Genomic DNA, 56324 nt, shown 5'->3' with positions numbered 1-56324 from the left:
TCCGTTGGCATGATGTAATCTTTTTTCGCAATTTCTTCTTTAATTGACCGGTAGATAAGATGTGCCGAAAGCGAGCCGACCTCATAGTTGGCCTGGCTGACCGTTGTCAGCTGCGGAGTGGTGTAGCGGGACATCTCGATATCATCAAAGCCAATGACCGATATCTGCCGGGGGACTTTTATTCCCGCGTCTTTTAAGGCGTTCATTGCCCCTATCGCCATTTCATCATTTCCTGCAAAAATAGCGCTTGGCAGATCGCCTTGAAGAATGAGCATCTTGGTGGCCAGGTAGCCGCCCTGCCTAGTAAATTCGCCCTTCAGCAGCCACTTGGGACGAATCGGGATGGCAGCTTCCTGCATCGCCTGTTCAAATCCTTTGCGCCGCTGAAGGTTGTCCCGTGAATCAAGCGGCCCGCTGAGATAGGCAATATCGCGGTGTCCCCGGTCGATCAAATGCTTTGCTGCCTCGTAACCTCCTGATTTGTTGTCCACAACCACACTCATGATCGAATCGTGGTTCAAAATCAGCCGGTCGAGAACAACGATGGGAAAGTCCTTCCTTGCCGCTCTCTCAATCTCTTGATCTCCTAAATTGGATGCCAGGATAATCGCTCCGTCTGCACGGCGCTCTGCCAAAAATCGAGAAGCCGTAGAATCTCTTCCGCCCATTGAGCTGCAGGCGATCAGTCCATAGTTTAAAGATTGAAGCGTATCTTGCACGCCCCTTACCAGCTCTGAATAAAAGGGACCGGCCAGATTATGGAGGATGAGCAGAATCGTATCTGTTTTATTTCGTTTCAAATCCCGGGCAATGCCGTTCTTTTGATAGTTTAAAACACGCGCCGCATCGATAACTTTTCTGGCGGTTTGCGGCGCTACCTTGGAACTTTGGTTTAACGCATAAGAGGCGGTAGATACTGCCACACCTGCGAGTTTTGCCACATCCTTTATCGTAGCCATTGAAACCTCCAGCTATTGAAACGTTTCGAATTGCAGGTTAAAACGTTTCTCTTCATCTTTTAAACGTTGCTAGTTCTCTCCTGTTCTCAAGAAACCAGGAATATAATTTTTGATTTTGATAGGTTTCTGTCCACGCATCATGTCCGGTGTCCGGGTAAATAGTCAGCTTTGCCTCTATTCCAGCCTCAACCATCGCTTGTATCATGGAAGTCGAACAAGAAACAGGGTTGATATCGTCCGTATCACCGTGAAAGGCCCAAACCGGCAGTCCCGCGAGACGTTCTGCCTTTTCAGGAAAACTTTTTCCACACACAGGAGCCGCGGCCGCAAAAAGTTCAGGATGCTCGATCGCAAGCTTCCAAGTTCCTGCGCCTCCCATACTTAACCCTGTCACATAGATTCTTGCCGGATCCACTTTTAATGCAAGAATGCATTGTGCGATGAGTTCTCTTAATGTATCTGTTTCTTCCGTCCAATAGGAGTCATGTGGGCATTGCGGTGAAACCGTAACAAATGAAAAATACTGATCATCAGCTGCAGCTTTTGGTATGCCGTAATGCTTAATCAGATTTAAATCTGTTCCCCTTTCACCCATGCCATGCAGAAAGAGAATCAATGGCCAGTTTTCTTCAGCTGCATACCGTTTTGGCTTTGACAGCAAAAAAGGGAGGTTTGTCGTTTTTCCTGTGAATTGATGATGCTCCAGAGTCATTACGAAACCGCCTCCTTAATTTCATCAATTTTAATCACGATTTTTTGTGTTCTCCATGTCAGCCATACGGTTATCGCGCTCACTCCAAAAAAGGGAAGGAGCGATGGAAGCTTAAGCAGGATGGCGCCGATTGTCAGGGCACCAGCCACTGTAAAGATGGTCTGAAGCGGATGAACCATGGCAATTGACAGGGCGTACTTCCAATATTGGAAGAAATTAAGCCGGTAATGTGTATACACAGGAAAGATGTACACAACTGCCATGGCCAGCATGATGGACAGAACAATCGCTATCGCTGAAAAAACAAAGAAAATGGTTGATGACTTGCTGGAAAAATATAAAAAGTCCAAATACAGTACACCCATCAGCACAATCGTAATCCAGCCGTACCCCTGAGAGCCAATGAAGTTATGCTTGTATTCCTGCCAAAACACTCGAAAGACCGGAAATTCCTCCTTGGATCTTATCCAGCGTCTGCATACCGAGAAGGCAGCCGCAGTCGCTGGGGAAAATCCGGCAACAACCGCACCCAAAAGCGTGAAAACAATCCAGAGAATATTAATATAAGCCATCCGCATCAGCCAATTGCATACCTCCATCAGAGGCATTTTCTTCAAGGCATTCATGCTTCCACCTCCTTCATCAGACCGGGGATCAATCTTGGTATTGAAAACCAGTCAATCGTTCGGGCCTTCTGCAATTTGTTTCCAATTCCAGAAAGCGCTTCTTATCCGAAGATTCCAGGATCGCTTCCATAACCTCCAGCACGTGCAAGCCAAGATCTCCACTGCAGAGGTACGGACGTCCTTCTTTTATGCCTCTGAGCATATCTGCCAGGCCGATTCCCCGGCAATTATCGGTATAGGAACTTACAAGATCCGCTTCCTGCCAGCCTGTGGTTTCGTTGTTCATAAAATAAACGGGACCATTGAATTCGTTGGGATCCGGCACGAGCAGAGTTCCTTTTGTACCATAAATTTCAATTTTCGGAAGCTTTGTATCCCATACATCAAAGCTTGTGATAAATGATGCACTGATTCCCGTTGAAAATTGCAGCAATGATGAAACGTACGTCGGAACCTCCACCTTGATCTTTGTGCCGGCAAATGGCTCACTCGTAATCTCCCGTTCCGGAACCGTCACCCTGTTCATGGAGGCCACCTGGCTTACCGGACCAAGCAGGCTGATCAAGGCGGTTAAATAATAGGGACCTAGATCAAACAGCGGGCCTGCACCCTGTTTGTAAAAGAATTCAGGATTCGGATGCCAGCTCTCCGGGCCCCGCCCAAGCATAAAGGCAGAAGCACCTACAGGTTCTCCTATCACTCCCTGATCAAGAAGTGCGCGGCACGTTTGCAGGCCGGCTCCCAAGAACGTATCCGGCGCAGTGCCGACATGAAGTCCCAAACGGCGGGCTTCCTCCATCACCAGCAGGCCATCGTTGCAGGTAGTAGCGAGCGGCTTCTCTGAATACACGTGTTTTCCCGCCTGCAGGGCCTTGATGCTGACTTCCTTATGTGCAGCAGGAATGGTCAGATTCACAACCAGTTCTATATCTTCTTTTTCCAGCAGCTCTGATACACTGCCTGAAAAAGGAATCTGGTGCTTTTCAGCCTGTTCCTGTGCACGTTCCACATTTATATCTGCCACTCCGGCAATTTCATAGTTTAAAAATTTCTGAGGCGAGGAAAGATAGACATCACTGATGCTTCCTGTTCCAATGACTCCAATTTTTGTTTTCGTCATCTATTTCACACTTTCTGTTTTAAAAGGTCTTGAAGAACGATCACATTTTCCTTCGCCGCCGTCTCCAGATCAGTTTCAAAATGCTCCTGCTCAACAACGAACCAGGATACGTCCATCTCTTTTCCTTTTGAGACAATCGACGCAAGATCGAGTTCTCCTGTACCGAAAATCGTGCTTTTCCGCTCCGCTCCTTTTACTGCCATGTCTTTGACATGGAGTGTAACGAGGCGGTTACGAAGGGTTTCCATAAACTGAACAACGTCATAGCCTTTGTAGGCAGCCCAATACACATCCAGCTCAAATGATACAAGAGACGGATCGGTCTCTGACAAGAGAACCTCATATCCGGTAAGCGCATCCTGCTTTTCAAATTCAAAGTCATGATTATGGTATCCGACCTTCATTCCCTCGGATTTCAAAAGGTCTCCTGCCTTGTTCAGTGTGTCCGCCACCCGTTTATAATCGTCCAGGTTTCGTCTGTTCTCTTCTGTCAAATAAGCCAGAATAATAAGCTCGTTCCCGATTTCGTGACTGTATTCGATCTGCCGCTTGAGTTCATCATCTTTTAGCTGGTCCAGTCCGGTATGGCTGCCCGCCGGCTTTAATCCCAGTTCAGACAGCGTGTTTTTGAGCTGGCTGGCTGGTGTATCGTAAAATCCGGCAAACTGTGCTCCCTCATATCCCCACTGTGCCACGTTTTTCAGTGTTCCGATAAAGTCTTTCTCACAAAGTTCTTTAATCGTATAAAGCTGTAAGGCTTTCCTTTGCATATCGTTTCCTCCTTATTGAAGCAATGCTGTCGTTTCTTTTGTTTTTACAATCGCTTTTGTTTCGCTGGATTCAAGTGCGGCAAGGACTACATTCAATGACTTCATGCCTTCTTCTCCGTTCACTGGTGGTTCTTCATTGTTTACAACACTGCTGACAAAGGCGTCGATGACATGGGAGCTGTGCTGGCCGCCTGAATCGTTGGTTTGTATTTTATCGAGTTCATATTTAACCACTTCACCATTTGTATATTGTGCGATCAATGAAAACTCCGGGTCTTCTTCGAGGCGCAGTATTCCTTTTTCTCCATAAATGATGGTAGAGTTGTCGGCATGATGATACGACCAGCTGGCAGCAAGCGTTCCGATGATGCCGCTTTCAGATTTTAAAATGCAGACCGCGTTGTCATCAATGTCGGTATCTTCCTTTGCAAGCGTTTCAACAAAAGAACCCACCTCACTGATTTCTTCTCCAAGCAAAAATCGCACCAGGTCTGTCTTATGAACACCAAGGTCTCCCATTGCCCCAATAAACGCTTCACTCTTTCTGAAAAACCAGCTGTTCCTTCCATCCACGCTCCAGCCTTCCGGTCCTGCATGTCCAAACGCCGTTCGGAAGCTGTAAATTCTTCCGATAGCACCGGAGGAAATCAGTTCTTTCGCTTTTTTGTGGGCGGCAACAAAGCGCTGGTTGTGGCCGATCATCAGCTTTTTCCCGTTTTGTACGGCTGCTTCGATCATCTGCTCCGCTTCTTCCCTTGAAGTGGCCATTGGCTTCTCGCACAGCACGTGCTTGCCGGCATTCAGCGCATCAATTGTTACGGGTGCATGAAGATAGTTTGGCAGGCAAACACTGACTGCATCCAACTCTTCCACTTTCAGCAATTCCTGATAGTCGGTAAACGCCTGTGCACCGTACTGCTCACCATAGGCCTCTGCTCTTTCTGATACAAGGTCACAAACCGCAATGAGCTCCACTTCCGGGTTTGCGTCATATTCCGGCAAGTGCCTGAATTTTGCGATCGTTCCACAGCCAATTACACCAATTTTCAATTTCCCCATATCTGATTCCCCCAAATTAAGTTTAATTTTTTTGTACTGCCGCATTCCTTTGATGATCGATCATGTTTGAACCTGGCACAGTCTTCACTTCCAAATGGTCATCTACCTTGGCATGTTTTTTTGACGTAATGATCGTTTGGTTTCCTTCTTGTACAACAGCAAAATCCGATGACGGCAGGAGTTCAGGAGTTCCTTCAAAAACAATAACATCTTCCTTTTGTGTCAGCCGGAATTCCACGGCAGCATCTTTAATCTCCTTGATTTCTGCTGTTGAATATAGAATCTTCATGCCATTTTTCAGCATCATATTCACCGGCAGCATCAAACCGTCTTTGCTTTGCAGCAAGAGCGTTTTGCCCCCAAAAAGAGCTTCGCCGTTTTGGTACAGATGCAGTTCTTTATCAAAACCGTCAAGATTCAGCAGATGGTAGAAACGCTCATCGGCCTTGTTAATCGTCGATGTCATGAAGATACCATGATCCTTGAAGTCATGAATCAGGCTTGCGCTGGCTCCTAGCCGCTCGAGCGCTTCTGTAAACAGCGGGATATCACAGCTGTAAGATGATCCAATGACGATCGCTTTGCCTCTGCCGGCGTTTGTTTCAAATCCGCACACTTCATTCGTTCCGTAAACAGTAAGGATAGGTTCTCCGCCGCTCAGCCTGTATGTTTGGGCACGATATGCTCTTACCTCCGGACGGGGTGCTGCCCAGCCTTTGGCGACAACAGACAAATAATAATGCTGTTCTTCTTTTACATTTTCAAGCAGTTCGGCGCCAAGGGCATCGGCTAAAATGGAACAGTGCTGACCTTCCATATCCATAGAGGGAACTTCACCATAAATCAGCAGGCCACCTCCGTCCTGAACAAAACGGGCCAGCTTTTGTTGGACAGCTGCTGCCATATAGGCAGCAGACGGCAAGACTAAAACGGGTGTTGTTTCTGGGTCAATGGATTTGTTTTGAATATCCGACGAACCAAATCTGTAGCCAGCCAAAAGCATGGCCCGTGCCATGATTTCCCATCCTCCGCCTGAACGGTAATCTTCGAGATTCTTAATGATTTCTTTCATCCTGCCGCTGTTTGGATGGAAGGATTCGGTCATGTAATAATCAGGGATAAAGCCGAATGATACCCCGTCATGTTCCTCCACCATTTCTGCGAGCTTTTCAGATGAGGCCATGACCGTTTTTGTCACTCTCGCCATCCGACCGTACGTATAGTTCAGTTCTCCTTCAGGGCTTACCGGTGCTGCAAATCCATGTCGTTCACCGGTAAAGGCAATCCGGTCATTTCCATCCTTCAGTTCCTGATCCATTCTGTAATTGCGTCCGCCTGTAAACAGATAGTAGTTGATCAGCCTGTTTCCTTGCGCAATGCACATGCGGATTTTAAAATCCACAGCAGATGGGTCATACCGGTCGCTGTATGTACTTCCAAAATTCCCGTCGCCGCAATTGAACTCAACAGAGGTTAGCGGCTGTTCTTCCCGGTGGACTGCATCCATAAAGCCATTGATCAAATAGAGATCCTGAAACGTTGTCATGTTCAGGTCTCCAAAGTAAATATCAGAACCTGACAGGTAGCCTTCATCCTGAGTATAGGATTCGTACAGCTGGCTGATGCCTATCGGATACGTGAATCCCCGGCCCCCGCTTGTTCCATGGATATTGACGACAAACGGAATATCCTTGACTCCGAACTCTTCTGCGTAATTACGAAGTGTGGCAACATACTGTGAAAACCGGTGCCTCATGTAATAACCCAGATCCTTCATTAACTCTGCGCTATAAGCTTCTTTCGGTGACCTGATTTGTTCGTTTCGCTCCTTGGAGAAAGCAAGAGAAAAGGGATAGCGCAAGTTGAGCTCCTCATTGCTGTAACGATTCTCAAGGTATTGACAAAAATGGTCAATCAGCTGATCGGTAAGGTCCGGTGAATTGCTGACCCATGAAAGCATGCCGATTTCATTGTCAAGCTGCACGGCGATGACATTGCCTTCATTCTGAATCAGCCTTGGTTCGATGACACTCATGATTTTTTCATACCATTTGCGTGTTTCCTGTAAAAAGGAAGGAGCAAGGTAATCAATGGTCATTGTTTGGATATCCCGGCCATCCCATGTCACCGGAATGATTTCTGGATGCTTTTTGTAAACCCAAAAAGGAATACCTTCATTTTTCATCTCCGCCATGATAAATGGCCCCGGACGTACAAAAAAGTAAAGACCGTTTTCTTTGCATAAATCAATAAATCCGCCGATATCAAGCTCGGGCCGGGTTTTTCCCGTTACATCAAGTTCACCTTCAACCGGCTCGTGGCAAATCCACGGAACGTACGCAGCCACTGCATTGCATCCCGCCTGCTTGAGTTTGTTGATCCGGTCCTGCCAATCGCCCCTGTCCAGTCTGTAATAATGAATTTCTCCACACATAATGATCTGGGGAGAGCCGTCAATCCATATTTGTTTTTCTTTGATTTCGATCATATCGTATCCTCCAAATTCCCTCTGTTCCCAAAACTTTCTATCACTAATAGAAACGTTTCGAAACAGTGTAAAAAAATAAGGTTTTATGCTGTTTTAATTGGAATCGCTTACATTGTTGAGCTGATAAGTCTTCTGGATGATTAAAAATAGGAGGGCTAAAAAGTGAAACGTTTCGATATAATCTTAATATGATTCTTCTTTTCTTACAAGTACTTTTTAAAATATTCTCATAAGTCTTATAAAACTCGCTAAAAAACCGTCTGCACTTCTCAGCAGACGGTTCTCCTTTAGCGACTATGATAATTTTTAATGTCATCCGGTACAGCCATAATCTTCTTGTTCTTTTTATCGTAGGAACGATAATGGGAAACCACCTGATTCCTCTCCATTACCATGCATTCGAGTATGTTGGGCATGGAATTCTCTTTTGCCTCCAAAACCAGGTCTGTTTCTCCCATTTTAAGCCTGTAGGTGGCAAATGTAAGACCAAGCAATTCCCTCCGATTTTTTATCGTTTCCGGGTGAAGCATAATAAACGTGGCAAGATCATCCACACTCATTGACGATTCCTGCTTGATCTTGTTGAAAATTTCTCTGAATCCCTCAGAAGCTTGTCCCAGCCTTTGCTCTGTCCAGCTTACGGCTTGCTGCAGCCAGTTATTCATACCGAATCCTCCGTTTATACTTGCGATTTAGTTCAAAATGAACATCCTATGTTTAGTTTAGTGCCGAACGCCAGAAATATGCATACATCTTCAAGTTCAGGGCTGCCTTTGAGGAAAACGGCAATAAATTGTTTCAATGTAACGGCACTTTACACAGGTACGCTTGTCCGATTCGGAAGTTTCAAAGAAAACGTGAGAACATTGGGACTGTATTTCCTTCAGTTGTTTTTCCAGGAACCGCACTCGTTCGGCCAGCTCCTCAATCTTTTTCATAAATACAGATTAGAGCCCTGTTCCTGAAACTCTTTTGCTTTTTTCTTCATTTGGTTCTCGGCTTCCTCTTTCAGCTCCGGCATGTTTCTAAGATCATGCGAAATCCGCATGGAGCAGAACTTCGGTCCGCACATGGAACAGAAATGGGCTGTTTTTGCTCCTTGTGCCGGCAGGGTTTCATCATGATATTCTCTTGCGCGGTCCGGATCAAGCGACAAATTGAACTGATCCTCCCACCTGAATTCAAAACGTGCCTTGGACAAAGCGTTGTCACGTTCCATCGCTCCCGGGTGGCTTTTGGCCAAATCAGCCGCATGTGCTGCGATTTTATAAGTAATTACCCCTTCGCGCACATCATCTTTATTAGGCAATCCCAGATGTTCCTTCGGGGTCACATAGCAAAGCATGGCCGTACCAAACCAGCCGATCATCGCCGCTCCAATGCCCGATGTGATGTGATCATACCCCGGGGCAATATCTGTCGTTAACGGCCCGAGTGTATAGAAAGGCGCTTCATGGCAGATCTCCATTTGCTTGTCCACATTTTCCTTAATCTGATGCATCGGCACATGCCCTGGTCCTTCAATCATGACCTGCACGTCATGCTTCCAGGCGACCTTCGTCAGTTCTCCCAGCGTTTCAAGCTCGGCAAACTGTGCTTCATCGTTCGCATCGGCAATCGACCCCGGACGCAAGCCATCACCAAGCGAGATGGAGATATCGTACTGTTTGCAGATTTCGCAAATTTCCTCGAAATGCGTATACAGGAAATTTTCCTCATGGTGAGCCAGGCACCACTGGGCAAGAATGGATCCGCCCCGTGATACGATGCCGGTCACCCGGTTGATGGTTAATGGAACATACCGGAGCAAAACGCCGGCGTGAATCGTAAAATAGTCCACACCTTGTTCTGCCTGTTCAATCAACGTATCTTTGTACACCTCCCAGGATAAATCCTCTGCAATGCCCTTCACTTTCTCAAGCGCTTGATAAATCGGGACTGTCCCAACAGGTACCGGTGAATTTCTGATGATCCATTCCCTGGTCGTATGGATGTCTTTTCCGGTGGACAAATCCATGATGGTGTCTGCTCCCCAATAGGTCGCCCAGGTCATTTTTTCAACTTCTTCATCAATGGATGAGGTTACTGCTGAATTCCCAATATTGGCATTGATCTTCACATGGAAATTGCGGCCGATAATCATGGGCTCCAATTCAGGATGGTTGATGTTGGCCGGAATAATCGCCCTGCCAGAGGCCACCTCATTGCGTACAAATTCAGGCTCAAATCCTTCTCTGATCGCGATAAATTCCATTTCAGGTGTAATCATGCCATTTTTTGCGTAATGCATCTGCGTTACATTTTCAGCTTTTCCCGCACGCCTCGGTTTTCTTGCAGCAACCGGGAAATAACGGTCATTTCTTTCGTTATATCCATTGTCTTCGGGTTTCACATCCCTTCCTGCATATTCTTGGGTATCTTTTCTTTCCTGAATCCATGGCTCCCTTAAAGCCGGAAGTCCTTTTTCTACATTTGATGTATAAAGCGGATCGGTGTAAGGTCCGCTCGTATCATAAAGAAGTACCGGCGGGTTCTCCTCTTCCCCTCCAGAAAGTCTGGTGGTACTCAGGTTCACCATTCTCATGGGCACTCTGATATCGGTACGGGAGCCCTCCTGGTAGATTTTCTCACTGTTTGGAAATTGCGATTTCACTGATATCTTTTTTTCGTTCTGTACTGTCATGCCACTTCCTCCTCTTGTAAATAGTCGGAGCTACACGCAGCGGGGAATGACGAAAGCAGCCGGTAAAATTAAAAAAGCCGGGTTCTAATAAATAGAACCCGGCAGGATAGACAAAGAAAATACAAACACACCGTATACCTTCGACTCCTACTTTCCTACGCTGGTATAACCCAGATCAGGTTCAAAGGGTCAAAGGGATCGTTCTCCCCTCTCTCAGCCCGTCTACGGGCTCCCCTAGCAGAAAATATATTTTATTTTCCATGTCATCATAGCATCTCTCAAAATTTTCTGCAATCCGTCTTTTGACACAGGCGGATGTACACCTTTTTCTGAAAACTTTTAAAAAAACAGCAGAACATGGTTTAATTTGGCGAAAAAAGAGGAAAGAATGAAGTAGAAGAACTAACCATTATAATTTAAGGCAGGGAGATCGCATGCTAAAACATACAGAGGTTGTTTTGTTTATGAAAGAAATCGCTACGCTCACTGGCGAATATATACGGTGTCGGGATCACTCGGTTAAAGAAAAAATTAAAGATGATATCGATTTTTTACATTCAGTCATTCACTCCTGATTTAAATTCATGCAGTGAATGACCTTACATAAAACATAAAACCTCTGTGACTTTCTGCTTTTTGTGTTGAATATAAATAACCCGGAGAACCCTAAAAACAGGTTCCTCCGGGTTATTTTTAATGCTGTGTTCGTTCGAGCAATAATTCCATGGAATGCAGCTGGCCCAAATGGTTGGATTCATGAAAAAGAGACATGTTAGCGAGTTCCCGGAACGTTTCCAATCCAATGAACGGCTTTTCGAGTTTTTGCTCAAGGACCTCTTCCGGAATTTCTTTAATGCGAAGAAGCTGCTCCTCAAGCTGGGGAATTAATTCCTCGATGGATGGAACATCTCCCTGCCAGTCAGCCGGCTTTGAACCATTGCCGAAGAGTTCGACATAGTTTCCGGGCAAAGCAAAGGATTTACCAAACAAAAATTGCTCGGTTACGGTTAACACGTGTCCGATGTGCCAATGTATAGTGTTGTTATACCCCTGCGGCTGAATATCAACCAGATCTGGTGTGATCTTGCTGATGCTTCTTAAGAAAAATCCCCTTGTCATTTCAAATTGTCTGTAAAGTTCTTGATTCATTCTTTTATTCTCCCTTCAAAGAAAACTTCAACTCCTACCCTACCAGAAAACATCCTGGAAATGCAGTGCAGAAGGTCTCAAATGAATAAAAGAGGCTCTCCAAGAAGTTTGAAAGCCTTTGATTTACGTTCCTGGCCGCTCGCTTTCCGTGGGGCGTGCGGTGAGCCTTGCCGGCGTGAACGCCTACCTTTTGGCGCAAGCACCTACCTAGTCTCACCTGTCACGCTAAGCCCACAGGACAAGGAAGGCTTCGGCAGCTTTTCATCGCACGAAGAAAATGTGGTGTTCATTTTCTAGGATCTAGCGCCTTCCACTACAATCAACTTTTCATGGAGGCTTTTTATGCAAGAAGAGGCTGCCTGAAGGTCAATTTTCGACTTTCAGGACAGCCACTTCTTCATTCTTTTATTTATAAAGATTTAAGGGCGTCCGCCACTGGCTGATCGCCTTCAAGGATTTCAAAGATTTTGTGATTGGCATTCTCGAGATCCAGTGACTGAACGATGACCTTTGCGACATCTGCACGCGGGATGCTTCCGCGGCCCAGCTGCTCGCCTATTTTAATTTCTCCGGTTCCTTCATCATTTGTCAGGGCTCCCGGCCTCACGATGGTATAATGAAGCCTGCTGGATTCCAGCCGGTCATCTGCTTCACCCTTCATCCTCAAGTAATGCTGCATTTCTTCCGGGCCTTTTTCAGGACTTCCGGCACCCATGCTGCTTAACATGATAAACCGCTTTACCTGCTGCTTTTCCGCTTCTTCCATCAGCTTGATGGCTCCGTCCCGGTCAACCGCCTCGGTTTTATCCGGACCTGTTTTAGAACCCGAACCTGCGGCAAATATGACGGCATCGCACCCTCTGACGGCTTCTGAAAGATCTCCCTCCAGATCGGCAAGCACCGTTTCGGCCCCCAGCTGTTCGAGTTCGGACGCCTGTTCCTTTTTTCGTATAATTGCTTTTGCTTCGTGTCCCGCACCGGCTAATTCCTGCAGAATCAGCCTGCCGGTTGTTCCGTTTGCACCTGCAACTGCTACTTTCATTTTACAAAACTCCCTTCTGCTCTATCTATTACCTTTTCATACCCTCTTAAACCTTTCCCTATTCCGCTTTTGCTTCCTCTCACTACAGTTTTTGCCCGCTTGCAAAATAACTGAATTTTCGCCATAAAAAGATAAATTGTTACAATTAAATTTCTTTTTGCCTGTACAGGAGTAAAATGCTAAAATTGTGGTATTACTCTTATATAAACCAATACGGAGGTGGTCCCGTCATGGTTTCGTTAGTCAATCATGTAAGCCGGCAGCGTTCCTGGTCAGTTGGACAAAAAGAGATACAAGGTAAAGAATACGATTCAGTGGTAGGCGCGCTGCAGAATTGTCATGAAAATGAGGCAGTTGTTTGCAGAATTAACGATGATTCTGTTTGTGTAACAAGCAAAGAGGACATTCACGAGTTAGAGGGAATTGGCTATAAAGTGCTAGCCGCCAATTAACACACCCATTTGGGTGTGTTTTTTTGTCCGAAAATAAAAGCTTGCCCATTCGGCAAGCTTCGACAAAGTGATTATTTAATTTCAGCGAGAAAGGTATCAGAAGGAATGCGGTCAAAAAACGGTGAAAGTTCTCCTTTGGCAAAAAGATGGAGTTCATGCATCGCACGGGTGCAAACGGTATAAAACAATTTTCGTTCGCTATCTTTTCCATATACTTCTTTTGAAGCATCATAGACAAGAACAGCGTCAAACTCAATGCCTTTCGCAAGATAGGATGGTATGATCAATGTCCCTTGTTTAAACGAGGACGATTCCTTCAGCATTAATTCTGCTTCTGCCTGACCCTTCAATGCTTCATGAGCCTCTTTACACTCCTGCTCAGTTTTGCAAATGACGGCAATCGTTTTAACTTGCTCGTTTTGCAGTTGTTTAATCGTTTCTGCAACCGCACGGCTGTGCTCTCCGGAAGCGGAAAACTGTTTCAGCACAGGCTTTTCCCCATCCCTGTTGAACGGAATGACTTTATCCGGTTCATCCAGCAGCTCTCTCGTGAATTCAACAATCTGTCTTGTTGACCGGTAGCTTCTGGTCAGAATAATCCGTTCGGTATTCTCCCTGCCAAAACGGTCGTACATCATTTGGAAAGCGTCTCCTGTGGAATGCGCATAGATGGACTGGTTCAAATCACCCAGTACTGTCATTTTGCTCCTTGGAAAAAGCCGCTGAATGAAGGCGAACTGAAACGGCGAATAATCCTGGGCTTCATCAATGAATACATGCCGTACAGCCGTGTTGGTTTGAAAACCCTCTATCCGTTCTTTTAGATAAAGAAACGGGGTGGCATCTTCATAATACAATTCTCCATCGGCGAGGGTTTTTGCCGTAAGCAGGCGGATTTCCTTCCATTTGGATGGTGCTTCTGCAGGAGAAACTACGCCATCCTCTTTGAACAGCGACATATAGAGCGCTTTTAGATTGACGAAGGTTAACCCCTTGATTCTTTTCTTCAGCGGTTTAAACGCTCTTGATACAACATAAGCGGATAACAGCTTTTGCTCTCTTTCAAAATCGTTAAATGTATTATCACTGTACTGCTTTTTCTTCTGCAGCTTTTGATACAGCTTCACGTATACATCCTTATCAAGAAGCTGAATTTTTTCCTCTACCCACGGTTCATTTCTTTCGGCCTTTTCAAATTTGCGCACCTCGCGGACCAGCCATTCGGAAACCAGCTTCATCCGGTTCGGAATCGAGACGGATGGAGAGTAGGAATAAAACTTTTCCTGGATCTCTTCAGCCGGAATTAATGCTTTTCCCCTGAATTTGACTGGTTTAAAGATCATTCCCTCTTTACGAAGACGGGAAATGTACGTTTCAATCATATCCATAAAATCCAAAGAAGCCTTATATTGGATACTGGCCAGTCTCGTCTGATCCTGCGGACCCTCTCCCGCCGTAAGCACGGCTTCCATCTGTTCCAGCGGATCCTCGAGGTGAAAAGAGATTCCCAAATGATGATGAATATACTGCTGAAACGTTGTCTGCATCATATTTTCCTCACCGAGTTCGGGAAGGACATTGGAAACGTAGCTATTAAATACATTATTCGGAGAAAAAAGGACAATTTGGTTGGCTGACAGTGTTTCCCTGTAACGGTACAACAGGTAGGCCACCCGCTGCAGGGCAGCAGAGGTCTTTCCGCATCCTGCAGCACCCTGCACGATCAATAGGGAACCTTTCGTATTCCGAATGATCTGGTTCTGCTCTTTCTGGATGGTCGCCACAATGCTTTTCATCTGCGGGTTCGCCTGACGGCTCAGTACTTCCTGAAGTAATTCATCACCAATCGTCACACCGGTATCAAACATGCTTTTGATGGTGGCGTTCCGAATAATATATTGACGCTTCAGCTCCATCTCACCAGAAATTACACCACCAGGCGCTTCGTATTCCGCTGTCCCCAGAGAATAATCATAATACAAACTTGAAATGGGTGCCCGCCAGTCAAAAACCATAAATTCATCTTTTTCTTCATCATAAAAAGAGGCAATGCCAAGGTAAATCTGCTGAGATGCAGTGTCACTTTTTTCCTTAAAGTCGATTCTTCCAAAATAAGGAGAATCGCTCAGGCGCACCAGGCTTTTCATTTGTTCCTCAGCATTTTTGTGGCTCCGCTCAAGTTCCGAAAGCAGTTCGGCCTGCTGTTTAATACTCGCCGCAGTCTCTATCGCTTCATCGGCATCTTCTAAATTGACCGTTACGTCTTCCCAGAAATTTTTTCGGATGTCAACTACGTCTTCTTTCTTTCCACCGAGATGCGCCTCCAGCTGCCGGATCTTTTGAGCAGCCTTCTCAACAACAGAATTTACTCGCTCCTGCTCTGTCTGCCATTCTTTTTCCCACTGGTTCATGGCCCCTCTCCTTTATCTAAAAATTTTAGCCTACATTACTTGACAACAGTCAGTCTTACATAGTATAATATATTTGGATAGTTGTATGATAATACATAACACTAAGCCACAACCTTTATTTTAGCACAGCTGTTATAATCGAATCAACCTTTTATTTACATATGAAACTCAAAGAGCCGAAGTCTATTTCGGCTCTTTTTTATGCCTTCCTCTCCTTTTTTGTTCTTGTAGTACATTCTATGCGTTACCTATGGTCCATTGAGGGACCCAGAGAGTTGGAATATACTTGAATTGACAGAAAAATATAAAATTTTACAGGAGGGATCGACATTGAAAAAGGATGGCTTTAAAAAGTGGCTGCCGATTGCCCTTAGCACCGTTGTGGGGCTTGGAGCTGTTTCTATGGCAATGCATGGTGAAGCAAAGAACCTCACCAAGAAAGAACCCAAAATCAAGAATGTTATTTTCATGATCGGGGACGGGATGGGCCCTTCCGCTACCACAGCACTGAGGTATTGGAATGATGATCCGGATACGATGGAAATGGAAAAAACGGCGTTTGACCGTTATTTTGTCGGAAAACAAATGACTTATGCCGATGACCCTGACGAGAATATCACCGACTCCGCTTCAGCTGCCACAGCTATGTCCACCGGAGAAAAAACATACAATGCCGCCATTGCCGTGGACAATGATCAAAAAGAGTTAAAAACAGTACTTGAAGCCGCTAAAGCCCGCGGAAAATCAACCGGGCTTGTTGCCACATCCGAGCTGGCCCATGCCACTCCTGCTTCTTTCGGCGCACATGATCCGAGCCGGAAAAACATGAATGAAATCGCCAATGATTATTTTGATGAAAAGATCAGCCGTAAGCATAAGGTCGATGTCCTTCTGGGCGGAGGCTCGTCCAACTTCATACGAAGTGACAGAAATCTGGTGAAAGAATTTAAAAATGCCGGCTACAGCTATGTGACCACAAAGGACCAGATGCTCCGCAACAAGAACGAACAGGTTCTTGGTTTGTTTGCTGAAGGCGGAATGCCCAAAATGATTGACCGCGATCAAGACCTGCCTTCACTCAAAGACATGACGAATTCCGCCATTAAGCGGCTTGATAAAGATAAAGACGGTTTCTTCCTCATGGTGGAAGGAAGCCAGATTGACTGGGGCGAACACGATAATGATGTCGTAAGCACGATGAGCGAGATGCAGGATTTTGAAAAAGCGTTCCAGGCTGCGGTCCAGTTCGCCAAAAAGGACAAGCATACCCTCGTTGTCGCTACAGCCGACCATGCGACCGGCGGAATTTCAGTCGGAGCAAATGGAAAGTATAACTGGTTCACCGGTCCTGTAAAAGCATTCAAGCGTACTCCCGATTTTCTCGCTGAAACCATTGCATCTGGTGCCAATGTTGAAGCAACACTCAAAAAATATGTGAAACTCGACCTCACACAGGACGAAATCAATAGTGTGAAGGAAGCATCTAAAACGAAAGACGTAACAAAAATCGATGCTGCCATCGAGAAAATTGCCGACCTTCGTTCCAACACCGGTTGGACAACCACCGGCCATACCGGTGAGGATGTGAACGTATATGCCTACGGTCCGGGCAAAGAAAAATTTTCAGGATTAATCAACAACACAGATCAGGCGAAAAAGGTTTTCCGTGTCATCCATACAGGGAAATAACCACTAAAAAGCAGCCTCCGGATAATCCGGCGGCTGCTTTTTTACTTTTTCGGTTTGTCGTAAATGTTAAATCCCGAATCACTGGTACCTCTGTATGTAAATCCCGCTTCACGGTAAAACGTGTTCAAGCTCTCGTTTGTGGCAATGCAGTCCAAACGAATCATTGTTTTTCCTTCAAAGATAATACCTTCTGTCACCCAGTTCAGAATATCTTTTCCAAGGTTCTTCCCTGCAGCACCACGGTCAATGGCCAGGCGGTGCAGATAAATAGCCTCCGGCTGATCACTTCCCCACAGATCAAGATCCCATTCTCTGGCATCTTGCGGAAGCATCACTACTCCGACAACCCGGCCTTCTTTTTTAAAAACAAACACATCACCGTCTGTAATCGATTGAGCCATTCCGTGGACATCCTTGCCTTCAAGCAATTCATTCCATTGAAGCGACCCTTTGCTTTGCAGCCATTGAGCGGTCCGGACAAGGAGCCCCATAATTTCACCGGTCTCTGCTGCCACAGCCTGAGAGGCGACTACATTCTCACTTACTTCTGGTTTAACAATAGTAAAAGTACCCAAGCTGATCCTCCTCTGTTCTTCTCTCTTTTTAAAACTATCAAGGATCTGCCCCAAAAACAACTACTGAGACTTTCCGTGCTTTACTTTGTAAATCAAGCTTGCCACAAGAGCCGACGGAAGATTGAAAAGGTTGCCCTGAGTATGATAATGAAGCTGCTGTTCCTGAACCGGCATTGCATCATACATCTCCTGCTGTTTCAGCCCCGTCCTTTTGCTTCTTTCCTTCAATCCGGAGATATAGGCATACTGTACAGGAATCATGACCAAAAAGTACAACAAGGCGATTCCGCCAAAAAAGTAATAAACCGTTATCATATCATCCCCTCCTTTACCATATTATAGCATTCATTGGTGGATATCGCTTATTTCCATCCGCCCCATGGATTGCCAGTATCCCATTTGGGTAAAAATGAAACCAAAACCAAAAGAACACGTATAGGTACTAAAGGAGCTGATCGAATTGATTAGAAAACTACTGAAATCCCTGCTTGGAAGCCGCCACAGACGGTACAGCAGCAGTGACCACCGCAGACATTCCTATCGAAAATACAGCAGCAGCAGCGGGCATAGAAAGAATCATTACGGAAAAAGCCACGGCCACTCCTACTACAAAGGGAAGCGTCGGAAAAGTGGATTCTTCAGCAGCTAAAGAACATGAATTTTCATTGGATAAAAACCATTTACCGGTTCATCGCAGACCAGCCACTGCCAAAAGGCCATCTCCTTTTTCAGAGGTATACCATTGAAGAAGTAATCGGTATGGGCAGCTATGGGATTACGTACCGGGCGACTGACTTCATTACCGGAAACCACGTGGCGGTAAAGCAGCTTCGAAGAACAAAATCCTGGACAGAGGAAGGAAGAAAATCCTTTGAGAAGGAGAAGCAAATCCTTCAGGAGCTTTCCCTGCCGGAAATTCCTACTATTCATCCTCATACAGCAAATGAAAAAGGACAGTTCCTTGTTATGGATTATGTAGCAGGGAAGAATTTCGAGGATCTTATTTTTTCAGAAGGAAAAGTTTACTCGGAGCAGAATGCCCTGGCCATCTTTACTCAACTAGTGAGCATTGTTCAAAAGATCCATGAAAAAGGCATTATTCACAGAGATCTTCGGATTCCAAATATTATATCTTCCGGTGAGAAGCTTCATATCATAGATTTTGGCCTTGCCTTTAAACTTTCCGATGAAGCCGGGGGAAAAGCAGCAGAAAAGCACCGGAACCTCATGCGTGAGGTTTCGGTAACAAGTGACTTTTATGCGCTCGGCCACTTCCTTCTTTTTCTTCTATATTCGGGCTATGAGCCTCAGTCGAAAAAGGAAAACAGCTGGGAGGAAGAGCTTTCTTTATCCCCGGGAGTCCACCAGATGCTAAGGCGCCTGCTGCAAATCGATGAAAGCTTCGGTTCTGCCGAAGAAATAATTGCGGAGATTTATTCCATGCATCTTACTAAAGAAGCTGGCAAAACCATGTAAATTAGAGAACGGGCTTTTCGTTCTCTTTTTTTATTTCACCCGTTATCAAGATGCTGAATAAATTACGGTAAACGTCGATGTCTGGAGGGTTTGTTATGCAGGTTTTTAATTACGCAACGGGCCGTCATGTATCCGTGCCGGCCGTACCGGCCGTACCTGCCGTTCCGGCGGTTCCTTTTACTCCCGCTCCCCATCCGCCTGTTCCGTCAGCCTTTTCTTCCTCCTACTCTCTTCCTTACTATTCAGATCCCTATCACATGTCCTACTCTGTGTCATATCCCTTTTACTCCTATCCCTACTATACTTATCCCGGCTGGTTTACCCCTTATTAGAATGATCCTTTCTCAAGATAAGCTCCATCCTTTTCGTCGTTTCCAGTTCCACAATGTCACCTTTTTCTATCGGGATCTTGTACCGAAAAAGAGGTCCATCATACACATAGCTGTGATATTCCCCCGCTTCTCCCATCGGACAGATACCTGTTTCCACAATCTCATTCAAAAAGGACACATCCACTTCTCTCCCCAGCCAGTTTTCATCAAGCTTGCGGTTTGAAATCCGTATCACCTTTGCTTTGTATCCCGAATCAACAAAGGCTTTTAAGGCAGCGCCCGCCTCTTCTTTTTTCATCCAAAGCGGGAACCCTGACAGCAGACCCGCCTGTTCAGCTGTGTTTTCTCCCCATTCTCTATGCTCGTCCAAATACAGGTCGCCAAAAGCCACGCCGTCCACTTCATATTTATTTTTCAAAGATTGCAAGCTTGATATAAAGTCCTCTGTATAGGAATCGAACGAACAGGATATCCATTCAAGGGGAATGCCGATTGCATCCGCCTGCGCCTGGATGAGCTCTGTTCTTTCACCATGTCCGAACGTTCTTCCAATCTCTTTCGGTACGGTGGTTATCAGGCAAACTACCTGATAACCCTGGCTGGTCAATTGATCCAGCACCATACAGGCATCCTTTCCACCGCTCCATGAGAGCACCCATCTTTTATTCATACCATTTCCTCCTTTCACTTGGTAAACCATTCCTTTTTATTCATAATTCGTATATACTTTCTAAAAACCGATAAAGGGGCTTTCCAATTATGCCAATAATAATGAATGAATTGAACTGGGTCGGAAGCTCGGAGCCTTTTATCGATCGTCCTCATATTTCTGAACTTTATCATATCACGCTCGGAAGGTATGGCGGCCATTCTCTTTCAGGCGCAAAGAAAAACGAAGATGGCTGCCTGGTTTGGGCTTGCGAAAAAGGAGATTGGGAGTTTTCCGCCATCCTTGACGCCCACTACAGTGCGGAAAGTGCAGAACTTGTGGTTAAAGGACTGGAGGGAATTAAAGCAGAGTTGGCAGAAGCTATCGATCAGGCTGTTCCCCATTGTTTTAAAGAACTTGAAACCCGTATCGTTACATTATTTAAAAGTACAGCGTTCCGCGATGAGTGTCGGAGGGTAAAAGGAGAGACCGCCTGCCTGCTTGTTTTCCGCAAAGAGAATTATGTATGGTGGCTTTCCATCGGGGACTGCGTCCTCTATCTCTTTCACCCGGAACTTGCCGCTTTTGATCAATATCAGTTAAACCAGCGGAACTTTTATGAATGGATCGGCAGAGTGAATACATTTGAAAAACCTGTACCCTGTTTCAGTTCTGGCACCAGGGAACTAAGAAAAGGCAAAAATACCTTTCTCCTCGCAACCGATGGCATGACCGAGTGCCCCGGTACCGGCTATGCGAATGCGAAAAACGTGTATCGCGTGTTTGAGCAGACCGAAAATCCCCAGGCAGGTGTACACCATTTGCTCAAAGCCGTTGAACAAAACGGCGGCCGTGACAGCGCCACGTTAATCGGATGGCAAGTTGACTGCTTTGAAGAAGGCAGCGAACCGAGCAATGGAAGGGTTCGCCCTGAACTCAGGCAGGAATAAACCATGAGAGACGCTATGCCCCAGTTATCAGCATCGCGTCCTTTTTGGTTTAACCCATTTTCCTGTGCTCTTTGACAGACGATCCTTCCAGAGCTTTAAACTCTTCATCATACTCGACCAGCTTGATCTTGCATCCAGCCCCAATTCGCACCGATTTTCCGCGCACCACATCAGCCGTCGTATTCTCCAAAAAGACACTGTCTCCCTCAATGATCCCCGCTTCAAGAAAACCCTCATTTTTCACGAAAGGCAGGAATGCCCCTTTCTTTTGCACACGGATTGTCTGTCCCCCCATCTCCTGAACACGACTCGTGCTGAACCTCAGCTTTACATCGATGACATCCGCATTCAGCAGGCCGGACACCTCAAAAAGACCGCTTGAGATAAATTCCTCTGCTTCTAAATCACCTTTCACCGCCAGGCTTCCTTTAAGATCCACTTTATTACCGGTGAATTTTCCTGCGACATCCACTGAGCCGCGGATTTTCGTGATTTCAATTGCCGCTGTTTCTCCGATGGAGAGCGTTCCAAACACCTTCAGGTTATTTGCCTGCACATTCCTTTTCACTTCAGTCTCCCCAAAAATTTCGATATCTCCGCCCTTAACATTTCCGGACGCTTCACTGGATCCATAGGTTTTAAAAAGGCTGCATTCCAAATCATCCGTGATCGTTCCCTCACCCATAATTTTCACTTTGTTGTACAAGCCGCCTGCTGCACTACCGGAACCTTTCATCATTAAATTATTTGCCTTGTACATTTCCATCCTCCTTTCGTATCGTTATATTTTTCTAAACTCCCGAACTTTCGCGGCATCGTCCAGGTGAATGCTTTCCTTGTATTCCACCAGATCAATTTCACATTCAGGCCCTATGGTCACATTTTTCCCTCGGACAATTTTCGCATTTGTGCTTTCAAGTTCAAGTTCATCGCCCTCAATGACGTCTGCGGTCAGTTTAGCCGGGAAAAAAGGTTTGAACAAATGAAAAAATCCCCGCTTCTTGCCCTTTATCTTGATTGTCTGTCCGCCAATTTCCAGAGCCGAACTCTCACCATAAAGTTTGACATCAATATGATCGGCACTAAGCAGTCCCCCAATGGCAAATTGGCCTTCCGTTTGGAAGCTTTCCGTTTCACAATCTGTGGCAATGGTCGCCTTACCCTTTATTTTGATTTCATCCGCTCTAAGGCTTCCGCCGATTTTACCCGACCCCGATATATTCATCTTGTTTACCAGACTTACTCCTTCAGACACCGAACCATGTCCTTCAATGGTGAAATCATTTCCGTTAACTCCACCCTTTATTTTACCGCTTCCGCTGATCTTTCCACGGTCTATCTTTAAATCACCTTTCACCGTCCCTGACCCGTTGCATTCGAACAAGACACATTCCAAATCTCCGTTCACTATGCCTCGTCCGTTCAGCTTAACTTCATTAAAATGTCCGCCATTTGACGAACCGTACCCATTGAGTATGAGATTCCCTTTCATTCCGTTTTTCATATGTCTTCCTCCGCTACAAATTTGTTTTCAGCTCTTCTATGCAGCTCTCTACAGACAGCATCACTGTCACTCTCGACCCCTGGTCCACCATGATATTTTCTGCTCCGGCCACTAGCAGGCATGAGGTCACACCCAGCTTGCGAATCAATAAAAGTTCATGTTTGCTTTTGTTGAGTCTCCCGCGGCCTTCCTGTAAAACCTGGAGAATCATCCTTCCTTCATCGAGACTGATATCTCCCGAAGACAGCAGTTTATCCAGAATAAATAGTTCGAGAAGCTGTTCGAACTGGAATTCCTCTGCAGTACCGTTTTCTTTTGCATACAGCTCAAGCGAAACATTCGTAACAATGTTTCGTTTCAATAATTCCTTTCTCGATAATTCCATCATTGCTGATGATGAGGGCGACAGCCGTTCAGCAAGCTCATCAAGCGAAAGCGTCTCCTTCATTGATTGAATCTTGTCAATGCGCTCAAGCACTTTTTCCTTTGGGAAGAACGTTTCCTGACCTGTAAACGTGGATTTTCGGATAAACCACTCTTCCGGAATAAGGTCTTTCCTTTTCCAGCGGTACAGCTGTCCATAAGAGATTCCAGTCAGGTCCAGCAGGTCTTTTTTCGATATCAGTTCATTGCTCAAGGTAAATGCTCCTTTCTTTTATGATGCTAATGTAACATAACACTGTTACGTTTGTAAAGACAGTTTATGTATTTCTCTTATTTTTGTTACAGATAACAAAAAAAACAGCAGGAGCCTTCCTGCCGTTTTTATATGCACGCCTATTTTAATAAAGTTCGGGTTTGTAATATTCAGGGAGTGTTTGCTGCAGTGTACCCTTCGTTTCTGCTTTATCATCAAACGTCACACCAAGCTGGATCATTTTTCTCACAAGTTCAGCGCGCAAACCGGTTATCACTGCTTTACATCCCATAAGTGAAATGCCATCAAGCACCTTTTGAAAATGATGGATCACTTCCATATCCATATCGGTAATCCCCGACAGGTCAAGGATGAGTGTCCTGATCTTCAGCCTGGAGATATCCGTTAATACTTTTTCTTCAATAGTATACATACGGTATACGTCAATAATACCGATAAGCGGAAGAACCGCGACATGAACGCTGAGCGGAATAATGGGGACTGATAAATGCTCCACCGTTTTGCGCTGGGAGCTGATCAATTCATCTTTATATTCGGAATAGCTGATAAAAAAACTATTGATAAATTGGTCGAGACCATCGTTGATTTGCTTTTCCATCTGGTAAATCATTTTTCTGAATTCCGAAAGGGAAAGCTCGGAATTTACTTCGTCATCGTAGTCCTTTATATAGTGCCAGACGGTTCTGCGAATCGCATGGACCCATTCTAGTTTAAATTGAAGTGTCAGCGAATGCTCCGCCCAGGCAATGCCTTCCTGACGGGCAAAAGCAGTCAGCTCTTCTTCCCGGTTTTCCACGACAAACTGAACGAGCTTCTCTGCATTCTTGAGCAAATCAATATTGCCCTTCTGCAAAATTTCATTAATTTTGGAAGCCACTCCGTCTGCCTCACTTAACAGCTTGCTGTGAAAATCTTCTCTGTTTCCGACAATATATGAAGTAATTTCATCTTTATATACCTTTTTCATGGGATATGCTCCTTACTTTGTATTTTACAAGTCGTCACTAATTCCTTTTGTCCCAAAAGCATTCCTATAATTTCATTAAAGACGATGATTGCTTACAAAGCAAGCATGAAAAAGCTGGATGCATCATAAACTCCTTGATGCAATCCAGCTTCCTGTTGCCTTTACTTTTTATCGAACCGTTGATTCTTCCTTCGCCACGGCTTCTTTCAAAAATGTTACCGCAGCTGCTCCAAGGGTGTTGGCTGCCACAAGCATGGCACGCTCATCAATATTGAACTTTGGATGATGGTGAGGATACATTTCATTACGGCTTGCGTCCTGTGCACCAGTGTAAAAGAAGGTTCCCTTCACATGCTGAAGGTAGTAGGCAAAATCCTCTCCGCCCATATCAGGCTCGCATTCTACTACGGCGGTCACTCCCGGTACATCACCGGCCACCCTCGCAACAAAATCGGTCTCATCCTTATGGTTCACCACCGGCGGATAGCCCCGCTGATAGGATAGCGTATATTCTGCATCAGCTGTGAGGCAGGTTCCTTTTACCACCCTCTCAATTTCCCGTTCCATTAAATCCCGCACATCCTCTTTAAAGGTCCGTACAGTTCCGGTAATTTTGGCTGTGTCCGCAATCACGTTAAAGGCGTTCACCGCTTCAAACCGGCCGATGGACAATACAGCGGAGTCAAGCGGATTTACCCGCCGGCTAACCAGCTGCTGCAGATTCATTACGAGCTGAGAACCGATTACAACCGCATCCTTTGTAAGGTGAGGCTGGGCTCCATGTCCACCCTTGCCCTGGATCACCACATCAAACTTATCGGCTGCGGCCATAAAAGGACCTGAGCGGTGTTGAACATGGCCATATGGCGTAACCGCCCAAAGATGGGTGCCAAAAATGACATCCACACCATCAAGGCAGCCATCTTCAATCATGGCAATCGCCCCTCCGGGAGCAAGCTCCTCGGCATGCTGATGAATAAACACAATGTTGCCTTCAAGCTCTTCTCTCATACCATTAAGCACCTTGGCCAGAACCAAAAGTGTAGCCGTATGCCCGTCATGGCCGCAGGCGTGCATGACACCGTCCACTTTGGATTTATACGCTACATCATTCTCTTCCTGAATCGGAAGTGCATCGAAGTCTGCCCGGAGTGCAACAGTTTTGCCAGGCTTTCCGCCCCGCAGGACTGCCACCACTCCTCTTCCGCCCACCTCGGTGCGAACTTCGTGGCCGAGATTTTCATGATAAGCGGCAATGTATTTCGGTGTTTCCACTTCCTCAAACGAAAGTTCCGGGTGCTCATGAAGATGTCTTCGAATTTCCACCATTTCCGGATATCGTTCCTTCAGTCTGTCGTATAGCTTTTCCATGTGCGTTCATCTCCCGCTATTTTTTGATCCAAGGCTTCAATAAGAATTTCAATGCCCTTTTGCAGGGTTTCCTTCGGCCAGCCTGACAGCCGCCGATCTTCCACCGCCAGCTCGTTTGACGGAGGAACATGTATAAAACCTGCAGGAATGCTGTGCTCCGCCTTATCCAGATGGTGAAGCATACTGTACATGACATTATTACAAAGGTAGGCACCTGCTGTATTCGATAATTCAGCAGGAAATCCTCTTTCATTTAACACGTTTACAAATTTCCTGACAGGAAGGGCTGAAAAATAAGCAGCTGGACCATCGCCCGCAATCGGCACATCCGTCATCTCTTCGCCCAAATTGTCGTTTGGCCCGTCATTAAGATTGATCGCAATCCGCTCTGGCGTTATCCGGTTTCGCCCTGCCGCAAGACCAAGCATCACCACCGCATCAGGCCGCAGCTCTTCATAGTGGCCGATCAGTTCATGTGCCGACCTTCTGTAGTCGACAGGCAGCACTTTTCCCGCAATGTGATAGGAGCCGATTTGTTTTCCGTCCAGCTGGCGGACAATATATTCCGCGGGGTTGAACGGATGCTCCAGAAAAGGTTCAAACCCTGTCAGCAGCAATGTTTTCATGCGCTCGTCCCCCTTGTCCGTCCGGCTTTAGATGATCATCAAACCAGTTCACAATATATTGCAGCCGGTTCACCCTCAAGCCCGGGTCTCCGTTTCTCGAAAGATTATGGTCAGACTTTGGAAACCTGACGAATTTAACGCGTTTGCCCTGCTGTTTTAAGGCAATAAACAACTGCTCACCCTGTTCGATCGGACAGCGGAAATCTTCTTCCCCGTGTAAAATGAGAAGCGGAGTTTCCACCTTGCTGCTCAGGCGCAAAGGAGAATGGTGCCACAGCTTGTCTGGATCTTCCCATACATGGTTTCCAATCTCCCATTTTGTAAAATAATAGCCAATATCGCTGACGCCGTAAAAACTCAGCCAGTTGGAGATGGACCGTTGAGTGACAGCGGCCTTAAACCGGGATGTTTGTCCCACGATCCAGTTCGTCATAAACCCTCCGTAGCTGCCGCCGGTAACCACAAGCTGCTCAGGGTCCACAAAATCACAGTGCGCTGTCACATGATTAACCGCCGCCATTAAATCGCGGTAATCACCGCCTCCGTAATCCTCCATACACGCTTTCACAAATTGCTGCCCGTAGCCATAGCTCCCTCTCGGATTGCTGTACAGCACCACATAGCCCGAAGCAGCCAGGAGCTGCAGTTCATGAAAAAAGGTATTGCCGTACATGGCGTGAGGTCCGCCATGAATTTCGAGCACCATCGGATACTTGTTTCCCTCTGTGTAGTGCGGCGGCTTCAAAAGCCAGCTTTGTACCGTAAATCCCTCATCATTAATAAATGTAAATTCCTCTGGCTGTGACAGGGAAATAGTTGAAAGCAGCTCCTCATTCACATCCGTCAGCCTGACTTCCTCGCTCAGGTTGGACAGGGAAGCATAAAACAGATCTCCCGGCACCGTCGGAGAGCTTGCCGCAAAAACAGCATAATCATTTTCCACAGCCATGGTGTACCCATACACATGGCATTTTTGCCGGGTAATTTGTGAAACATCTCCTTCCATCGTGACATAATGGAGAGAAGCATTGCCTTCACAGCTTGCAATAAAATAAAGTCCTTTTCCGTCTTTTGACCAGACTGGCTTTGGCGAAGGATGACCATAGTGAATATCTCCAACCATCGCATCACCGGCATGGTCATCGAAGTCTCTGGTCAGGCAAACAACCTTCCCGCTCCCCACCAGTGCGTTATAAACATTTCCCAGTGTTGCGCTGCCATATTCAAAGGTTTGCCCCAAAAACGCCAGGTGTTCTCCGTCTGCTGACCAGACTGGATCAGAAAAGGAGCCTGTTTCTTGATTAATTTTTGTTTCCGTTCCATTCAGTGTACGAACAATGAGATCAGATGCATACGAAATGGCATCTCCCTGGCCCCTGCTCTTGCAGTATGCGATCTTTTGTCCATCCGGCGACCAGGCAGCGTCAAAATGCTGATAAGCCCCGGAAGTCAGCTGTGTCTCTTCCCTTGTTTCCACATCAATGTGCACAAGCTGGCTGTATGCATCGTTGAGCAAGCCTTTTCCATCCGCTTTATATTTCAGGTGTGTCACTTCCAGCGGCTTTAGCGCGTTTTCTTCTTCTTTCTCTTCTTCCACTGTCACGCTCACCAGGAGAGACTTTCCATCCGGCGACCAGACCGGGCTTCCTGCGCCTTTTACGCTGCTGGTCAGCTGAACCGCCTCCCCGCCTTCTGATGGGATAAGCCAGACCTGATTTATTCCGCTCCTGTCTGACACAAAAGCGAGTGTCTTACCGTCAGGGGACCAGCGCGGATTGGAATCTTTATGTCGGCCGTTCGTCCACCGAACTGATGCACCGGAATTTAATCCGCAAATATAGAGATGAGATTCATAGTTTTTGTCCTGGTTGATCACTTTTACAACATAAGCAACCTTCTCCCCATCCGGGGAAATTTGAGGATCGCTTACAAAACGCAATCGGTATAAATCTTCTGCCTTTATTCCTTGTTTCATGTTTTACTCCTTCTCTCTGTATCATTCTAGTGTTGAATTATAAGCAAGAATATGGATACCGTACTGAATCCTGTTCCTATTCCAAGCAATATCGAGGCAAAGAATGGTTTTCTTTCCGCCAGCGAAGCTTCCATCTCCATTTGTGCCGCTCCGACAGCTGAGTGGGCTTGTTGCTTTCGAATACGGATAAACTCCAGTGTCCGCTTAAGCGGTGAAAGAAAACCGCTGGCGAGAACAATTGCAGAAGCTCCTGCAGCAAGAAAGCACAGTCCGAGAATAAAAGATTGGTTGACCGCATCCAGCGCATGCAGCTTCCACGCGTTCATATATATGAGCCATGCACCTGCCGATAAAAGGACAGCTGTCAGAAATTTCATAACCTATCACTCCATTGAAACAAAATAGGAGGAACCTGCCAAGTGGCAGGCGGCCCTCCATTTTATTTATTCTGTTTTTTCTGCCCAACGGACATACGGATAGCGGTTAACCGGATAAACTACACCTTTGAACTTGCTGGAAGTTAAGTAGTTGTTAGAGTAGTAGTATACCGGCATGAAAGGAAGATCCTTCATCAGCACATCCTCCGCCTGGTGAAGCAGCTCCATGCGTTTTTGTTCGTTCTGTTCGGTTTTGGACTGTGCAAGCAGCTTGTCATATTTTGGATTCACCCAGTTTGTCCGGTTGTTCGGGCTGTCTCCAAGATAGTAATCAAGAATTGGTGTTGGATCCACATAGATGCCGATCCAGCCCATGCGCGCCATCTGGAAGTTCTTTTGCTTGGTTGTATCCAGGTAGGTTTTCCACTCCTGGTTCGTCAGCTTTACATCGACTCCAAGGTTTTTCTTCAGCATTTCCTGAACAGCCTCAGCAATCTTTTTGTTGCTGTCCAAAGTATTGTACTTCAGTTCTGTGTCAGGGAACTTGCTCCAGCCTTCTTCTTTCATGGCTTCCTTAATCAGCTGCTTCGCTTTTTTCACATCTTCCTGGAAATACTGTTCTTTCTCTTTTCTGAAATCCTTGCCGCCGACTTCAGCTCCGTATGGCACAAATCCCTGTGCAGGCTTTTCACCGGCTTGTGTAATCTTGTCCGTAATCATCTTGCGGTTAATCGCAAGGTTAAAGGCTTCACGCACCTTTTGGTTGTTGAACGGCTCCTTATCCACGTTAAACATGTACATGTAGGTACCGAAATACGGTGTTACCTTGTATTCTTTATTATCCTTTTCCTGGCTGATGACATCAGACGGCAGGGTTTGGATCAAATCCAGCTCTCCAGATTTGTACATCTGGTAATATGTTGTGGCGTCATTCACCATTTTCCATGTAACCTTTTCCATTTTCACATCGTCTTTACCGTAGTAATTCTTGTTCTTTTCGATCACAACGGAACGGTTATGCTTCCATTCTGTTAATTTATAAGGACCGTTGGAAACATAGTCCTTTGCTTCCGCTGCCCAGTTTTTGCTTCCTTCGGCTGTTTCTTTCTTTACAGGGTAATAGACCCAGAACGATAGGAGTTTTTCAATAAAACCGATAGGTGCAGCAAGATCAACCTGAAGGGTCTTGTCATCAAGTGCCTTCACCCCTACATCTTCGACAGAGCCCTTGCCTTTGTTATAAGCTTCTGCGCCTTTAATGTAATACATATAAAATGCGAAGGAGCTTCCTGTTTTCGGATCAAGCACGTGCTTCCATGCATATTCAAAATCCTGTGCTTTTACCGGGTCGCCATCCGACCATTTTGCATCATCCCTGAGTTTGAACGTATATACCTTCTTATCCTTTGACACTTTCACATCTTTCGCGAGGCCTTTTACAGAATCGCCGCTCTTGTTTTTCATGTACAATCCTTCATACAAATGGTCCAAAATCCATCCTGAAGTTGTGTCCGTTGCGAGGGCCGGATCCAAAGAAGGCGGCTCACCACTCGCTGCGTTCATCGTCATTTCTTGTTTAACACCTTCTGTTGAAGACGTTTTGCTGTTGCCCGAGCAAGCAGACAGTACAGACATAACCATGATTAAAACAAGCAATCCGGCAAACGGTTTTTTTATCGCTTTTATCATATTCCTATTCCCCCATCCGTTTAATATAAATGACAAGCCGCCCAATGCTTTGGACGTATTTCTTTCCACTCTGGTACCTTTGCAGCACACACATCCATGGCATGAGGGCAGCGCGTTCTGAACCGGCAGCCTGACGGCGGTGAAATCGGGCTTGGCGGATCTCCCTTTAAAATAATCCGCTCCCGCTTTTCTCTCGATACCGTTGGAGCCGGTATGGCTGACAAAAGGGCCTGGGTATAGGGATGGAGCGGTTCACTGAAAAGATCATCACTGTCCGCGAGCTCCATGAAGCTTCCCAGATACATTACACCGATCCGGTCGCTGATATGCTTGACCATCCCCAGGTCATGAGCAATAAACAAAAAGGTGAGCCCCATATCCCGCTGCAAATCTTCCATAAGGTTAATCACTTGCGCCTGAATGGAAACATCAAGTGCCGAGATCGGTTCATCGGCCACGATAAACTTTGGTTCAACCGCAAGAGCCCGGGCGATGCCGATCCGCTGCCGCTGTCCGCCGCTGAACTCATGCGGATAACGTTTGGCATGCTCTCCCTGCAAGCCCACCCTTTCCAGCAGGCTGTAGATGCGGTCCATTCTTTCTTTACCGGAAGCAAGTTTATGGGCATCCATTCCTTCGGCAATAATATCGCCCACTTTCATTCTCGGATTAAGAGAAGCATGCGGGTCCTGAAAAATCATTTGAACGATTCTGTTGTACTTTCTTTTCTCCTTATTGCTGAATGTCCTGACATCCTTACCCTCAAAAACCATTTTTCCGTCTGTTGCCTCATTCAAGCCGACAATGGTACGGCCGAGTGTGGACTTTCCGCTTCCGCTTTCTCCAACCAGTCCCAGGGTTTCCCCCTTTCGAACGGAAAATGAAACATTATCCACAGCTTTTAAGGATTGTTTTCCTACATTAAAATACTTTTTCAGATTTTCTACTTCAAGCAGCACCTCTGTCATGATTCATCCCTCCCCGCTGCCGCAAATTCAGCGACCTGAGGCGCTCTTGGATCGTTCAGCCAGCACCGGGAATAATGGCCATCGTTCACGGTGAACGCCTTTGGCAGTTCCTCAACACAAATTTCCATGGCATATTCGCATCTGGCAGCAAACGGGCAGCCTGTGGGCGGGTCGTATAAATCGGGCGGTGTACCTTCAATCGGTATGAGCCGTTCCTTTTCGCCATCCTCATAATTAGGAAGGGAATTCAGCAGCCCTATGGTATACGGGTGCTTTGGCCGTTCCAGAATATCGGCCACCGTGCCGCTCTCCACGACGATTCCCGCGTACATTACGATAACTTTTTGAGCCATTTCAGCGACCACACCCAAATCGTGGGTAATCAGCATAATGGAGGTGCCAAACTTGTGCTGCAAGTCCTTCATCAAATCCAGAATCTGGGCCTGAATGGTCACATCAAGAGCGGTTGTCGGTTCATCGGCAATTAAGAGCTTCGGATCACACGCCAGTGCAATAGCGATGAGTACACGCTGACGCATTCCGCCGCTCAGTTCATGCGGATACTGATTGTATCGGGATTCAGGATTAGGTATCCCGGCGAGCTTCAGCAATTCCAGCGCTTTTGCCTTTGCCTGTGTTTTATCCAGCCCCTTATGCTTGATGATCCCTTCTGAGATTTGTGTTCCAATTTTCATCGTCGGATTGAGTGAAGTCATCGGATCCTGGAACACCATGCTAATTTGCGAGCCTTTCAGCTGCTTCATTTCTTTTCCTGACATTTTCAGCAAATCTTTTCCTTCAAAATGAATAGAGCCTTCTTTAATGTTGCAGCCTCGTTTGGGAAGAAGCTTCATGATCGCCTGAGCGGTGACGGACTTGCCGCAGCCGCTCTCTCCTACCACAGCAAGCACCTCACCATGGCCGATATCAAAGCTTACTCCCCTGACCGCCTGAACTTCGCCCCCATGGGAGCGAAACGACACTTTTAACTGTTCCACTTCCAAAAGCTGTGCCATCGTTTCCCCCCTAATCTTTTACCTGGTGCGGATCCAGTGCATCCTGCAATCCGTCTCCGAACACGTTAAACGCAAACATCGTCAGTGATATCAAGAATCCCGGAAAGAACAATCTCCACCACTGGCCGCTTAAGATAACACCGAGCGCATCATTGGCCATCGTCCCCCAGCTTGCGATGGGTGCCTGGACCCCAAGGCCGATAAAGCTCAGGAAGGCTTCAGCAAAGATGGCATTCGGAATGGTAAATGTCAGATTGACAATGATAATTCCCAGCATGTTGGGAAACAAATGCTTAAGAATAATGGTGCCGTGCGGTGTTCCGAGCTTTTGGGCAGCGGCCACGAACTCCTGCTGCTTGATCTGCAAAATCTGCCCCCGCACAACCCGGGCCATCGAGACCCAACCTGTAATGGAAAGCGCGATAACGATGGTCCATAATCCCGGCTTCATCACCACCAAAAGCAGGATGACAACAAGCAGATAAGGAATGCTGTAAAGAATCTCTACTATACGCATCAAACCGTTGTCGATCCGGTCACCGAGTTTGCCCCTGCCGGCCATGTAGCCTGAAATGCCACCAACCAAGAGACCGATGACAAGATCGATCAGTGCAGCAGCCACCCCGATGGTTAAGGAAATCCTGGCGCCATACCATGTTCTTGCCCACATATCGCGGCCCAGATCATCGGTTCCAAACCAGTGCTTTCCGTCAGGCGCCAGGTTTCCGCTCGCAAGGCTTTGGTCGGAATAACTGTATGGAACCATTTTCGGACCAAAGATGGCAAAAAACAGAATGAACAGCAAAATGACAGCGCCGGTGACGGCAAGCTTGTTTTTCAGAACCCTCCGAAAGCTTTCTTTTGCCTGGCTGACACTTGGCCGCCGTATCTCTTCTTTTTTCAGACGGCCCTTTTCCAGCGGCCTGAAAAGTGAATCGTGTGAAGCTTTCTCCAGCATGTCAGTCCCCCCTGCTGCTTAATTTAATGCGCGGATCAATGAGCCTGTACGATAGATCGATAAGAAAGAGCGTTACAATCAGAATGACACTGAAAAAAATGGTCGTTCCAAGAATAACGGGATAATCCCGGTTAAAGATACTGTCCACAAAGTATTTGCCCAATCCCGGAATGGCGAAAATCTTTTCAATAACAAAGGTTCCGGTCAGAAGATGGGCAACAAGAGGTCCCATAAAGGAAACGACCGGTATAATCGCGTTGCGGATGCCGTGCTTGATGACAATCCCTGCGGCACCAAGCCCCTTGGCATCTGCCGTTTTCATGTAATTCTGTTTAAGCACCTCCAGCATGCTGGATCTTGTAAAACGGGCAATGATGGCAAGCGGTCCGGCAGCAAGTGCAACTGACGGCAATATGGTATGTTTCCACGTGCCCCATGAAGCGACCGGCAGCATTCCCCATTGAACCGCAAAGAATTTAATCAACAGTGGTGCGAGGATGAAGCTTGGAACAGATATACCGAGTATGGCGATCGTCATGGCCGCATAATCGATGGTCCGGTTATGGAACAAAGAAGCAATGATTCCAAGGAGGAGTCCAGAGACAATTGCAATAACCAATGCCTGGAATCCAAGAAGTGCAGAAACCGGAAGACCTTCAGCAATGAGTGTGTTCACGCTGCGTGTTTCCGATTCAATGGAAGGGCCCAGGTCAAATGACGCGAGGTTTTTCAAATACAGCACGTATTGAACAGGCAGCGGCTTATCGAGATTAAACTTTGCACGCATGTTGTTCAGTACTTCTTCAGGCAGCACATCGGAATCCGACGAAAATGGATCTCCCGGGATGGTATGCATAATCACAAAAGTGAGTGTTGTAATCACCCAGATTGTCAAAAGCATGGTCAGCAGCCGCTTCAGGATGAACTTCATTTCTCCACGCTCCTTTCTATTCAGCTTTTATGCATTGGCATGTCCCAGCACGCCATTGGTCGCCGCCATTCCGATAATGACTGCTCCCCACATATGCTTGTAGGCGGTGATATAATCCTCACACGTAAACCGGATCGTCTTCGGACCGATGAGCTCAACTGTCGGCAAAGTGGTTGTCATCATCGCCTGGTTAGTTCCTTTAAACTCAATTTCAAATGTTACAGGGCCTTCCACAACATATGGCGGAATCTCTTTTGCCCTCTCTGCTCCGCGCTTTGCCTTTTCGCGGATAATCTGTCTTGCCTTTGAAGGATGCAGGAGTTCTGCCGCAAACCGGTCGACCGCAAGTTTCACTACGGCGCCTTCGATTTCCGGCAAGGTTTCCATTACTTCCTCCACGTATGCATCATCCCCGGTAGCAAGAATGGCAGGTACGCCGAAATAGCCTGCAGCTCCTGCATTCATTTCTGTTTCCCCGACCACCTTTCCGTTGATTTTCATCTCAGCAACCGCAACACCGGCGAGCGTATGGCTGATCACTGCCCGTTCTGAACCGGCTTCACGACCATGATGGCCGACAAACATAATCCCGTCGAAGCTGTCATCCAGGCCTGTCAGCTGGCAAAGCACCCGGTTGTTTCCTGACACCAGTCGTGCTCTTTCATCAAGCTCCTCAATAAGGATGTTGGACATATTGCCATGTCCGTCGGCAACCGTTACTTCGGTTGCTCCTCCATCAAACGCTCCCGCAATGGCCGCATTGACATCCTGTGTCATCAATTTTCTAAAGCGCTGATACTCATCGTTTTTTTTCAGCTGCATGTTCGTCGCTACTCCTGATATGCCTTCCATATCTGCAGAAATAAACATTTTCATGGGTATTCCTCCTAAATAAATGTAAATGTTGAACGTTCTGATAATGATTCGATAAACGAGAGCAATAAATCCACAGTAGCCTGCAGATCTTTCATATCTATCACTTCCACCGGTGAATGGGCATACCTTGACGGGATAGAAAGGACACCTGTTGGAATGCCCCGGCCGCCAAGGCTCAGGGCCCCGCCGTCTGTCCCAATTCCAGGAAATACCTCTCGTTGAAAAGGAATGTCATGCTCCCCCGCCAGTTTCACCAGTGATCTCTTGATGGCCGGATGGGCAATCAGGCTAAAGTCCATGATTTTAATGCCTGTCCCGTCTCCAAGCTTCAAGCTATTATCCATTGTGCTTTCGGGGGTATCACTCACTGCCGTGGTGTCGATGGCAATAGCGGCATCCGCCTCGATATGGTTGGCAGCAACGGATGCTCCTCTCAGCCCGACTTCTTCCTGAACCGAAAACAGGGCAATAACCTCACCTGCAAAGTCTCTGCTTTTCAGCTCCTTCAGCGCCTCGATGAGAACAGCACAGCCAGCTCTGTCATCAAAGCCCTTTCCGACAATCCGCCCGGTTTTTTCATTGCCGAGATATTCCGTTTCGCTGTACCAGGTCGCAATATCTCCCACCTGTACACCGAGCGACTCAGCTTCGCTTTTTGATGAAGCTCCAATATCGATATACAGTTCCTTATGCCTGCGCACGGCGTCCGGATTATCAAATTTCATGTAATGAGCGGAAATGGTGCCGATAATCCCCCTTAAATGCCCCTTTTCTGTCGTTACTTCCACTTTTTGGGCAAGCAGGATGCGGTCATCATGCCCGCCCAATTTTTCAAAACGCAAAAGGCCATTCTCTTCAATTTTCTTGATTACAAATCCTACTTCATCCATATGGGCCGTTACAACGATCCTTGGTCCCGGCTGGCTCCCCTTCATCCTGCATATGACATTACCCACTGCATCTACTTCCACCGAATCTGTGATATCTGATGTTTGTTCACGAATATAGCGCGCGACCTGTTGTTCATACCCGCATGGTCCATGAAGCGCGGTTAACGCTTTAATCAACTGATACAATGTCGCAATCCTCCTTAAAAGGAAATGGAATTTTCTGAATCTGATAGTGATATAAAAAAGACCCGGAGGCCTTAAATATATTCAAATGAGTTTTTATACACGTCCATCTGCAGGATCACATTGGTTTTGTTGATTCCCTGCAACTGATGAATGCTTTTCACAATCTCGGTAATTTCCTCGTAATCCTTAACGTTTGCCTGAACAAGCAGCTGATATTCGCCTGATGTTAATGTAATAAAACGGATGCCGGTGATGTCTCTCAATTGCTGAATGGCATGGTCCATATTCGGCGGTACCACACTTATTTGAATGATTGCTCCCACCTTGACACCGAGAGAAATCGGGTTAATTACCCCAACGACCTCGAGAATGTTATTTTCAACAAGGTTGTTGTAACGGGAACGGACCGTCTTCTCGGTTACATTCAAACGATTCGCAATTTCTGTAAATGACATTCTTCCGTCCTTGGATAAAAGTTTTATAATTCCCTTATCCAGATGATCAATAATTTCTACCGACACCATACTTCCACCTTTCAGTATTAAAGAGCTTATTCAAATCTCTAATATAGTACTATTATTAGTATATATTACCTAAAAACTATACTTTTTTTATAGAATGGTATTGAAATAAGTAATTTTTAAATAGTATAATTTTTTCAGAATATTTATTCAAGTGTTTTTTGAAAAAAATTGAAAAAAAGAGGGGGATTTTGTCATGCTTCTTATTAAAAATGGAACGCTCGTGACCGGAACCGGCACCTTCAGTAAAGGTGATGTTCTGCTGGATCAAGGGAAAATTGCCGACATTGGCAGCATTAGCGACCTTCATCAAAACGTGTCAGTTCTTGATGTGGAAGGAAAATTTGTAACGCCTGGTTTGATCGATGTACATACGCATTTAGGTATTCATGAGGAGGGAATTGGGCCAGCCGGACATGATTACAATGAAACAAGCGATCCGGTTACTCCCTATGTACGGGCGATCGATGGCATTAACCCGAACGAGCAGGGATTTGAAGACGCCCGGAAGTCCGGTGTGACTACCGTTCAGGTGATGCCCGGCAGTGCCAACGTCATCGGAGGAGAAATGGTGGTCCTGAAAACGGCCGGTACGGTCATCGATCAAATGGTGATCCGCAATCCTTCCGGAATGAAGGCAGCCTTCGGAGAAAACCCGAAGCGCTTTTACGGAGGAAAAGGAAAGGAGCCGGTTACCCGGATGGGAATTGCCGCTCTGTTCCGCAAGGCAATGAAAGCGGCGCAGCATGATTTAAAAAAGCTTGAGCAGGGAGAGGAACTGACTCCGGATTTAGGAACCGAACAGCTCATCAAAGTCCTGAAAAAGGAAATACCGATTCGGGCACACGCTCACCGTGCGGACGACATTGCCACTATACTCCGCCTGTCCAGGGAATTTGGATTTGATCTGACGATTGAGCATTGTACCGAAGGCCATCAGATTGCTTCCTTTATCGCAGAACATAATGTGCGGGTTTCTGTCGGCCCTACTCTTTCCACACGCAGCAAGATTGAACTGGCTGATAAAGGATGGCATACACTTAAGGAGCTCAGTGATGCCGGAGTGCCGGTTTCCATCACCACCGATCATCCTGTAGTGGGTATCGACAGCCTGATTTTGAGCGCGATCAGTGCTGTTAAACACGGTCTGGATCAAGAAACCGCCTGGCAGGCCATTACGCTGAATGCGGCCAGACATCTCGGGGTGCAAGACCGGGTGGGTTCCCTTGAAAAAGGAAAAGATGCCGATGTGGTCATTTGGGATGGCGATCCGTTTGATGCCCGCAGCACGGTAGAAAAGACCATTATTAACGGTACGATTGTTTATGATTGTTCAAAAGAGTAGATTCATAGAAAAAGGCAGCGGTGACCGCTGCCTTTTTCTATGTATGATGGGACAGTTTTGAACGATCAGGCATGAATGGTGAAATTCTCACCATTCTGCAATACTGCCGTCCTTATGGCGCCAAACCGGATTTCTCCAGCTGTGTCCTTCCTCCGCCATCTTTCTTACATGATTTTCATTAATTTCAATACCAAGTCCGGGGCCATCAGGGATCTTGACATAGCCTTCTTCATAATGAAAGACGGTACGGTCCACGATATAATCAAGAATGTCACTGCCTTCGTTATAATGAATACCAAGGCTCTGTTCCTGGATAAACGCGTTATGGCAAGTCGCATCCACCTGCAGGCAGGAGGCCAGTGCAATCGGTCCGAGCGGGCAATGCGGAGCGGCTGCCACATCAAAGGCTTCGGCCATCGACATGATCTTCTTGCACTCCGTAATTCCTCCGGCGTGGGAAAGATCCGGCTGAATAATATCAACATATCCATCAATCAGCAGTGGTTTGAAGTCCCATTTGGAAAACATTCTTTCCCCAGTGGCGATCGGAATCGATGTGGCCCTCGCAATCTCGCGCAGCGCCTCGTTGTTTTCAGGCAGGACCGGCTCTTCAATAAACATAGGCTTATAGACTTCAAGCTCTTTTGCCAGCAGCTTGGCCATTGGTTTATGTACACGTCCGTGGAAATCCAGACCGATTCCAAACTGCGGTCCAACCGCCTCCCTCACCGTGGCTACGGTTTCCAGGATTTTATCTACCTTGTCATAGGAATCAATGTACTGAAGCTCTTCAGCACCGTTCATCTTAACCGCTCTGAAACCGGCCGCCTGTGCCTTTTTGGCAGCGAGTCCTACCTCTGCGGGCCTGTCTCCGCCAATCCATGAATACACCTTGATGGAATCGCGGCATTTGCCGCCTAGCAGCTGGTGAACAGGAGCATTATAATACTTCCCTTTAATGTCCCAGAGCGCCTGATCAATTCCCGCAATGGCACTCATCATAATCGGACCTCCCCGGTAGAAGCCTCCACGGTACATCAGGTTCCAATGATCCTCAATTTGCATCGGGTCTTTGTCCATCAAGTATTCCATCAATTCTTCAACCGCTGTCTTAACCGTGGCTGCACGTCCTTCAATAACCGGCTCTCCCCATCCGACAATTCCTTCATCAGTTGTAATCTTTAAAAACAGCCAGCGCGGCGGCACCTGAAACAATTCATATCCTGTAATTTTCATGGTCTCATCTCCCTATTAATCTAGTGATACAGCTCTTACAAAATCACGTGCTTTTTCCGTAAGTTTTGATAAATACGCCTCTGTAACTTCTTCTTTTGTATTCACAAGTGCACTGCCGATGCCGCATCCGACAGCACCCGCTTTCATGAAATCCGAAACATTTTCAAGTGTCACACCGCCTGTCGGAAGCAGTGGAATATGGGGAAGCGGACCCCGCAGATCTTTGATATAGGATGTTCCGATGGAAGCCGGGAACACTTTGACAATATCGGCGCCATGCTCATAGGCGGTTAAGATTTCGGTCGGTGTGAACGCGCCCGGAATACTTACCGCTCCATACCTTTTGGTCATTTCTATCGTTTTCAAATTTACCGTCGGAGCCAGGATAAATTGCGCCCCGGCAAGGATCGCCATTCGCGCGCTCTCCGGATCGAGAACCGTACCTGCCCCGACCAGAACCTCGTCTCCCATTTCCGTTGACACTTCTTCAATGACTTTAAGCGCCCCCGGTGAGTTCATGGTGATCTCAAGCGTTCTTATTCCCCCGGAATGAAGCGCTCGCGCAATCTTCATTACACTCTTCGGTTCTGCTCCACGGATAATCGCAACCAGCTTGTTTTCTTTTATGGATGAAAGTACATAAGACAAAATGACTCCTCCTCTTTTCTTAACGGCTTACATCACTTTTGGTGGACAGATAAAGCTCCAGCGTTTTTCGGTCAGGCAGGCCTTCAATATCACCATTGACCATGGTGACCAAGGCGCCGATGGCACAGCCCCTGGTAACAGATTCTTTGAGGGGAAGACCGTCCAGCAGCCCTGATACCACTCCTGCCGCAAATCCGTCACCTGCGCCGACAGGATCGATTACCTGTTTCACACGAAAACCCTCCGCATGTCCCTGTTCCTTTTTTGATAAGCAGGAATAATAGGCGCCTTCTTCTCCCTTTTTGACAACAACGGTATCCGGCCCAAGATCGTGCAGCGCTTCTGCTATTCCCTCCGGATCGCTTGTGCCGAACAAAAACTCCCCTTCACTCGTTCCCGGAAAGACAATATCGGAATGGCCGGCAATTTCAATGATGGTGCTTCTCGCCTTTTCCTCGGTCCAGAGCTTATACCTGATGTTCGGATCCAATACAATGGTCATCTTGTGCTGTTTGGCTTTTTCAATCGCATGAAAAACAGCCTTAGAACATGAATCGGAGAGTGCCGGAGTAATCCCTGTTATGTACAGCACCTTAGCCTCAGTCAGATAGTCTTCGTTAATGCTCTCCGGGTTCAGAAAGCTGGCAGCGGAGTGTTTACGGTAATAATGGACGCGAACGTGATCTCCATAAACGTTCTCTTTAAAAAAGATCCCTGTAGGTGCCTCATCGTCCTCGGCAACCTCGCTCACATCCACTCCTTCGCCTCTTACGGCGTTTTTGAGCATGGCACCGAATTCATCACTTCCTACTCGTGAAATCCATCCTGTCTGATGCCCAAGTTTAGACAGCCCAATGAGGGTATTGATTTCTGCTCCGGCAATTCTTGAGGTATAATCCCTGGCATACCTCATGGGCCCGCTTGTTTCCGGGGTAAAAAGCACCATCGCTTCCCCAATGCTGATCACATCCATTATGTTTGCCTCCCTGTCTTTTTTATCTGGCCAAATAGCCGAGACTGGCTGATATCTTTTTTGAAGTAAGCAGCAATACTTTGGCAATCTGTTCTTTACGGGCTGTCATTCTCTCTTTTGGCGCCGCTACACTGATTGCAGCCTGCATCAGCCTGTCACCTCCATATACCGGTGCTGCCAGACAAAATAACCCTTCCTCGTTTTCTTCATTATCAATGGCATAGCCCCGTTTCCTGCTCTCCTCAATTTCCTGTTCCAACTGTTCCCTGCTTGTAATGGTGTGAGCGGTAATGGGAAGCAGTTCTGTTGAATCAAGCAGCTTGTTTTTTGCTTCATCCGGCACGAAGGAAAGAAACGCCTTGCCAAGCCCCGTGCAGTAAATCGGCTTTTTGTTTCCTGGCTGGGCCGTGGTCCGGATGGAGCGGTTATTATCAATTTTGGCAACATACACAAGCTCTTCTTCCGCCATCAGAGCCATAAAGACCGTTTCCTGCACTTCTTCCATTAATGTTTTCAGATAAGGCTTTCCTACTGCTGAAACATCCAGCGATTCCATGGCAGCAGTTCCAATTCCAATGAGTTTGGGTCCAAGCTTGTACTTTTTGTGCGTATCCTGTCTCAAATAGCCTTCTGCCGCTAAGGTTTTAATTAAATTTGATGTGCTGCTTTGCGGGAAGTCGAGGGTTTCGCTGATTTCCTTTATGGAGAGACCCTCTGTATGCATGGTCAGGCACTCAAAGACCTGCAGCACCCGCTGAGCTGATTTAACTGACATCTTACCCTCCATTCACATCACATATGTGATGAAATATTCTGTATGTGATTTTTGACACCTAGAAACTACCACAGCACTTTTTGAATTGCAACCGCTTTCCAAAGAATTTTCTTAAAGCAGCAATAAAAAAGACAGCTGTCGTCAGCTGCCTTGTTTGCTCCAGTTTTCTTTTATGAATTCATCTCTTCCAGATTCAATTCGTTCCTGTTTGTACTTTTCGGGATTCTTTTTATAAAAATCCTGATGATCCTCTTCAGCGGCATAAAAGACAGGTGCCGGCAAGATTTCGGTTATAATCGGTTTGCTGAACTTGCGGCTGTCTTCAAGCTTTTGTTTGGACGCCTGCGCAAGCTCCCTCTGTCCTTCAGTATGATAGAAAATGGCCGTACGGTACTGGCTGCCACGGTCAAAAAATTGTCCACCCTCATCTGTTGGATCAATTTGCGGCCAATACAGATCCAGTAACTGTTGATAAGGAAATACCTCCGGATCAAATGTAATTTCCACCGCTTCGTAATGTCCGGTTGTTCCTGTTTTCACTTGTTCATAGGATGGATGGTCCACATTCCCACCGGTATACCCGGAAACAATGCCATGGATTCCCGGGAGTTCATCAAATGGCTTGACCATGCACCAAAAGCACCCTCCGGCAAACGTCGCTTTTTCAAGTTTACTATTTTCCTTCATACAGCAAGTCCCCCTCTTAGTCTTGTTGAATTCTTTTTATCATATCTATTAAGGGAACGAAAATCCATAAAAAAGGCCGGTTCAAAAATGAACCCGCCTAACTCTGCATACTATTTTTCATCTTTTCCAAGATAATCTTCATGCTGTCTGTTTCTTTTTTTGCGCCGGACGGAACGAACGACCAATATGACAATTACGATAATCAATAATATGCTGACATTTAAAAAGCCGCCCACGAATAGTAGTATATCCTTTAGCCAATCTGTAATTGATTCCATAGCTGTATTCACCTCTCCCCTCTACAATACCCCGGCGGAGCAAAAATTAATCTATTTTCAACTCCATTTTTCACAAGAGCTGATCACCTGTTAATTGATTACCCTGCTTTTCATTTTTTAGACACGGAAAATGTGGCAAAAAAACAAACCTTCCCATGATAGGAAGGTTAGGTTAAACATTATTCGCAAAAGTAATGTCCTGTATTCGGTCCTGCCATCCGGCTGTTGGTCAAAAAGTGAAGATTCACCATGTCCTCGATCGGAAGAAGAAAAGATACCATCTCCATGTTTTCCCGCATTTCATGAATGGACGAAAATGCGGGAACAACCGGAATTCCATTCTGCAAACCCCACTTCATGGCAATCTGGGCCGGGGTTTTCCCATGCTTTTCTGCAATGTCCAGCAGCACTTTTTTCTGGAAAAGCTCCCCCCTCGCATACGGGTTTCTGGCCTGCACCTGAATCTGGTTCTGCTGACAGAAGTGAATCAGCTGTTTTTGCGGCTTTAAAGGATGATATTCCATTTGGTTAACATGCGGTTTAAGCTGGCTTCGCCTCATGATCAGCTTCAGATCGCTTTCCTCGAAATTACAAACACCGATGGCTCTGACTTCACCTCGGTTATATAGAATTTCGAGCGCCCGCCATGTTTCTTCAAGCTCTCCTCTTACCGGCCACTGAATCATGTAGAGATCAATATAATCGACTCCCAGTTTCTTTCTGCTCTCATTAAAAGCAGCAAGGGTGTTATTGTAGCCGTGGGAAGTACTGTTTAACTTTGCTGTAATAAAAAGATGCTTTCTATCAATGCCTGATTGGGATAGAGCGTTTCCAATTCCGCGTTCGTTTTGATAGGATGCGGCGGTATCAATCGCTCTATAGCCTGCTTCTATGGCAGCAAGCACTCCTGTTTCCACAGTTTTCGGGTGATTTATACTACAGGAATCCAATCCGATCCAAGGGATATGAACTCCATTTGACAACACCGTTCCTTCCTCCAGACCCATCATCATTGTTCCCCCCGTTATTTCATACTTTTTACATTCTATGCGGTTAAGCTTTTTTTCATATCATTTTCGAAGAACCCTTTAATCGGCTATACTGGTAAGGGATGCAGTTTAGAAGACTGCTGATGGAGAAAGGAGTTTAAACATTTTATGAAATCCATTGTACTTGCTGAAAAACCAAGTGTTGCCAGAGATCTGGCCCGTGTGCTTGGCTGCAGCCAGCAATCAAAACAATATATAGAAGGACCCAAATACATTGTGACGTGGGCGCTTGGCCACTTGGTCGAGCTGAAAATGCCCGAGGATTATAACAAGGAGTATAAACAATGGAGGATGGAAGACCTGCCGATTATCCCTAATGAAATGGGATTGAAGCTCATCCGCCAGGTCAGTCACCAATACAAGGGTATTGAACAGCTCTCCCGCAGAAAAGACGTCGGTGAATTTATTATCGCAACAGATGCCGGACGTGAAGGAGAACTGGTTGCCCGCTGGATTCTGGAGAAGCTTCGCTGGAAAAAACCTGTTAAACGGCTCTGGATTTCTTCCCAGACCGACCGGGCCATCAAGGATGGATTCAAAAACCTGAAGCCGGCCAGAGAATATGATTTTCTATATCAATCCGCCGTATGCCGTTCGGAAGCGGACTGGCTGATCGGCTTGAATGTGACACGCGCCCTGACTACGAAATACAATGAACAGCTTTCTGCAGGCCGTGTGCAGACACCGGCTCTTTCCATGATCCTGGAGCGTGAAGCAGACATTAAAGCGTTTGTGCCAAAAGAGTATTTTACAATCGATGCCAAAATCGGACCTCTCGAGGCTGCATGGGAGAAGAATGGAGAGAAGCGGATTTTCAACCGTGATCAGGCCGAAAAGATCGTAGAACTTGTGAAAAACGAAAAAGGAAAGGTCACTTCCCTGAGTACGAAACCAAAAACCGAACAGCAGCCTCTTCCGTACGATTTAACGGAACTGCAGCGTGATGCCAACCGGCGATTTGGGTTCTCTGCCAAGAAAACCTCCAGTGTCCTGCAAAATCTGTACGAAAGGTACAAACTTGTTACGTACCCGCGGACAGATTCCAAATATTTGACCGTGGACATGAAAAATACGATGAATGACCGGCTGCAGGCCCTCTCGTCCGCGTATCGTGAAGAAGTCCAGCCCGCCCTGAAAAACAAAGGAACAGTGCTTGTCAATAAGGTCTTTAACAACGACAAAGTGTCCGATCACCATGCGATCATCCCAACAGATGAGCCCCCGCACCTTGGCGATCTGTCCAGTGATGAAAGAAAGCTGTATGACATCATTGTCCGCCGTTTTCTTGCATTATTTTACGGTCCGTACCAAACGGAAACCATTCATGCGGTGATTGATGTGAAAGGGGAATCCTTTTCAGCGAGAGAAACGAAGATTGTGGATGCCGGGTTTAAAAAAATCACCGGGAAGGATGAGGAAGATTCCCGCAGCAAACCGCTCGGCAACCTGAAATCCGGACAGGAATTCAGTGTAAAAGAGTCGAGGCTGCAGAAAAAACTCACCGAGCCACCCGCCCGCTTCAATGAAGCCGATTTGCTCGCGCGAATGGAGAAATACGGTCTCGGGACTCCGGCAACCCGCGCGGATATCATAGAGCGCCTGCTCAGCACCGAAACCATTGACCGCCAGAATAACCGCCTCCATCCTACACCAAAAGGAAAACAGCTGATTGATTTGGTCAACAGTGAGCTGAAGTCGCCGGAATTGACGGCAAAATGGGAAAAACAACTGGAGGACATTGCCCGTGGCAAAGGCAATCCAAAAGATTTTCTTGAGAATATCCGAACGCAGACCAAACAGCTCGTCAACGAAATCAAAGGCAGTGAACAAACCTATAAAGCACATAACCTTACTGGTTCGAAGTGCCCCGAGTGCGGAGAATTCATGAAAGAAGTTAAAGGACGCGACGGAAAAATACTCGTGTGCTCAAGCCGGGAATGCGGCTTCAGAAAACGGAAGGATCCCAAGATGTCCAACCGCCGATGCCCGCAATGCCATAAAAAAATGGAGATTCACAACGGCAAAGCCGGTACCTATTTCCAATGCCGGCCATGCAACGTGGTTGAAAAAGCAGAAGACCGTAAGAAAACCGTTACCAAACGCGAGGAACGCCAGCTGATGAATAAATATAAGAAAAAAGAAGAAGCCCCAATGGGCAACAGCCTGGCTGATGCCCTGAAAGCGGCCCTCGAGAAAAAAGACTAAACCCACTAAATAAGACCAGAGTCCGTTGATGATCGCTCATCACGCCTCTGGTCTTATTAAATTTTTTCAAGAACTTTTTTATTCAATAAAATTCATCCGAATGGCTTTCACCACAGCCTCCGTCCGATTTTTCACTTTTAATTTTTTTATGATACCGGCCACATAGTCCCTGACGGTGTAGTGGCTTAAATGAAGAAGAGATGCAGCCTGCTGAATGGTTTCCCCCTGTGCCATCAGCTTGAGCACCTCTTTTTCTCTCGGTGTTAAGATCGGTGAATCCATGTCAAGCAGCTGAATAACCGTCCCCCATTGCTTATAAAGAGCCTCGCCTGCATACTGGCCGAATTTCATGAGCATTGCCTGCTCGTTTGGAGTCGGTTCCTCAAAGTGCGCTCCATTACAGTCCAGCAGTACAAGCCCAAGGAAACGCCCTTTTCTTGGCGTGAACACCGGAACCGCAATCAGTGATGTCAGCTTGAACTGATCTGCCAGCTCTTGCGGGACCTGGTTGGAAGCATCCTCTAGGTAAATGGGCTTTGACTGAAGCATTTTTTGCAAGTGATCCTTTAAAAAAGCAACCTCTGTAAAATCAACTTTAATCTCCTGCAAATCGTGTCCCAGGTTTCGATGAGCCGCAAATACTACCCTTTCCACTCGGGGGGAGTATAAAAAAAGGGCACTTCTTTCGAATTTTAAATAATCCACAAAACCATCTGTAACCGTTTTAAGTGTTTCAGTGCAGGTTTGTGCCATAAGCAATCGGAGTGTATATAAAAGCGCAGCGTCTTTCCATTCGTTTTCACTTTCCAGCGTATTCATCTTAAGCTGCTTTTTGTACATGTTCGAAATCAATTCAATGCGCTGGGAAGAAATGCTGCCCGTATCCGTTGATTTCACACAAAGCAGCAAGGTTTCTTTGGCAAATGATACAGGAATGACTCTTGGCTGTTTTGTTCCTGGATTCATCAGGCGGCACAGAGCAAGGGACAGCTGCTCGGAGGTTGGAGCGGACATGGTTTTGCAGATCTCGATGAGTGATTGATTGTCCTGTCCGGTATCCACACTTTTCAGTTCGATTAATTTATACTCGAAATCCTCGATTCTCAGCAATGCAGCCCAATGAAGCGGGATAATATTGGAGGTGATCATGGTATCCAGCCACCGATGCCCGTTTGTCTCCGATGTCAGAGGAATCAGGACATGATCCAGAAGCTTGTTAAAAATATATTGAACAGACTGGTGGTCGATAATTCTTGGATTTTCTTCCTGTTCAAGAATATGATGAATCATATTTTCAATGGCAGACAGCAGAAAAATAACCTGGCTGTAATCAACGTCCATCGAATAATGGTCTCTCCATTGTGAGATCATGGCAAGTATAAGCTGATTGATATGCTCACAATCGTTCTCTTTCAATAATTCTTCAAAAGAGAATGTCATCATTCCGTCAAATTCCATAATGAGGTCCTGTTCCTGCTGAGTGGATAGCTCACTTTTTATCGTTTTCCAGTTGTTTAATATGTCTCCGCCATACTTCGTCAGTAAGGCCATTCCATTTAAAAAAAGCTCATCCATCTCAAACCCTCCTCCCCACTGCCTACATTCACTTTATAGTTTTCGAAATCTTTTTACAATATCCGCCCGATTTACCCGACAATTGTCGGGGGGATCAGCGTAATTACGATACTTATCGGAATTGTCAACTTACTAAACAAGCCGTACAGTTACATTATTAAAGCGTTTCCATAAAAAATAATAAGGGTGGGATACCGATGGGTAAGACGATTGAATTGAAAACAACCATCAACAAAGGCAATTTGAACAGAAAAGTGTTTTGGAAAGCCTTTGCATCAGGCATGGTGGTGCTGGCTGCCCTGCTGAGTTTTATGGGAATATCCGGGACGGCATACGCCATTCCCATGGCAGGAGTCGGCAACTTTTATGTTGAGTTTGATCATCTGGCGGGAAACGGCTATACCTTCTATCCAAAAATGGGTGAATCCAGCAAGGAAAAATCCACCCCGCAGGGCACCAACCTGATAAAAGACTTAACCATTGACCATTTGCAGCTGTACAAAGATTTTAACATCAGCGGTGACAAATGGATCCGTGTAAAAATTGCCGCCAGTAAACCTGTTCATATTTCCGGTCTTCAGCAGGACGCGTCCGTGATTAATGCAGATGCCAAGTTCAGCAATCTTGCATTGAAAGAAAAGCAAAGCACTGACTGGCAAAAACAGTTCCAGCAAACGGCTTCAACCATTGAACTTAATCATGCAAAAATAAAAACTCATTACCTTTTTCAAGAGAAAATTATGATGAACGGAATGAAGGTTACGGTGGAACGAATCAATAAACCAGCCAATTAACAACAAGGAGGAATAAAGATGTCTGTTAGACAATGGAAACACGAACGCCCCTTTACCGGATCACTGCTGACCTTACTGTCCGGAGCATTGATTCTGTGGGTGCCCTTGAACCTTATCGTGAAAGCGTTTCTGCCGGGTACTGCCTCTGTCATTGGCATTTTATTTGGCGGCATGATTCTTTTGCTGGGAGCCATGGCTTTATTTTTTCCTCAGTTCTCCAAAGTGTTTGGCATTATCATCATCTTTTTATCCATATTATCTGTAATTGGAGCTCTGGGCGGATTCCTTATAGGAACATTACTGGGCATTACCGGGGGATCCCTTATGATCGCATGGAACCCTTCCCCTCCCCTTCAAAAGGAGGAAGATCAAATTGATGCTTATAATGGCTATGAATCTGCTGAACTGGTAGAAGCAAAATGAGGATGCAGGCCATTCGAGTCTTTACCTGTTTGCTTGTTATGGCCCTTGTGTATGTTCCAAATCAATCACAGGCCAAAGCCAGCGGTGAGAATGATGAAGGATTTGTTATCAGTGCAGACCGGGTGGAGGGCGGCATTATGATTCCTCAGGTGGTCATGGGGGAAACATCAACAGGAAAATCAAAGCCCATGATCCGTTTTCAATATCGTAATGCCACACTGTATGGAATGAAACTTACAAAGGTACTCTCAACCGATGAGGGACCGGTCACTGTGATTATGCAGGCACACGGCCCTGTTCATATGACGAATATGTCGGCTGATGCGTCCGCCTTCTCGCTAAAAGGAGCATGCCTGACAGCAGGAAAACCAATCCCTGATCCTGGTCTTAAAAAAGTAACCATGCTCGTACACAAAATGGAAGCCTCAAAGGGAGAATTGGACAGACTGACGCTTACCACGGTAAAAGGCAATCATGGACAACAGCGGCCAGATGCTCCGAAAGTGCTTCAGGACCTTGCCTCGCTGCCCCTGTTGGAGGCAAAAGAAGCAGTTGGCAAGCTCATGAATGGCCATCTGCCGCTGACATGTGAAGACAAAAAAGAGGAAAAAGAGAATTCGTCTGTAAAACCGTCTTCACCATTCGATGATGCAAAAAAGGCACTTCCCGTGCCGTCAAAGGTTGCAATAAAAAAACCGGACGCAAAGCCTGATAAACCCGATACTAAGCATATAGTAAAGCACGTTAAAAAGCCGCTGGATGATGCGGCTGATCCGGTAAAGCGTGCGAAAAAACCACTGAAGGATGTAGCTGATCCGGTTAAGCGTGTCAAAAAGCCAATTGATAATGTAGCTAAACCGGTTAAAGATCATGTGGAAAAACCCGTAAAAAAAGTGTCAAAAGTGATTAATAAAACGAAAGAGACGGCCAATAGGGAGACGAAAAAGATCAAGAAAACCGTTCAACAAACGAAACAGCAGCTTTGCAGCGAAACAGGCAAGCTCAATGGATCTGTACCCAAAATGTTTGGACTTCGCCTGATTGATGAGGCCCAAAAAGAAAAGGTTGCGCTCAGCAGTCTCTGTCCAAATGATAAGGCCGCAACCAAACAGCTGAAGATCGTTCAGAGTCAGCTCTTAAAGAACCTTAACCTGCCTTCCCTGGAAAAAGACCAGCTTGCCGATCCTGATCTTTTGAACAAGATGGAAAAGGAGATAGAGAGTCACTCCGCTCTCAAACTACTGCCTGATCTTTTAAAACCATTGGACGGACTCTTTTAATAAAAGACCCCGGCAGCCTGAAGCCATTTTCGGGCTGCTTTTCCCCTGTTCTTTACAGTGCGCAGAAGGTAAAATAATACAAAAGATTATAGAGCAGGGGGAATATGATGTACAGGATTGAGAGAACCATTACCGACTTTAACTGGGATGAGATATTAGCCGTTTACCATGCTGTCGGCTGGACCAGGCACACCCTGAAGAATTTGCAAACTATTTACAGCAACAGCAGTCATGTTGTGGCTGCTTACGCCGACAATAGGCTTGTGGGAATGGGAAGAGCGCTGTCTGATGGAGTGTTCAATGCTGCTATCTATGATGTGATTATTCACCCTAAATTTCAGGGAAAGGGAATTGGGAAGCTCGTTGTCGAAGACCTTCTTTTTCAGCTAAAAGACGTATCCTGCGTGCATTTAATATCCACGACGGGAAACGAGCCCTTTTATGAAAAAGCCGGACTGAAGAGGGTAAAAACAGCCATGGCACGCTACCTTAATAAAGGGCTGGAAGCGGAGTATTTAGTATAGAAATAGACAAAAAGGATTCACAACTCTCTGCGGTTTTCTGCTCAATGTATCCTGTTGTTATGGTAAATTAATAGGGACATAAGATACAGGAGGTTACCGGGTATGAATCCATCCCTCAAACGCTTTATTTTAATCGGAACACTTGAAGGTATTTCTTTTCTTGTTTTGCTCGCCATCGCGATGCCGCTCAAATACTTTGCCGATCTTCCAATGGCTGTTACCATTGCCGGTTCTCTGCATGGGCTGTTTTTTGTTTTATATTTAATTGCACTGGCCTATGCCACCTTTAAAAACCGCTGGTCATTCCCCCTGGTCATGGGAGCACTTGTGGCTTCCGTCCTTCCCTTCGGCCCCTTCGTGTTTGACTCCTATTTGAAAAAGAACATATAAAAAACAGGCCTGCCTTTGAATGGTTCAAAGACAGGCCTGGCTGTATTTTACAGGATGGTTCCAAGAAAATCTTTTGTCCGCTGGTTCTTTGGCTGGGAAAAAATATCGCTCGGTGTTCCTTTTTCCACAATTTTGCCATCATGCATATACACCACAGTATCGGCCGCTTCACGTGCAAAGCCCATTTCATGGGTAACGACGAGCATGGTCATCCCTTCTCTCGCCAAATCCTTCATCGTGGACAGCACTTCTCCAACCAATTCAGGATCCAGGGCCGAAGTCGGTTCATCAAACAACATAATTTTTGGCTTCATGGCCAGCGATCTCGCAATCGCTACCCTTTGTTTTTGGCCGCCGGACAGCTTGGATGGATAAACATCTTCCTTATCGGCCAATCCCACTTTCTTTAAAAGTGCTCTACCTTCCTCAACCGCCTTGTCCTTTGGGATCTTTTTAACCATGACAGGGGCTTCAATCACATTTTCCAAAACGGTCTTATGCGGGAAAAGGTTGAAATGCTGAAAGACCATTCCCACCTCCTGACGCACTTTGTTCAAATCCGTTTGATCCGGTTCGATGACTTTGCCGTCAATGGTTATCGAGCCGCTCTCTTTGTACTCCAGATAGTTTAAACAGCGAAGCAATGTGCTTTTACCTGAGCCACTGGCACCAATCAAAACCACAACATCCTGCTCATGAACCTCAATGTCCACATCCTTTAAAACATGAAGGTCACCAAACGACTTGTTCAAGTTATTTACCTTAATCATTACTTTTCTCTGTTCCACGCTCATACCTCCTACTCGTCTCCTCCGGCAATTTTCCCTTCCAGTCTGTTAACCAAAAGGGTGAACAATAATACAAGTACCAGATAGTAAATCGCCACTATTAAAAGGTACGTCATCTCTTCAAATGTCCTGGAACCCTGAGTCGTGGCCACATTAAACAATTCTGAAGATGAAATAAAGGCGGCCAATGATGAATCCTTCAGCCCGATAATAAACTGGTTGCCAAGCGGAGGAAGTGCGCGCCTGAATGCCTGAGGCAGCACAATTCTCCTCATGGCCAGCGGCGTGCTCATCCCCAGTGAACGACCGGCTTCCAGCTGTCCTTTATTAATGGACTGGATGGAGCCCCTGAAAATCTCGGCAATGTAGGCACTGTTATGCAGCGCCAAACCCAGCGTTGCACACCAGTAAGAAGATATGCCAAGTTCGGACAAACCGAAGTAGAAGAAGAAAATCTGTACAATCAACGGTGTACCCCTGATAACCGCTATGTACACGTTGGCAATCCAGTTAAGAATTTTGCTGTTTGACAGCTTAAAAAAAGCAAACAACAATCCGACGACCGTTCCAATTAATACGGAAACCACCGTAATTTGTAAGGTAAGCAGCAATCCTTTCATAAAGAGCGGATAGCTGTCGATGAATACTTCGAAAAAATGCGTAATCTTGGTTCAGCTCCTTTTGAAAGAAAAGAATGTGCAGTGTAACACACATTCTTCATTGATTTTTTATGGTTTTTTTGTAATATCGGTTTTCAGGTATTTTTCGCTAATTTCTTTCAATGTTCCATCTTTCCTTAGTTGTTCAAGTGCTTTATTGATCGCCTTTAACAGCTGCTTGTCCTTTTTGGATACCGCAACCGCTTGTTCACTCGTGCCAAGTGTTTCTGCTTCTTCTACTTTAAATCCTTTTGCGATGGCCTGTTTGCCGGTAATGGAATCCGTGATTACACCTTCATGCTTCTTTTCACTTAAAGCCCGCAATGCGGTTACATCACTGTCATATACCGATATGTCTTTTGTGTATTTCTGTGCTTCACTTTCGTATGTAGAGCCTTTGGCTACAGCAATATTTTTTCCCTTAAGGTCTTTGGCACTCTTAATGCCGCTGCCCTTCTGAACAAACAAAACCGGTCCTGAATAGTAATACGGTGTACTGAAATTTACTGCTTTCTCTCGTTCAGGTGTAATAGTATGACTGGCAACAGCTGCATCAAACCGGTTGGTCTTTACAGCCGTAACAATTCCATGAAATTTCTGCTTGTCCACTTTTGCCTTCAATCCCATTTCCTTGGCAAGAGCCTTTCCGACTGCAACATCAAATCCATCGAGCTTACCATTCTTGTCCGAGTAGCTGAACGGATAAAACTCACCTGAGACGACAAAAGAAAACACACCGTCTTCTTTCAGTTCCACCTCATCTCCGCTCTTCGTTTTGGATGTCGAGGACCCGCAGCCGGCAATCGACAAAATCATTGCAGCAATTAACAGCATTGGCAAATAGAATTTCTTCACTGCTTTTCCTCCTTTTGTAGTGTTTGATTGTTCTGACTAATTCAATGGTAACGTGTTGAAACTTCAAATACTAGCCACAAAAGTACTAGAGAGTTTGTACTATACTGGGTATATTTACACGCCTCGTTGTAACAAATCGCTTTTATTCGCAGATGCCAAACGATAGTCCCATGAGATATTTACCCTAATAACTCTGTAAGTAATCGTAGGATTATTCTAAATTTTGTAGAATATATCATTTATTCTCTTTATTTAAAGGAGGTTTGTGGGAAATGATGGAGAGTAACCCGAAAGTCATCCTTCTCTCTGACTATAAAAAGAAGAAACGAAAAAGGCGCGGAGCCCTTGGTTCAACCCGTGTTCTTCTCCGGTCTACCTTGCTGTTTATGATTGTCAGCTTTTTGGTATTTGCCGTTTTTATGTGGCAGGATTATAAACGCACCACTCTTTTTTCTCACAACCCCAATCAAATCTTTGAAGTTTTAGATCAGCAGGATTCAAAAACATTATCTTCATCCGCTAAAGAAAAAATTTCGTCCATTGCCTCTAAAATCGAAGGACTGGAATATTTGGCTGTTTTTTCTCAAAAACCAGTCAAAGCTTCCGAAGACGCCACTTCTCCCGTCTTTGTATTTTCAAAAATGAAAGGGAAAGTTGGCGACACTCTCAAGCTCGGGGATGGAACATGGCACATTGAATATAAGTTTAAGGATCCAGAAAACCACTTCATATGGAACATTTTCCTCGTCACCTTTATCTTTTTCTGCTTTATTTTCTTCGGGTTATGGATGATCATTGGCTTTAAGTATCCAAAAAGCATGGGCCATGCCAGCCGCATGATCTATACAAAATAAAAGGAACTGCCAGGAAGTCAGTAAATTGACTTTCTGGACAGCCCCTTCCTTTTATAACTTGCTCAAATCGTTGACAGCTTCTTGAACCGACAAATAGGTTTTCAAGGAATATAATTCATGGCTGGTACCCGCTTTCATGGCGAGCTGTGCGGAAATCCCGGTCAATACAAGATCCGTGCCCAGCAGTTTAAGAAGATGATGCAGTTGATAAATGAGAGAAGAAGTGTGTTCATCAAACATTCCCAAACCTGAAAGATCCAGGATTAAATATGTAGCGTGTCTTACATTCAGATCAGAAACTATCGTCTCGGTGATCTTTTCGAAACGTTCACGGGAAAGGTTACCGATCAATGGAAGAACCAGCGTGTTATCCGTAACAGGAACAAGAGGAGTGGACAGCCGTTCAATTTCCTTTAATGTCAATTCCAGTTTTTCCTGATACTCTTCCTGCTTGGTTATGTCATTTTGAATGCCAATGAAATAGTACTTTTCTTCCTCTTCCATATAAAAGGGGTCGATCGTTAACTCATTCCAAAATGGCGTTCCGTCTTTACGGTAGTTTCTGAGTTTAATGGAAATTTTCCTCTTATCCCCAAGTGCATCTTTTATTTCCCTGATTGACTCTCTATCCGTATCTTCCCCCTGAAGAAAGCGGCAATTTTTCCCGATCACTTCTTCGTAATCATAACCAGCCATGGACAGAAAGCCTTCATTCACATAAATGATGGGATTGTCCGGGAGTGATGGGTCTGTTATGGTAATGCCTACTCTGGTAAAATCAAGGGCTTGTTCAAGCAATGACACCTTTTCCTTAAAAAGATTCAGGTTTTGTTTCAAAACATCCTCTCCCTTTATACACCGTTCTACTATTTCAGGGCCATTATATCATTATTCTTCCTTGTTTCCCAACTTTCCCCCTTATCCTCTCTTTGCTGGGGAACTCTCCATTTATTTCCCGGAAAATGACGAACCAAGAACAAAGGCCGGTTATCATGTTTATGAACACCCTGATAACCGGCCTTTATTTTTTTCATCATTCATACGGACGAAATCGCCGGATTCCATGGAATGGAAAGCCGAAAACGCCTACCCCCGGTTGCAGTTCTCCTGCAAAAAACGGAAGGGATACACGGCTGCCTCCAGCTTCTTCCCCATTTATGGGGATGGCCATATAGAGATTTTCATTATCGTATGAATATAGAAGTCCGGAATAGACCTCTCCATCTATCATTTCCAATTCACTATGCTGTCCCATATAATGCCGGCATAAAAACAAATAATGATAAGGTTGGTGGGAGCCCGCTTTTTTAAGAGCATCGAGAGGAACAGAGTTCATTGTTGGCTTTAGGTCTTTGTCCAAATTCATGTTCTATCTCCTCCTTTGTACATACCATCTTATTCCGCTTCTTTCGGATTGCACCGCTTATCCACCCATCTTTGCAAAAAAAACTGCCAGGTACCAGTGAGTGCTCTGGTCTCTGACAGTTTTTTCAGCTTCTTATCTATAAATTTACGCTTCGAGTACTTCGATCACTTTCTTGGCTACGCTCAAGCTTGACTGCGGATTCTGGCCGGTTACCAGCTTTCCGTCCGCTACAGCAAAATCGGCCCAATTCTCGCCTTTTACAAATTCTGCTCCCAGTTCGCGCAATCTTGTTTCCAAAAGGAAAGGCACCTCGTCAGCCAGACTCATTTCTCTTTCTTCTGAATCGGTGAAAGCCGAAATCTTTTTCCCTTTTACAATCGGAGTCCCGTTTTCGCAAGCAGACATGACCAGACCCGATGGCCCATGACATACGGAACCAATCACCTTGTCATCTTCTGCAAACTGACAGACAACGACTTGGAGATCATGGCTGTTAGGGAAATCAAACACGGTTCCATGTCCTCCGGGAAGAAAGATGGCATCAAATCCGTGAGCGTCATCTCTTGTTAAGGGCGGAGTATCCTTCAGCAATGCTTTAGCTTCCTCAAATTCTCCTGTATCTCCTTCAAGGCTGTTCGGATCCAGCGGAACCTCGCCGCCAGCGATGCTTGTCACTTTAATCTCATAGCCCTGTTTTTTAAATTCATTATACGGGACGGCAAGCTCTTCCAGCCATAAGCCCGTTTTGTGATCACCAATGGTATCATGACTGGTTACAACAAACAGTATCTTTTTGGATGACATTTCTCTTCACTCCTTTTAAATTACTTCTCCACCCGTATTTATTCCTTTCTTTCCCAGACAATAAACATTGTAATCCTATCTCTGAAAAGCGGAATGTCCAAACCCCTGTCCTTCTATTCACATAACCTATCAAAAAACAGAATGGGGACAAAACATGAAGT

General features: G+C 45.9%; 60 protein-coding genes and 1 riboswitch (2 of these 61 running past the window's edge). Of the genes, 15 read left to right on the top strand and 45 right to left on the bottom strand.

Going from position 1 to position 56324, the window contains the following annotated elements; all coding sequences use genetic code 11:
* The 11 genes from QYB97_RS08380 to QYB97_RS08330 all read right to left on the bottom strand — a co-directional run.
* Window positions 1–959 carry the 5' portion of a LacI family DNA-binding transcriptional regulator gene (locus tag QYB97_RS08380; protein WP_301165533.1) on the bottom strand. 67 nt of this gene lie to the left of the window's left edge, so only the first 959 of its 1026 coding nucleotides appear in the window; its start codon is at window positions 957–959; its stop codon lies off the left edge, out of view.
* A 52-nt stretch (window positions 960–1011) separates the two neighbouring features.
* Complete coding sequence (locus QYB97_RS08375) at window positions 1012–1671, bottom strand: carboxylesterase family protein (protein WP_301165532.1); 660 nt, start codon at window positions 1669–1671, stop codon at window positions 1012–1014.
* Window positions 1671–2297 (bottom strand): YesL family protein, encoded by a 627-nt coding sequence (locus tag QYB97_RS08370; protein ID WP_301165531.1) that lies wholly within the window; start codon window positions 2295–2297, stop codon window positions 1671–1673. The genes QYB97_RS08375 and QYB97_RS08370 overlap by 1 nt, the downstream gene beginning before the upstream one ends.
* A gap of 28 nt (window positions 2298–2325) precedes the next feature.
* Window positions 2326–3417, bottom strand: coding sequence for a Gfo/Idh/MocA family protein (locus tag QYB97_RS08365; protein WP_301165530.1), 1092 nt, complete (start codon window positions 3415–3417; stop codon window positions 2326–2328).
* Window positions 3418–3422: 5 nt separating this feature from the next.
* A complete protein-coding gene (locus QYB97_RS08360) occupies window positions 3423–4187 on the bottom strand; it encodes a sugar phosphate isomerase/epimerase family protein (protein ID WP_301165529.1) in 765 nt (254 codons plus the stop codon).
* Window positions 4188–4199: 12 nt separating this feature from the next.
* A complete protein-coding gene (locus QYB97_RS08355) occupies window positions 4200–5246 on the bottom strand; it encodes a Gfo/Idh/MocA family protein (RefSeq protein ID WP_301165528.1) in 1047 nt (348 codons plus the stop codon).
* Between the two features lie 22 nt (window positions 5247–5268).
* Window positions 5269–7734: a beta-galactosidase gene (locus QYB97_RS08350; protein ID WP_301165527.1), complete on the bottom strand. Its 2466-nt coding sequence runs from the start codon at window positions 7732–7734 to the stop codon at window positions 5269–5271.
* Window positions 7735–8021: 287 nt separating this feature from the next.
* Entirely contained in the window at window positions 8022–8399 is a 378-nt protein-coding gene (locus QYB97_RS08345; protein ID WP_301165526.1) for a hypothetical protein, read from the bottom strand.
* Between the two features lie 269 nt (window positions 8400–8668).
* A complete protein-coding gene (thiC, locus tag QYB97_RS08340) occupies window positions 8669–10417 on the bottom strand; it encodes a phosphomethylpyrimidine synthase ThiC (RefSeq protein WP_301165525.1) in 1749 nt (582 codons plus the stop codon).
* Between the two features lie 135 nt (window positions 10418–10552).
* Window positions 10553–10663, bottom strand: a riboswitch (TPP riboswitch).
* A 447-nt stretch (window positions 10664–11110) separates the two neighbouring features.
* Window positions 11111–11566, bottom strand: a complete 456-nt coding sequence (locus QYB97_RS08335) for a DinB family protein (RefSeq protein WP_301165524.1) — start codon at window positions 11564–11566, stop codon at window positions 11111–11113.
* Window positions 11567–11975: 409 nt separating this feature from the next.
* Entirely contained in the window at window positions 11976–12608 is a 633-nt protein-coding gene (locus QYB97_RS08330; RefSeq protein ID WP_301165523.1) for an SDR family oxidoreductase, read from the bottom strand.
* Between the two features lie 230 nt (window positions 12609–12838).
* Here QYB97_RS08330 and QYB97_RS08325 point away from each other — a divergent pair, with 230 nt between their 5' ends.
* A complete protein-coding gene (locus QYB97_RS08325; protein WP_301165522.1) occupies window positions 12839–13060 on the top strand; it encodes a hypothetical protein in 222 nt (73 codons plus the stop codon).
* Window positions 13061–13131: 71 nt separating this feature from the next.
* Here the strand turns inward: QYB97_RS08325 and helD are convergent, their stop codons facing one another.
* Window positions 13132–15471: an RNA polymerase recycling motor HelD gene (gene helD / locus QYB97_RS08320; protein WP_301165521.1), complete on the bottom strand. Its 2340-nt coding sequence runs from the start codon at window positions 15469–15471 to the stop codon at window positions 13132–13134.
* Between the two features lie 330 nt (window positions 15472–15801).
* Between helD and QYB97_RS08315 the strand changes: the two genes are divergently transcribed.
* Window positions 15802–17160 carry an alkaline phosphatase gene (locus QYB97_RS08315; RefSeq protein ID WP_301165520.1) on the top strand — a complete coding sequence of 453 codons (1359 nt, stop codon included), beginning with the start codon at window positions 15802–15804 and terminating at the stop codon, window positions 17158–17160.
* A 41-nt stretch (window positions 17161–17201) separates the two neighbouring features.
* Here QYB97_RS08315 and QYB97_RS08310 read toward each other — a convergent pair whose 3' ends face one another.
* Window positions 17202–17735 (bottom strand): GNAT family N-acetyltransferase, encoded by a 534-nt coding sequence (locus tag QYB97_RS08310; RefSeq protein WP_301165519.1) that lies wholly within the window; start codon window positions 17733–17735, stop codon window positions 17202–17204.
* Between the two features lie 60 nt (window positions 17736–17795).
* Entirely contained in the window at window positions 17796–18050 is a 255-nt protein-coding gene (locus tag QYB97_RS08305; RefSeq protein WP_301165518.1) for a DUF3949 domain-containing protein, read from the bottom strand.
* A gap of 145 nt (window positions 18051–18195) precedes the next feature.
* On the opposite strand from QYB97_RS08305, the gene QYB97_RS08300 reads away from it, so the two are divergent.
* From QYB97_RS08300 to QYB97_RS08290, 3 genes are all read left to right on the top strand, one after another.
* Window positions 18196–18384 (top strand): hypothetical protein, encoded by a 189-nt coding sequence (locus QYB97_RS08300; RefSeq protein WP_301165517.1) that lies wholly within the window; start codon window positions 18196–18198, stop codon window positions 18382–18384.
* Window positions 18385–18389: 5 nt separating this feature from the next.
* A complete protein-coding gene (locus QYB97_RS08295) occupies window positions 18390–19211 on the top strand; it encodes a serine/threonine protein kinase (protein WP_301165516.1) in 822 nt (273 codons plus the stop codon).
* A 95-nt stretch (window positions 19212–19306) separates the two neighbouring features.
* The gene (locus QYB97_RS08290) at window positions 19307–19543 is read left to right on the top strand and encodes a hypothetical protein (protein WP_301165515.1); all 237 of its coding nucleotides are present in this window, start codon (window positions 19307–19309) and stop codon (window positions 19541–19543) included.
* Here the strand turns inward: QYB97_RS08290 and QYB97_RS08285 are convergent.
* Window positions 19530–20213: a Dph6-related ATP pyrophosphatase gene (locus tag QYB97_RS08285; RefSeq protein ID WP_301165514.1), complete on the bottom strand. Its 684-nt coding sequence runs from the start codon at window positions 20211–20213 to the stop codon at window positions 19530–19532. The two genes, QYB97_RS08290 and QYB97_RS08285, sit on opposite strands and share 14 nt — an antisense overlap.
* Window positions 20214–20302: 89 nt before the next feature.
* Here QYB97_RS08285 and QYB97_RS08280 point away from each other — a divergent pair, with 89 nt between their 5' ends.
* The gene (locus QYB97_RS08280; RefSeq protein ID WP_301165513.1) at window positions 20303–21142 is read left to right on the top strand and encodes a PP2C family serine/threonine-protein phosphatase; all 840 of its coding nucleotides are present in this window, start codon (window positions 20303–20305) and stop codon (window positions 21140–21142) included.
* Between the two features lie 49 nt (window positions 21143–21191).
* Here the strand turns inward: QYB97_RS08280 and QYB97_RS08275 are convergent, their stop codons facing one another.
* From QYB97_RS08275 to QYB97_RS08200, 16 genes are all read right to left on the bottom strand, one after another.
* Entirely contained in the window at window positions 21192–21902 is a 711-nt protein-coding gene (locus QYB97_RS08275) for a cytoplasmic protein (RefSeq protein WP_301165512.1), read from the bottom strand.
* A 21-nt stretch (window positions 21903–21923) separates the two neighbouring features.
* On the bottom strand, window positions 21924–22646 hold the full coding sequence (locus QYB97_RS08270) for a bactofilin family protein (RefSeq protein WP_301165511.1): 723 nt from the start codon (window positions 22644–22646) through the stop codon (window positions 21924–21926).
* Between the two features lie 13 nt (window positions 22647–22659).
* On the bottom strand, window positions 22660–23283 hold the full coding sequence (locus tag QYB97_RS08265; RefSeq protein WP_301165510.1) for a YhbD family protein: 624 nt from the start codon (window positions 23281–23283) through the stop codon (window positions 22660–22662).
* A 145-nt stretch (window positions 23284–23428) separates the two neighbouring features.
* Complete coding sequence (locus QYB97_RS08260) at window positions 23429–24271, bottom strand: STAS domain-containing protein (RefSeq protein WP_301165509.1); 843 nt, start codon at window positions 24269–24271, stop codon at window positions 23429–23431.
* A 168-nt stretch (window positions 24272–24439) separates the two neighbouring features.
* A complete protein-coding gene (locus tag QYB97_RS08255; protein ID WP_301165508.1) occupies window positions 24440–25642 on the bottom strand; it encodes a M20 family metallopeptidase in 1203 nt (400 codons plus the stop codon).
* The gene (locus tag QYB97_RS08250) at window positions 25618–26268 is read right to left on the bottom strand and encodes a pyroglutamyl-peptidase I (protein ID WP_301165507.1); all 651 of its coding nucleotides are present in this window, start codon (window positions 26266–26268) and stop codon (window positions 25618–25620) included. Before QYB97_RS08250 ends, QYB97_RS08255 begins: the two co-directional genes overlap by 25 nt.
* Window positions 26240–28243 (bottom strand): S9 family peptidase, encoded by a 2004-nt coding sequence (locus QYB97_RS08245; RefSeq protein ID WP_301165506.1) that lies wholly within the window; start codon window positions 28241–28243, stop codon window positions 26240–26242. Before QYB97_RS08245 ends, QYB97_RS08250 begins: the two co-directional genes overlap by 29 nt.
* A gap of 26 nt (window positions 28244–28269) precedes the next feature.
* The gene (locus QYB97_RS08240) at window positions 28270–28620 is read right to left on the bottom strand and encodes a DUF3899 domain-containing protein (RefSeq protein ID WP_301165505.1); all 351 of its coding nucleotides are present in this window, start codon (window positions 28618–28620) and stop codon (window positions 28270–28272) included.
* Between the two features lie 66 nt (window positions 28621–28686).
* Window positions 28687–30297, bottom strand: coding sequence for a peptide ABC transporter substrate-binding protein (locus tag QYB97_RS08235; protein WP_425589787.1), 1611 nt, complete (start codon window positions 30295–30297; stop codon window positions 28687–28689).
* 32 nt (window positions 30298–30329) lie between these two features.
* On the bottom strand, window positions 30330–31277 hold the full coding sequence (locus QYB97_RS08230; protein WP_301165503.1) for an ABC transporter ATP-binding protein: 948 nt from the start codon (window positions 31275–31277) through the stop codon (window positions 30330–30332).
* Window positions 31274–32293, bottom strand: coding sequence for an ABC transporter ATP-binding protein (locus QYB97_RS08225; protein WP_301165502.1), 1020 nt, complete (start codon window positions 32291–32293; stop codon window positions 31274–31276). The genes QYB97_RS08230 and QYB97_RS08225 overlap by 4 nt, the downstream gene beginning before the upstream one ends.
* 10 nt (window positions 32294–32303) lie before the next feature.
* The gene (locus tag QYB97_RS08220; RefSeq protein ID WP_301165501.1) at window positions 32304–33251 is read right to left on the bottom strand and encodes an ABC transporter permease; all 948 of its coding nucleotides are present in this window, start codon (window positions 33249–33251) and stop codon (window positions 32304–32306) included.
* Between the two features lies 1 nt (window position 33252).
* On the bottom strand, window positions 33253–34182 hold the full coding sequence (locus QYB97_RS08215; protein WP_301165500.1) for an ABC transporter permease: 930 nt from the start codon (window positions 34180–34182) through the stop codon (window positions 33253–33255).
* Between the two features lie 27 nt (window positions 34183–34209).
* Window positions 34210–35058, bottom strand: coding sequence for a M55 family metallopeptidase (locus QYB97_RS08210; protein ID WP_301165499.1), 849 nt, complete (start codon window positions 35056–35058; stop codon window positions 34210–34212).
* Window positions 35059–35069: 11 nt separating this feature from the next.
* A complete protein-coding gene (locus tag QYB97_RS08205) occupies window positions 35070–36134 on the bottom strand; it encodes a M42 family metallopeptidase (RefSeq protein ID WP_301165498.1) in 1065 nt (354 codons plus the stop codon).
* Between the two features lie 71 nt (window positions 36135–36205).
* The gene (locus tag QYB97_RS08200) at window positions 36206–36658 is read right to left on the bottom strand and encodes an Lrp/AsnC family transcriptional regulator (protein WP_301165497.1); all 453 of its coding nucleotides are present in this window, start codon (window positions 36656–36658) and stop codon (window positions 36206–36208) included.
* Window positions 36659–36851: 193 nt separating this feature from the next.
* On the opposite strand from QYB97_RS08200, the gene QYB97_RS08195 reads away from it, so the two are divergent.
* Window positions 36852–38000 carry an amidohydrolase gene (locus QYB97_RS08195; RefSeq protein WP_301165496.1) on the top strand — a complete coding sequence of 383 codons (1149 nt, stop codon included), beginning with the start codon at window positions 36852–36854 and terminating at the stop codon, window positions 37998–38000.
* 87 nt (window positions 38001–38087) lie between these two features.
* Here QYB97_RS08195 and dgoD read toward each other — a convergent pair whose 3' ends face one another.
* From dgoD to QYB97_RS08160, 7 genes are all read right to left on the bottom strand, one after another.
* Window positions 38088–39236 carry a galactonate dehydratase gene (gene dgoD, locus QYB97_RS08190; protein ID WP_301165495.1) on the bottom strand — a complete coding sequence of 383 codons (1149 nt, stop codon included), beginning with the start codon at window positions 39234–39236 and terminating at the stop codon, window positions 38088–38090.
* A 15-nt stretch (window positions 39237–39251) separates the two neighbouring features.
* A complete protein-coding gene (locus QYB97_RS08185) occupies window positions 39252–39884 on the bottom strand; it encodes a bifunctional 4-hydroxy-2-oxoglutarate aldolase/2-dehydro-3-deoxy-phosphogluconate aldolase (protein ID WP_301165494.1) in 633 nt (210 codons plus the stop codon).
* A 19-nt stretch (window positions 39885–39903) separates the two neighbouring features.
* Complete coding sequence (locus QYB97_RS08180; protein WP_301165493.1) at window positions 39904–40857, bottom strand: sugar kinase; 954 nt, start codon at window positions 40855–40857, stop codon at window positions 39904–39906.
* Between the two features lie 22 nt (window positions 40858–40879).
* Entirely contained in the window at window positions 40880–41632 is a 753-nt protein-coding gene (locus QYB97_RS08175) for an IclR family transcriptional regulator (protein WP_301165492.1), read from the bottom strand.
* 141 nt (window positions 41633–41773) lie between these two features.
* A complete protein-coding gene (gene msrA, locus QYB97_RS08170) occupies window positions 41774–42319 on the bottom strand; it encodes a peptide-methionine (S)-S-oxide reductase MsrA (protein ID WP_301165491.1) in 546 nt (181 codons plus the stop codon).
* A gap of 110 nt (window positions 42320–42429) precedes the next feature.
* Window positions 42430–42597, bottom strand: a complete 168-nt coding sequence (locus QYB97_RS08165) for a hypothetical protein (RefSeq protein WP_301165490.1) — start codon at window positions 42595–42597, stop codon at window positions 42430–42432.
* A 179-nt stretch (window positions 42598–42776) separates the two neighbouring features.
* Window positions 42777–43610: an aldo/keto reductase family protein gene (locus tag QYB97_RS08160; protein WP_301165489.1), complete on the bottom strand. Its 834-nt coding sequence runs from the start codon at window positions 43608–43610 to the stop codon at window positions 42777–42779.
* A gap of 144 nt (window positions 43611–43754) precedes the next feature.
* On the opposite strand from QYB97_RS08160, the gene QYB97_RS08155 reads away from it, so the two are divergent.
* On the top strand, window positions 43755–45851 hold the full coding sequence (locus tag QYB97_RS08155; protein WP_301165488.1) for a DNA topoisomerase III: 2097 nt from the start codon (window positions 43755–43757) through the stop codon (window positions 45849–45851).
* A 78-nt stretch (window positions 45852–45929) separates the two neighbouring features.
* Here the strand turns inward: QYB97_RS08155 and QYB97_RS08150 are convergent, their stop codons facing one another.
* Window positions 45930–47426: a LuxR C-terminal-related transcriptional regulator gene (locus QYB97_RS08150; RefSeq protein ID WP_301165487.1), complete on the bottom strand. Its 1497-nt coding sequence runs from the start codon at window positions 47424–47426 to the stop codon at window positions 45930–45932.
* Between the two features lie 197 nt (window positions 47427–47623).
* Between QYB97_RS08150 and QYB97_RS08145 the strand changes: the two genes are divergently transcribed.
* The 5 genes from QYB97_RS08145 to QYB97_RS08125 all read left to right on the top strand — a co-directional run bounded on the left by QYB97_RS08145 (window position 47624) and on the right by QYB97_RS08125 (window position 50837).
* Complete coding sequence (locus QYB97_RS08145) at window positions 47624–48220, top strand: DUF6230 family protein (protein ID WP_301165486.1); 597 nt, start codon at window positions 47624–47626, stop codon at window positions 48218–48220.
* An 18-nt stretch (window positions 48221–48238) separates the two neighbouring features.
* Window positions 48239–48643, top strand: a complete 405-nt coding sequence (locus QYB97_RS08140; RefSeq protein ID WP_301165485.1) for a DUF6114 domain-containing protein — start codon at window positions 48239–48241, stop codon at window positions 48641–48643.
* 2 nt (window positions 48644–48645) lie between these two features.
* On the top strand, window positions 48646–49923 hold the full coding sequence (locus QYB97_RS08135; protein ID WP_301165484.1) for a hypothetical protein: 1278 nt from the start codon (window positions 48646–48648) through the stop codon (window positions 49921–49923).
* Between the two features lie 107 nt (window positions 49924–50030).
* Window positions 50031–50447: a GNAT family N-acetyltransferase gene (locus tag QYB97_RS08130; protein ID WP_425589779.1), complete on the top strand. Its 417-nt coding sequence runs from the start codon at window positions 50031–50033 to the stop codon at window positions 50445–50447.
* A 102-nt stretch (window positions 50448–50549) separates the two neighbouring features.
* Window positions 50550–50837, top strand: a complete 288-nt coding sequence (locus tag QYB97_RS08125; RefSeq protein ID WP_301165482.1) for a DUF3817 domain-containing protein — start codon at window positions 50550–50552, stop codon at window positions 50835–50837.
* Between the two features lie 47 nt (window positions 50838–50884).
* Here QYB97_RS08125 and QYB97_RS08120 read toward each other — a convergent pair whose 3' ends face one another.
* The 3 genes from QYB97_RS08120 to QYB97_RS08110 all read right to left on the bottom strand — a co-directional run bounded on the left by QYB97_RS08120 (window position 50885) and on the right by QYB97_RS08110 (window position 53118).
* Window positions 50885–51607 (bottom strand): amino acid ABC transporter ATP-binding protein, encoded by a 723-nt coding sequence (locus tag QYB97_RS08120; RefSeq protein ID WP_425589786.1) that lies wholly within the window; start codon window positions 51605–51607, stop codon window positions 50885–50887.
* 29 nt (window positions 51608–51636) lie between these two features.
* Window positions 51637–52245 (bottom strand): amino acid ABC transporter permease, encoded by a 609-nt coding sequence (locus QYB97_RS08115; RefSeq protein ID WP_301165480.1) that lies wholly within the window; start codon window positions 52243–52245, stop codon window positions 51637–51639.
* A 108-nt stretch (window positions 52246–52353) separates the two neighbouring features.
* Complete coding sequence (locus tag QYB97_RS08110; RefSeq protein ID WP_425589785.1) at window positions 52354–53118, bottom strand: transporter substrate-binding domain-containing protein; 765 nt, start codon at window positions 53116–53118, stop codon at window positions 52354–52356.
* Between the two features lie 293 nt (window positions 53119–53411).
* Here QYB97_RS08110 and QYB97_RS08105 point away from each other — a divergent pair, with 293 nt between their 5' ends.
* The gene (locus QYB97_RS08105) at window positions 53412–53993 is read left to right on the top strand and encodes a hypothetical protein (protein WP_301165478.1); all 582 of its coding nucleotides are present in this window, start codon (window positions 53412–53414) and stop codon (window positions 53991–53993) included.
* A 51-nt stretch (window positions 53994–54044) separates the two neighbouring features.
* Here the strand turns inward: QYB97_RS08105 and ytvA are convergent, their stop codons facing one another.
* The 3 genes from ytvA to QYB97_RS08090 all read right to left on the bottom strand — a co-directional run bounded on the left by ytvA (window position 54045) and on the right by QYB97_RS08090 (window position 56163).
* On the bottom strand, window positions 54045–54830 hold the full coding sequence (ytvA, locus tag QYB97_RS08100) for a YtvA family blue-light photoreceptor (RefSeq protein WP_301165477.1): 786 nt from the start codon (window positions 54828–54830) through the stop codon (window positions 54045–54047).
* Between the two features lie 196 nt (window positions 54831–55026).
* Window positions 55027–55359, bottom strand: a complete 333-nt coding sequence (locus QYB97_RS08095) for an LSm family protein (RefSeq protein WP_301165476.1) — start codon at window positions 55357–55359, stop codon at window positions 55027–55029.
* Between the two features lie 144 nt (window positions 55360–55503).
* Window positions 55504–56163, bottom strand: a complete 660-nt coding sequence (locus tag QYB97_RS08090; RefSeq protein ID WP_301165475.1) for a type 1 glutamine amidotransferase domain-containing protein — start codon at window positions 56161–56163, stop codon at window positions 55504–55506.
* 154 nt (window positions 56164–56317) lie between these two features.
* Here QYB97_RS08090 and QYB97_RS08085 point away from each other — a divergent pair, with 154 nt between their 5' ends.
* Window positions 56318–56324, top strand: the 5' portion of a protein-coding gene (locus QYB97_RS08085) for a hypothetical protein (protein ID WP_301165474.1). It continues 449 nt past the right edge of the window; only the first 7 of its 456 coding nucleotides appear in the window; it begins with the start codon at window positions 56318–56320; its stop codon lies beyond the right edge, outside the window.

This window comes from Fictibacillus fluitans (assembly GCF_030418125.1).
GTDB classification, from domain to species: domain Bacteria; phylum Bacillota; class Bacilli; order Bacillales; family Fictibacillaceae; genus Fictibacillus_C; species Fictibacillus_C fluitans.
The sequence above is the reverse complement of the archived record's forward strand: the minus strand, read 5'-3'. Positions and strand labels throughout refer to the sequence as shown.

Excerpts from the sequence above, each read along its gene's own strand:
- QYB97_RS08375 (WP_301165532.1), bottom strand. The coding sequence starts at position 1,671 with ATGACTCTGGAGCATCATCAATTCACAGGAAAAACGACAAACCTCCCT.
- QYB97_RS08370 (WP_301165531.1), bottom strand. The coding sequence starts at position 2,297 with ATGAATGCCTTGAAGAAAATGCCTCTGATGGAGGTATGCAATTGGCTG.
- QYB97_RS08365 (WP_301165530.1), bottom strand. The coding sequence starts at position 3,417 with ATGACGAAAACAAAAATTGGAGTCATTGGAACAGGAAGCATCAGTGAT.
- QYB97_RS08360 (WP_301165529.1), bottom strand. The coding sequence starts at position 4,187 with ATGCAAAGGAAAGCCTTACAGCTTTATACGATTAAAGAACTTTGTGAG.
- QYB97_RS08355 (WP_301165528.1), bottom strand. The coding sequence starts at position 5,246 with ATGGGGAAATTGAAAATTGGTGTAATTGGCTGTGGAACGATCGCAAAA.
- QYB97_RS08350 (WP_301165527.1), bottom strand. The coding sequence starts at position 7,734 with ATGATCGAAATCAAAGAAAAACAAATATGGATTGACGGCTCTCCCCAG.
- QYB97_RS08345 (WP_301165526.1), bottom strand. The coding sequence starts at position 8,399 with ATGAATAACTGGCTGCAGCAAGCCGTAAGCTGGACAGAGCAAAGGCTG.
- thiC (WP_301165525.1), bottom strand. The coding sequence starts at position 10,417 with ATGACAGTACAGAACGAAAAAAAGATATCAGTGAAATCGCAATTTCCA.
- QYB97_RS08335 (WP_301165524.1), bottom strand. The coding sequence starts at position 11,566 with ATGAATCAAGAACTTTACAGACAATTTGAAATGACAAGGGGATTTTTC.
- QYB97_RS08330 (WP_301165523.1), bottom strand. The coding sequence starts at position 12,608 with ATGAAAGTAGCAGTTGCAGGTGCAAACGGAACAACCGGCAGGCTGATT.
- QYB97_RS08325 (WP_301165522.1), top strand. The coding sequence starts at position 12,839 with ATGGTTTCGTTAGTCAATCATGTAAGCCGGCAGCGTTCCTGGTCAGTT.
- helD (WP_301165521.1), bottom strand. The coding sequence starts at position 15,471 with ATGAACCAGTGGGAAAAAGAATGGCAGACAGAGCAGGAGCGAGTAAAT.
- QYB97_RS08305 (WP_301165518.1), bottom strand. The coding sequence starts at position 18,050 with ATGATAACGGTTTATTACTTTTTTGGCGGAATCGCCTTGTTGTACTTT.
- QYB97_RS08295 (WP_301165516.1), top strand. The coding sequence starts at position 18,390 with ATGAATTTTCATTGGATAAAAACCATTTACCGGTTCATCGCAGACCAG.
- QYB97_RS08290 (WP_301165515.1), top strand. The coding sequence starts at position 19,307 with ATGCAGGTTTTTAATTACGCAACGGGCCGTCATGTATCCGTGCCGGCC.
- QYB97_RS08285 (WP_301165514.1), bottom strand. The coding sequence starts at position 20,213 with ATGAATAAAAGATGGGTGCTCTCATGGAGCGGTGGAAAGGATGCCTGT.
- QYB97_RS08280 (WP_301165513.1), top strand. The coding sequence starts at position 20,303 with ATGCCAATAATAATGAATGAATTGAACTGGGTCGGAAGCTCGGAGCCT.
- QYB97_RS08275 (WP_301165512.1), bottom strand. The coding sequence starts at position 21,902 with ATGTACAAGGCAAATAATTTAATGATGAAAGGTTCCGGTAGTGCAGCA.
- QYB97_RS08270 (WP_301165511.1), bottom strand. The coding sequence starts at position 22,646 with ATGAAAAACGGAATGAAAGGGAATCTCATACTCAATGGGTACGGTTCG.
- QYB97_RS08260 (WP_301165509.1), bottom strand. The coding sequence starts at position 24,271 with ATGAAAAAGGTATATAAAGATGAAATTACTTCATATATTGTCGGAAAC.
- QYB97_RS08255 (WP_301165508.1), bottom strand. The coding sequence starts at position 25,642 with ATGGAAAAGCTATACGACAGACTGAAGGAACGATATCCGGAAATGGTG.
- QYB97_RS08250 (WP_301165507.1), bottom strand. The coding sequence starts at position 26,268 with ATGAAAACATTGCTGCTGACAGGGTTTGAACCTTTTCTGGAGCATCCG.
- QYB97_RS08245 (WP_301165506.1), bottom strand. The coding sequence starts at position 28,243 with ATGAAACAAGGAATAAAGGCAGAAGATTTATACCGATTGCGTTTTGTA.
- QYB97_RS08240 (WP_301165505.1), bottom strand. The coding sequence starts at position 28,620 with ATGAAATTTCTGACAGCTGTCCTTTTATCGGCAGGTGCATGGCTCATA.
- QYB97_RS08230 (WP_301165503.1), bottom strand. The coding sequence starts at position 31,277 with ATGACAGAGGTGCTGCTTGAAGTAGAAAATCTGAAAAAGTATTTTAAT.
- QYB97_RS08225 (WP_301165502.1), bottom strand. The coding sequence starts at position 32,293 with ATGGCACAGCTTTTGGAAGTGGAACAGTTAAAAGTGTCGTTTCGCTCC.
- QYB97_RS08220 (WP_301165501.1), bottom strand. The coding sequence starts at position 33,251 with ATGCTGGAGAAAGCTTCACACGATTCACTTTTCAGGCCGCTGGAAAAG.
- QYB97_RS08215 (WP_301165500.1), bottom strand. The coding sequence starts at position 34,182 with ATGAAGTTCATCCTGAAGCGGCTGCTGACCATGCTTTTGACAATCTGG.
- QYB97_RS08210 (WP_301165499.1), bottom strand. The coding sequence starts at position 35,058 with ATGAAAATGTTTATTTCTGCAGATATGGAAGGCATATCAGGAGTAGCG.
- QYB97_RS08200 (WP_301165497.1), bottom strand. The coding sequence starts at position 36,658 with ATGGTGTCGGTAGAAATTATTGATCATCTGGATAAGGGAATTATAAAA.
- QYB97_RS08195 (WP_301165496.1), top strand. The coding sequence starts at position 36,852 with ATGCTTCTTATTAAAAATGGAACGCTCGTGACCGGAACCGGCACCTTC.
- dgoD (WP_301165495.1), bottom strand. The coding sequence starts at position 39,236 with ATGAAAATTACAGGATATGAATTGTTTCAGGTGCCGCCGCGCTGGCTG.
- QYB97_RS08180 (WP_301165493.1), bottom strand. The coding sequence starts at position 40,857 with ATGGATGTGATCAGCATTGGGGAAGCGATGGTGCTTTTTACCCCGGAA.
- QYB97_RS08175 (WP_301165492.1), bottom strand. The coding sequence starts at position 41,632 with ATGTCAGTTAAATCAGCTCAGCGGGTGCTGCAGGTCTTTGAGTGCCTG.
- msrA (WP_301165491.1), bottom strand. The coding sequence starts at position 42,319 with ATGAAGGAAAATAGTAAACTTGAAAAAGCGACGTTTGCCGGAGGGTGC.
- QYB97_RS08165 (WP_301165490.1), bottom strand. The coding sequence starts at position 42,597 with ATGGAATCAATTACAGATTGGCTAAAGGATATACTACTATTCGTGGGC.
- QYB97_RS08160 (WP_301165489.1), bottom strand. The coding sequence starts at position 43,610 with ATGATGATGGGTCTGGAGGAAGGAACGGTGTTGTCAAATGGAGTTCAT.
- QYB97_RS08155 (WP_301165488.1), top strand. The coding sequence starts at position 43,755 with ATGAAATCCATTGTACTTGCTGAAAAACCAAGTGTTGCCAGAGATCTG.
- QYB97_RS08150 (WP_301165487.1), bottom strand. The coding sequence starts at position 47,426 with ATGGATGAGCTTTTTTTAAATGGAATGGCCTTACTGACGAAGTATGGC.
- QYB97_RS08145 (WP_301165486.1), top strand. The coding sequence starts at position 47,624 with ATGGGTAAGACGATTGAATTGAAAACAACCATCAACAAAGGCAATTTG.
- QYB97_RS08140 (WP_301165485.1), top strand. The coding sequence starts at position 48,239 with ATGTCTGTTAGACAATGGAAACACGAACGCCCCTTTACCGGATCACTG.
- QYB97_RS08135 (WP_301165484.1), top strand. The coding sequence starts at position 48,646 with ATGCAGGCCATTCGAGTCTTTACCTGTTTGCTTGTTATGGCCCTTGTG.
- QYB97_RS08130 (WP_425589779.1), top strand. The coding sequence starts at position 50,031 with ATGTACAGGATTGAGAGAACCATTACCGACTTTAACTGGGATGAGATA.
- QYB97_RS08125 (WP_301165482.1), top strand. The coding sequence starts at position 50,550 with ATGAATCCATCCCTCAAACGCTTTATTTTAATCGGAACACTTGAAGGT.
- QYB97_RS08120 (WP_425589786.1), bottom strand. The coding sequence starts at position 51,607 with ATGATTAAGGTAAATAACTTGAACAAGTCGTTTGGTGACCTTCATGTT.
- QYB97_RS08115 (WP_301165480.1), bottom strand. The coding sequence starts at position 52,245 with ATGAAAGGATTGCTGCTTACCTTACAAATTACGGTGGTTTCCGTATTA.
- QYB97_RS08110 (WP_425589785.1), bottom strand. The coding sequence starts at position 53,118 with ATGCTGTTAATTGCTGCAATGATTTTGTCGATTGCCGGCTGCGGGTCC.
- QYB97_RS08105 (WP_301165478.1), top strand. The coding sequence starts at position 53,412 with ATGATGGAGAGTAACCCGAAAGTCATCCTTCTCTCTGACTATAAAAAG.
- QYB97_RS08095 (WP_301165476.1), bottom strand. The coding sequence starts at position 55,359 with ATGAATTTGGACAAAGACCTAAAGCCAACAATGAACTCTGTTCCTCTC.
- QYB97_RS08090 (WP_301165475.1), bottom strand. The coding sequence starts at position 56,163 with ATGTCATCCAAAAAGATACTGTTTGTTGTAACCAGTCATGATACCATT.